Source organism: Marinobacter sediminum (assembly GCF_023657445.1).
Classification (GTDB): Bacteria; Pseudomonadota; Gammaproteobacteria; order Pseudomonadales; family Oleiphilaceae; genus Marinobacter; species Marinobacter sediminum_A.
In genome coordinates this window covers 3550794-3608464 of record NZ_JAGTWY010000001.1, presented here as the reverse complement: position 1 = coordinate 3608464, position 57671 = coordinate 3550794, and the positions used below count along the sequence as shown (strand labels likewise).

At 58.1% G+C, this 57671-nt stretch carries 49 protein-coding genes and 1 riboswitch (1 of these 50 only partly in view); of the genes, 23 read left to right on the top strand and 26 right to left on the bottom strand.

The window, feature by feature from the left end; translation table 11 throughout:
- Positions 1 to 10 precede the first annotated feature (10 nt).
- The 15 genes from KFJ24_RS16840 (at position 11) to KFJ24_RS16770 (ending at position 14233) form a co-directional block, all read left to right on the top strand.
- Positions 11 to 598: a TetR/AcrR family transcriptional regulator gene (locus KFJ24_RS16840; protein ID WP_250832286.1), complete on the top strand. Its 588-nt coding sequence runs from the start codon at positions 11 to 13 to the stop codon at positions 596 to 598.
- A gap of 68 nt (positions 599 to 666) precedes the next feature.
- Positions 667 to 1794 carry an alkene reductase gene (locus KFJ24_RS16835; RefSeq protein ID WP_250832285.1) on the top strand — a complete coding sequence of 376 codons (1128 nt, stop codon included), beginning with the start codon at positions 667 to 669 and terminating at the stop codon, positions 1792 to 1794.
- 169 nt (positions 1795 to 1963) lie between these two features.
- Entirely contained in the window at positions 1964 to 3289 is a 1326-nt protein-coding gene (locus tag KFJ24_RS16830) for a DASH family cryptochrome (RefSeq protein WP_250832284.1), read from the top strand.
- The gene (locus tag KFJ24_RS16825) at positions 3286 to 3786 is read left to right on the top strand and encodes a DUF6231 family protein (RefSeq protein WP_250832283.1); all 501 of its coding nucleotides are present in this window, start codon (positions 3286 to 3288) and stop codon (positions 3784 to 3786) included. The genes KFJ24_RS16830 and KFJ24_RS16825 overlap by 4 nt, the downstream gene beginning before the upstream one ends.
- Positions 3777 to 5435: a phytoene desaturase family protein gene (locus tag KFJ24_RS16820; protein WP_250832282.1), complete on the top strand. Its 1659-nt coding sequence runs from the start codon at positions 3777 to 3779 to the stop codon at positions 5433 to 5435. The genes KFJ24_RS16825 and KFJ24_RS16820 overlap by 10 nt, the downstream gene beginning before the upstream one ends.
- Before the next feature lie 2 nt (positions 5436 to 5437).
- Positions 5438 to 6031, top strand: coding sequence for a tRNA-uridine aminocarboxypropyltransferase (locus KFJ24_RS16815; RefSeq protein WP_250832281.1), 594 nt, complete (start codon positions 5438 to 5440; stop codon positions 6029 to 6031).
- Between the two features lie 72 nt (positions 6032 to 6103).
- On the top strand, positions 6104 to 6361 hold the full coding sequence (locus KFJ24_RS16810; protein ID WP_284709203.1) for a TIGR03643 family protein: 258 nt from the start codon (positions 6104 to 6106) through the stop codon (positions 6359 to 6361).
- A gap of 80 nt (positions 6362 to 6441) precedes the next feature.
- Complete coding sequence (locus KFJ24_RS16805) at positions 6442 to 6861, top strand: YkvA family protein (RefSeq protein WP_250832280.1); 420 nt, start codon at positions 6442 to 6444, stop codon at positions 6859 to 6861.
- 67 nt (positions 6862 to 6928) lie between these two features.
- Positions 6929 to 7705 (top strand): MotA/TolQ/ExbB proton channel family protein, encoded by a 777-nt coding sequence (locus tag KFJ24_RS16800; protein ID WP_250832279.1) that lies wholly within the window; start codon positions 6929 to 6931, stop codon positions 7703 to 7705.
- Positions 7706 to 7708: 3 nt separating this feature from the next.
- Positions 7709 to 8626, top strand: coding sequence for a flagellar motor protein MotB (locus KFJ24_RS16795; protein ID WP_250832278.1), 918 nt, complete (start codon positions 7709 to 7711; stop codon positions 8624 to 8626).
- A gap of 227 nt (positions 8627 to 8853) precedes the next feature.
- A complete protein-coding gene (locus KFJ24_RS16790) occupies positions 8854 to 10062 on the top strand; it encodes an ammonium transporter (protein ID WP_250832277.1) in 1209 nt (402 codons plus the stop codon).
- 202 nt (positions 10063 to 10264) lie between these two features.
- Complete coding sequence (locus KFJ24_RS16785; protein WP_250832276.1) at positions 10265 to 11698, top strand: circularly permuted type 2 ATP-grasp protein; 1434 nt, start codon at positions 10265 to 10267, stop codon at positions 11696 to 11698.
- A complete protein-coding gene (locus KFJ24_RS16780) occupies positions 11692 to 12630 on the top strand; it encodes an alpha-E domain-containing protein (RefSeq protein WP_250832275.1) in 939 nt (312 codons plus the stop codon). Before KFJ24_RS16785 ends, KFJ24_RS16780 begins: the two co-directional genes overlap by 7 nt.
- Positions 12627 to 13412, top strand: a complete 786-nt coding sequence (locus KFJ24_RS16775; protein ID WP_250832274.1) for a transglutaminase family protein — start codon at positions 12627 to 12629, stop codon at positions 13410 to 13412. The genes KFJ24_RS16780 and KFJ24_RS16775 overlap by 4 nt, the downstream gene beginning before the upstream one ends.
- 95 nt (positions 13413 to 13507) lie before the next feature.
- A complete protein-coding gene (locus KFJ24_RS16770) occupies positions 13508 to 14233 on the top strand; it encodes a proteasome-type protease (protein WP_250832273.1) in 726 nt (241 codons plus the stop codon).
- A gap of 6 nt (positions 14234 to 14239) precedes the next feature.
- Here KFJ24_RS16770 and KFJ24_RS16765 read toward each other — a convergent pair whose 3' ends face one another.
- Genes KFJ24_RS16765 through KFJ24_RS16745 form a run of 5 tightly spaced genes read right to left on the bottom strand, consistent with a single transcriptional unit; the run spans position 14240 to position 22712 of the window.
- Positions 14240 to 15322: a lipocalin-like domain-containing protein gene (locus tag KFJ24_RS16765; RefSeq protein WP_250832272.1), complete on the bottom strand. Its 1083-nt coding sequence runs from the start codon at positions 15320 to 15322 to the stop codon at positions 14240 to 14242.
- Entirely contained in the window at positions 15319 to 17604 is a 2286-nt protein-coding gene (locus tag KFJ24_RS16760; RefSeq protein ID WP_250832271.1) for an FtsX-like permease family protein, read from the bottom strand. The genes KFJ24_RS16765 and KFJ24_RS16760 overlap by 4 nt, the downstream gene beginning before the upstream one ends.
- A gap of 7 nt (positions 17605 to 17611) precedes the next feature.
- Positions 17612 to 18295, bottom strand: coding sequence for an ABC transporter ATP-binding protein (locus KFJ24_RS16755; protein ID WP_250832270.1), 684 nt, complete (start codon positions 18293 to 18295; stop codon positions 17612 to 17614).
- A gap of 14 nt (positions 18296 to 18309) precedes the next feature.
- Positions 18310 to 21474 carry an efflux RND transporter permease subunit gene (locus KFJ24_RS16750; RefSeq protein WP_250832269.1) on the bottom strand — a complete coding sequence of 1055 codons (3165 nt, stop codon included), beginning with the start codon at positions 21472 to 21474 and terminating at the stop codon, positions 18310 to 18312.
- Complete coding sequence (locus KFJ24_RS16745) at positions 21471 to 22712, bottom strand: efflux RND transporter periplasmic adaptor subunit (protein WP_250832268.1); 1242 nt, start codon at positions 22710 to 22712, stop codon at positions 21471 to 21473. Before KFJ24_RS16745 ends, KFJ24_RS16750 begins: the two co-directional genes overlap by 4 nt.
- Positions 22713 to 22867: 155 nt before the next feature.
- Between KFJ24_RS16745 and KFJ24_RS16740 the strand changes: the two genes are divergently transcribed.
- Positions 22868 to 23317 carry a potassium channel family protein gene (locus KFJ24_RS16740; protein ID WP_250832267.1) on the top strand — a complete coding sequence of 150 codons (450 nt, stop codon included), beginning with the start codon at positions 22868 to 22870 and terminating at the stop codon, positions 23315 to 23317.
- Between the two features lie 57 nt (positions 23318 to 23374).
- Here KFJ24_RS16740 and KFJ24_RS16735 read toward each other — a convergent pair whose 3' ends face one another.
- The 8 genes from KFJ24_RS16735 to KFJ24_RS16700 all read right to left on the bottom strand — a co-directional run bounded on the left by KFJ24_RS16735 (position 23375) and on the right by KFJ24_RS16700 (position 34766).
- Positions 23375 to 26602 (bottom strand): efflux RND transporter permease subunit, encoded by a 3228-nt coding sequence (locus KFJ24_RS16735; RefSeq protein ID WP_250832266.1) that lies wholly within the window; start codon positions 26600 to 26602, stop codon positions 23375 to 23377.
- Positions 26599 to 27684, bottom strand: a complete 1086-nt coding sequence (locus tag KFJ24_RS16730; protein WP_250832265.1) for an efflux RND transporter periplasmic adaptor subunit — start codon at positions 27682 to 27684, stop codon at positions 26599 to 26601. The genes KFJ24_RS16735 and KFJ24_RS16730 overlap by 4 nt, the downstream gene beginning before the upstream one ends.
- A gap of 50 nt (positions 27685 to 27734) precedes the next feature.
- Positions 27735 to 28646 (bottom strand): carbamate kinase, encoded by a 912-nt coding sequence (arcC, locus tag KFJ24_RS16725; RefSeq protein ID WP_250832264.1) that lies wholly within the window; start codon positions 28644 to 28646, stop codon positions 27735 to 27737.
- Position 28647: 1 nt separating this feature from the next.
- Positions 28648 to 29649, bottom strand: a complete 1002-nt coding sequence (gene argF / locus KFJ24_RS16720; protein WP_250832263.1) for an ornithine carbamoyltransferase — start codon at positions 29647 to 29649, stop codon at positions 28648 to 28650.
- Positions 29650 to 29667: 18 nt separating this feature from the next.
- Positions 29668 to 30897, bottom strand: a complete 1230-nt coding sequence (locus KFJ24_RS16715; RefSeq protein WP_250832262.1) for an arginine deiminase — start codon at positions 30895 to 30897, stop codon at positions 29668 to 29670.
- Positions 30898 to 30921: 24 nt separating this feature from the next.
- Positions 30922 to 32370 carry a YfcC family protein gene (locus KFJ24_RS16710; RefSeq protein ID WP_250832261.1) on the bottom strand — a complete coding sequence of 483 codons (1449 nt, stop codon included), beginning with the start codon at positions 32368 to 32370 and terminating at the stop codon, positions 30922 to 30924.
- 252 nt (positions 32371 to 32622) lie between these two features.
- On the bottom strand, positions 32623 to 34629 hold the full coding sequence (locus KFJ24_RS16705) for a TonB-dependent receptor domain-containing protein (protein WP_250832260.1): 2007 nt from the start codon (positions 34627 to 34629) through the stop codon (positions 32623 to 32625).
- Positions 34629 to 34766: a hypothetical protein gene (locus tag KFJ24_RS16700; RefSeq protein ID WP_250832259.1), complete on the bottom strand. Its 138-nt coding sequence runs from the start codon at positions 34764 to 34766 to the stop codon at positions 34629 to 34631. Before KFJ24_RS16700 ends, KFJ24_RS16705 begins: the two co-directional genes overlap by 1 nt.
- Here KFJ24_RS16700 and KFJ24_RS16695 point away from each other — a divergent pair.
- From KFJ24_RS16695 to KFJ24_RS16685, 3 genes are all read left to right on the top strand, one after another.
- Positions 34765 to 36012, top strand: coding sequence for a sensor histidine kinase (locus KFJ24_RS16695; protein WP_250832257.1), 1248 nt, complete (start codon positions 34765 to 34767; stop codon positions 36010 to 36012). The two genes, KFJ24_RS16700 and KFJ24_RS16695, sit on opposite strands and share 2 nt — an antisense overlap.
- Before the next feature lie 2 nt (positions 36013 to 36014).
- A complete protein-coding gene (locus KFJ24_RS16690) occupies positions 36015 to 36545 on the top strand; it encodes a response regulator transcription factor (protein WP_250832256.1) in 531 nt (176 codons plus the stop codon).
- 261 nt (positions 36546 to 36806) lie between these two features.
- Positions 36807 to 38936 (top strand): putative bifunctional diguanylate cyclase/phosphodiesterase, encoded by a 2130-nt coding sequence (locus KFJ24_RS16685; RefSeq protein ID WP_250832254.1) that lies wholly within the window; start codon positions 36807 to 36809, stop codon positions 38934 to 38936.
- A 16-nt stretch (positions 38937 to 38952) separates the two neighbouring features.
- Here the strand turns inward: KFJ24_RS16685 and KFJ24_RS16680 are convergent, their stop codons facing one another.
- The 7 genes from KFJ24_RS16680 to KFJ24_RS16650 all read right to left on the bottom strand — a co-directional run bounded on the left by KFJ24_RS16680 (position 38953) and on the right by KFJ24_RS16650 (position 46823).
- Complete coding sequence (locus KFJ24_RS16680; RefSeq protein WP_250832252.1) at positions 38953 to 39612, bottom strand: energy-coupling factor ABC transporter permease; 660 nt, start codon at positions 39610 to 39612, stop codon at positions 38953 to 38955.
- A gap of 82 nt (positions 39613 to 39694) precedes the next feature.
- On the bottom strand, positions 39695 to 41428 hold the full coding sequence (locus KFJ24_RS16675) for a SulP family inorganic anion transporter (RefSeq protein ID WP_250832249.1): 1734 nt from the start codon (positions 41426 to 41428) through the stop codon (positions 39695 to 39697).
- 7 nt (positions 41429 to 41435) lie between these two features.
- Positions 41436 to 42302 (bottom strand): MBL fold metallo-hydrolase, encoded by an 867-nt coding sequence (locus KFJ24_RS16670; RefSeq protein ID WP_250832248.1) that lies wholly within the window; start codon positions 42300 to 42302, stop codon positions 41436 to 41438.
- Positions 42303 to 42571: 269 nt separating this feature from the next.
- Positions 42572 to 43192 (bottom strand): hypothetical protein, encoded by a 621-nt coding sequence (locus KFJ24_RS16665; RefSeq protein ID WP_250832246.1) that lies wholly within the window; start codon positions 43190 to 43192, stop codon positions 42572 to 42574.
- Complete coding sequence (locus KFJ24_RS16660; RefSeq protein ID WP_250832244.1) at positions 43189 to 43971, bottom strand: SDR family oxidoreductase; 783 nt, start codon at positions 43969 to 43971, stop codon at positions 43189 to 43191. Before KFJ24_RS16660 ends, KFJ24_RS16665 begins: the two co-directional genes overlap by 4 nt.
- Entirely contained in the window at positions 43958 to 46129 is a 2172-nt protein-coding gene (locus KFJ24_RS16655) for an AMP-binding protein (RefSeq protein WP_250832243.1), read from the bottom strand. Before KFJ24_RS16655 ends, KFJ24_RS16660 begins: the two co-directional genes overlap by 14 nt.
- A complete protein-coding gene (locus KFJ24_RS16650) occupies positions 46113 to 46823 on the bottom strand; it encodes a thermostable hemolysin (RefSeq protein WP_250832241.1) in 711 nt (236 codons plus the stop codon). The genes KFJ24_RS16655 and KFJ24_RS16650 overlap by 17 nt, the downstream gene beginning before the upstream one ends.
- Positions 46824 to 46985: 162 nt before the next feature.
- Here KFJ24_RS16650 and KFJ24_RS16645 point away from each other — a divergent pair, with 162 nt between their 5' ends.
- Together KFJ24_RS16645 and KFJ24_RS16640 are read left to right on the top strand one after the other, a co-directional pair.
- On the top strand, positions 46986 to 47669 hold the full coding sequence (locus KFJ24_RS16645; RefSeq protein ID WP_250832239.1) for a response regulator transcription factor: 684 nt from the start codon (positions 46986 to 46988) through the stop codon (positions 47667 to 47669).
- Entirely contained in the window at positions 47666 to 49081 is a 1416-nt protein-coding gene (locus tag KFJ24_RS16640) for an ATP-binding protein (protein ID WP_250832237.1), read from the top strand. The genes KFJ24_RS16645 and KFJ24_RS16640 overlap by 4 nt, the downstream gene beginning before the upstream one ends.
- Before the next feature lie 51 nt (positions 49082 to 49132).
- Here KFJ24_RS16640 and KFJ24_RS16635 read toward each other — a convergent pair whose 3' ends face one another.
- The 6 genes from KFJ24_RS16635 to KFJ24_RS16610 form a co-directional block, all read right to left on the bottom strand.
- Positions 49133 to 49651 (bottom strand): YSC84-related protein, encoded by a 519-nt coding sequence (locus tag KFJ24_RS16635; RefSeq protein WP_250832687.1) that lies wholly within the window; start codon positions 49649 to 49651, stop codon positions 49133 to 49135.
- A gap of 276 nt (positions 49652 to 49927) precedes the next feature.
- Positions 49928 to 50596, bottom strand: a complete 669-nt coding sequence (locus KFJ24_RS16630) for a DNA-3-methyladenine glycosylase I (RefSeq protein WP_250832234.1) — start codon at positions 50594 to 50596, stop codon at positions 49928 to 49930.
- Between the two features lie 36 nt (positions 50597 to 50632).
- Positions 50633 to 51400, bottom strand: a complete 768-nt coding sequence (locus tag KFJ24_RS16625) for an ABC transporter ATP-binding protein (protein ID WP_250832232.1) — start codon at positions 51398 to 51400, stop codon at positions 50633 to 50635.
- Entirely contained in the window at positions 51400 to 52359 is a 960-nt protein-coding gene (locus KFJ24_RS16620) for a FecCD family ABC transporter permease (RefSeq protein ID WP_350455594.1), read from the bottom strand. The genes KFJ24_RS16625 and KFJ24_RS16620 overlap by 1 nt, the downstream gene beginning before the upstream one ends.
- 1 nt (position 52360) lies before the next feature.
- Positions 52361 to 53251 carry a cobalamin-binding protein gene (locus tag KFJ24_RS16615; RefSeq protein WP_250832230.1) on the bottom strand — a complete coding sequence of 297 codons (891 nt, stop codon included), beginning with the start codon at positions 53249 to 53251 and terminating at the stop codon, positions 52361 to 52363.
- Between the two features lie 30 nt (positions 53252 to 53281).
- Positions 53282 to 55123 carry a TonB-dependent receptor plug domain-containing protein gene (locus tag KFJ24_RS16610; protein ID WP_250832229.1) on the bottom strand — a complete coding sequence of 614 codons (1842 nt, stop codon included), beginning with the start codon at positions 55121 to 55123 and terminating at the stop codon, positions 53282 to 53284.
- 135 nt (positions 55124 to 55258) lie between these two features.
- A riboswitch (cobalamin riboswitch) is annotated at positions 55259 to 55481 on the bottom strand.
- A gap of 123 nt (positions 55482 to 55604) precedes the next feature.
- Between KFJ24_RS16610 and KFJ24_RS16605 the strand changes: the two genes are divergently transcribed.
- Positions 55605 to 57482 (top strand): DUF294 nucleotidyltransferase-like domain-containing protein, encoded by a 1878-nt coding sequence (locus KFJ24_RS16605; protein WP_250832228.1) that lies wholly within the window; start codon positions 55605 to 55607, stop codon positions 57480 to 57482.
- A protein-coding gene (locus tag KFJ24_RS16600) for a 3'-5' exonuclease (RefSeq protein WP_250832227.1) crosses the window boundary here: on the top strand, positions 57472 to 57671 show its 5' portion. Its footprint extends 526 nt past the window's final position; the window shows 200 of its 726 coding nt (coding positions 1–200); the start codon lies at positions 57472 to 57474; the stop codon falls past the right edge of the window. The genes KFJ24_RS16605 and KFJ24_RS16600 overlap by 11 nt, the downstream gene beginning before the upstream one ends.

Sequence of the window (57671 nt, the reverse complement as noted above, 5' to 3'; positions counted from 1 at the left end):
TCTGGCAACCATGACGACGAACGACACGCGTAACCACATCATTCAGACAGGCGCTGACCTCATCGGCCATAAGGGCTTTGGTGCAACCGGCATCAATGGAATCCTGACCGCAGCTGGTGTGCCCAAGGGGTCGTTCTATCATTACTTTAGCAGCAAGAATGATTTCGGCCTCGCCGTCATCGACACGTTTGCCGAAGAGTATGATGCGAAACTTGACGGGATTCTCAATGACCGCAGCCGTGCCTGTGCCGACCGTCTCCGCGCTTACTTCGATACCGGCCTTGAAACCATGACCACGTGCGACTACACCCGCGGATGCCTGATTGGTAACCTCGGCCAGGAGTTGGCGGGTCAAAATGAGATGTTCCGCACCCGACTCGACAAGGTTTTTTCCGGCTGGGAAAAACGCTTCGAGCGCTGTATTGTCGAAGCCCAGGCAGACGGTGAAATCAAGGCTGATATTGATGCTTCGGATGCGGCCAGCTTTCTGTTGTCCGGCTGGGAGGGCGCGATCCTCAGGTCCAAGGTACTGAAATCCACCGAACCCATGGACCGGTTCGTACGCGTGTTTTTCAAACAGTGCCTTAACATCAACTAGATTTTTTTCGCCATCCGGCTAGTAGACTGGTCTAATTACAAACAGTTAATCCGAAAGGAGCAAGCTCCATGAGCAACCAACAGCAGAACGACCCACTGTTTCAACCATACTCGATGGGCGACCTTATCCTGCCCAACCGGGTACTGATGTCTCCCCTGACCCGAGCGCGCTCAAGCCAGCCCGGGGATATCCCGAACGACATGAATGCGTACTACTATCAGCAACGGGCCAGTGCGGGCCTGATTTTCAGTGAGGCAACTCAGGTCTCGCCTCAGGGCAAGGGCTATGCTTTCACACCGGGCATCCACTCCCGGGAACAGATTGAAGGCTGGAAAAAGGTCACCGGCGCGGTACACATGGCCGGCGGCCGTATCCACATGCAGCTATGGCACGTAGGCCGTATTTCCCATCCCGAACTGCAGCCAAACGGCAGCCAGCCTGTCGCACCCTCGGCCATCAAGCCGGAAGGTGCCAAGACTTTTATCAGTGCCGACTCCGGGATGATAGATGTCCCGGAGCCCCGGGCACTCGAAACCGAGGAAATGGCCGGTATCGTCGAGCAGTATCGCCAGGGGGCACTGAACGCCAGGGAAGCCGGGTTTGACGGCGTTGAAGTTCACGCCGCCAATGGCTACCTGCTGGACCAGTTCCTCAAGAGCGGCAGCAACCACCGCACCGATGAGTACGGCGGTTCTTTGGAAAACCGTCTACGCCTGCCTCTGATGGTGATTCAGGCCGTCATTGATGTGTGGGGCAAAGACAAGGTGGGCGTACGGATTGGCCCAACTGGCAGCTTCAACGCCATGTACGACGAAAACCCGATTGAAACCTTTGGCACCTTCGCAAGACACCTGAACGATCTGGGAATTGCCTATCTGGAAGTGGTTGAAGATTCATTCCAGGGCAATCATGCCAATGGTCGGCCGGAAGAAATCATTGATGCCATCCGTAACGTTTACAAAGGCACTTACATTGCCAACGGTGCCTACACCGCCGAGGAGGCTCGCGAGCGTATCAGCAAAAACCGCTGCGACCTGGTGACCTTCGGTCGTCCGTTTATCGCCAACCCGGATCTGCCGGAACGATTCCGCCAGAATGCGCCTCTGAACAAATGGGATGACAGCACCTTCTACGGTGGCGATGAACAGGGGTATACCGACTATCCGACACTGAAAGAACTCGAAGCCAGCGTCTGATACGGAACTTCCGGTTCCAGGAATTTGGCCGCCTCAGAACCTGAGGCCGTTCCGCCACCCGAAGTATCGGGCTTTCCCGGCCCGATACTTCCTTTTCTGCCGCAACAATCTTTTGGAAAGCCAAGCACGTACACTTCAGCATTCGTTGACTGAAAAGGAACGCATCGACTTGCGCACCCTCTACTGGTTTACCCGCGATCTTCGACTACACGATAACGCGGCCCTGCTTGCCGCCTCGAAATCCGACATGCTGCTGTGCGTGTATGTGGTGGATACGCGCTGGTTCCAGTCCGGCCCGCTGCAAAGTAAAGCCATGGGCGATCATCGCTGGCGTTTTCTCTGGCAGAGTCTGATGGCACTGGAGCGCAGCCTGAGGCCGCTGGGGCAAAGGCTTCATATCGCCTATGGCGAACCGGAAAGGGTGATTCCAGAGTTGGTGCATTCCCACCGAATCGAACGGGTGATCCGATCGCGGCAACCAGGCACCACGGAAGCACGTCAGTGGCAGGCGATCAAGGACGGGGTGCCGGGCACCCTGTTCCAGCAGTTCGAAACTCTCAGTATGTTCACCGAGGGTTCCCTGCCAATGGATTTGCAGGACCTGCCGGATACCTTTTCCCAGTTCCGCAAACAGGTGGAAAAAACCGGCGAGCGCTGTTCCGAGCGATTACGCATACGCACTCTGACAGCCTTGCCGCCACCACCGGGTTTTCCGGAAGACAACCGGGGTGACTGCCCGGCCATTGCCGAACCCCTGCATCCCCTTCTGTTTACAGGGGGCGAAGAGGCGGGACAGCAACAGCTTCGGGAATTTCTGTTCGTCAGACACGCCATCGACAATTACAAGGAAACCCGCAACGCGCTCGACACCTGGGACGCTTCCTCCAGGTTCTCACCATGGCTGGCAAACGGCTCGCTGTCGGTTCGGGAGGTGGCGGAAACCATCGCAGAATACGAACACAGCGAAACCAAAAACGACTCCACTTACTGGCTATGGTTCGAACTGCTCTGGCGGGAATACTTTTACTGGTACGCCCTTAAACACGGCGCCGACCTTTTCCGCCGCGACGGTGTACAGCGAAAGCGTCGCCCTGTCACTTTTTACGGGCACCGGTTCAAGGCCTGGTGCCATGGCAATACCGAGTATCCGCTGGTTAATGCTGCGATGAATCAGCTTCGTGAAACCGGCTACATGAGCAACAGGGCCCGCCAGCTCGCCGCCAGCATTTTTGTAAACGAGCTGGAACTGGACTGGCGATACGGTGCAGCATGGTTTGAAGAGCAACTGATCGACTATGATGTAGCTAGCAACTACGGCAACTGGCAATACCTGGCTGGCGTAGGTGCTGATCCCCGCGGGTTGAGACAGTTCAATCTGGAGAAGCAGGCCAAACAGTACGACCCTCTCGGCACCTTCGTGGACCGCTGGGGAGGCCACGCCGACCAGCCAGTGGGATTACACACAGTGGACGCAGCGGACTGGCCTATTTCATGACAGCATCCAGAGAAGACACCGGCACACCGAGAGAAACCCTCGCGCGCATCATCGACACCACACAGCCTGAAACGTTGCTGTGCTGTGGCTCGGTAGCGGGAGAGGTCGCTGAGCTATGGCAGCGACACCAGGAGACTTCACGCGTCAGGACACTCGATACCTCCGACCCCAATGCCACGTTAAACCTGGACACCGTGCATGACCTGGCTCTGATTTCCGACACTCTGGAACACCTGCCCCATGATGAAGGCGCATTATTGCTCGGGCAATTGCGCAATTACGGCACGCATCAGATTGCCGTTCTGGTTGGTGAGGCCCCGGATTGGGCCTTTACCGATTTCATCGGTCTGGGTTTCCGGCGCCACGCAGAACTTGAAAGTGGTAACGGTGCACTTACGCTCTACACCTACAATCTGGATACTTACAACCATAAACGGGCCTGGAACAACCCTGACAACTGGGCCAATCCTGAAATGTGGGGTAAAGCATGGTGGTAGACAGCGGATCGAAAGAGAAGCCTAGAAACAAGTTAAAGCCGAGCACCATTCGCATCGGCACCCGTTACCGGGCAAACCGGCTCAAGGGGCCTTATGATGCCATCGTGATCGGATCCGGTATTGGTGGGCTGACAACAGCCGCCTGTCTCGCCAAAGCCGGCAAGAAGGTACTCGTGCTGGAACAGCATTACACCGCCGGCGGCTATACCCACAGTTACGCCCGCAACGGCTATGAGTGGGACGTGGGCGTGCATTACATCGGTGATATGGGTTCATCCCGTACCCTCGGCCGTCGGCTGTTTGATTACATCACCGACGGCAAACTGAAATGGGCACCCATGGATGAGAACTACGACCGTTTTTTCCTGGGTGACAAGGTGGTTAACCTTCGCGCCGGCAAGGAAGGTTTAAAGCACTCATTACTGAGCGCTTTCCCCGATGAACAGGACGCCATCGACCGCTATGTGAAGCTGCTTGGGAAAGTAGCCGATGGCATGCAATGGTACACACTGTCGAAACTCACCCCTGGAATCCTCAGCCCCGTGGTGCACAAAGGGCTGGATGTTGCCCTGCCAGACTGCTTCAACAAGACCACCTGGGAGGTCCTCAGGGAGCTGACAGACAACGAGGAGCTCATTGGCGCTATCGCCGGCCAATGGGGCGATTGCGGGGTCACCCCGAAACAGTCCAGCTTTATGGTTCATGCACTGATCGCCAAGCATTACCTTTACGGCGGCTTTTACCCGGTGGGCGGTGCATCCGAGATTGCCAAAAACATCATCCCGGTGATTCAGGAACCTGGCGGTGACGTTTATACCTATGCCGATGTCACTGATATCCTGATCGAGAAAGGCAAGGCCTCCGGCGTTCGCATGGCCGATGGCGAAGAAATCCGCGCGCCGATGGTTATCAGCAATGCCGGGATCATCAATACCTTTGAAAAGCTGCTGCCGGAGGATACTGCGGCAAAGGCCGGTTACCCGGGCAAGCGCGAGCACATAACACCGTCCATGCCACACATCGGGCTCTATATCGGTCTTAAAGGCACCCCGGAACAGCTTGGTCTTCCCCGCACCAACTTCTGGATCTACCCCAGCGCTGACCACGACGGCAATGTCCAACGGTTCCTGAAGGATCCCGAACACAGCCAATTCCCGGTCGTCTATATCTCGTTCCCGGCCGCCAAGGACCCGGATTACCAGAACCGATGGCCGGGTACCTCAACCATCGAGATCGTCGCCCCCACCACCTGGGAGATGTTCGAGCCCTGGGAAAACACCACCTGGGGCAAACGTGGTGAAGACTATGACGCGATGAAGGAGCGCATTACCCATCAGATTCTTGAGGTAATGTACGAAAAGCTGCCCCAATTGCGCGGCAAGGTCGACTATGTAGAAACTTCCACTCCGCTTTCCACGGCCTGGTTCTGTCGGTATGGACGGGGTGAGCTCTACGGGCTCGATCATACCCCGGAACGTTTCGAGCAGGACTGGCTGAAACCGAAAACCGACATTCCCGGACTCTTTCTGACCGGGCAGGACGTTCTGACCTGTGGTGTGGTGGGCGCGATGATCGGGGGCCTGGTGGCAACCCTGGCCATACGGGGCTGGCGCGGCGCAGGGCTGGCCAAGCGTATTTTTGTCGGATAGCCATGCCACGACCCTGCTGCGAACATTGCGGCCTGCACCCGAATATCTGTGTATGCGGATACTGCGGCGCCGTGCAAAACAGGACATCACTGACGGTACTGCAGCATCCATCCGAGGTTGGGCGAAGCAAGGGAACGCTTCGGATTCTGCAACAGTGCCTGGGTAACCTCCGTGTTTTCGTTGGTGAAACGCCGGAGGATTTCCGCCAGTCCGGTTTCACCGGCGAGCTTTGCCCGGACACCACCGCTGTTCTGTTTCCGGGCCCCGACAGTCAACCGGTCGAAGCGACAGACCTGAGCCAGATTAATCACTGGATTGTTCTGGACGGAACCTGGCGAAAGGCCGCGAAACTTCTACACCTCAATCCCACGATTGGCGAATTGCCGCGATTCCACTTCGCCTGCCCTCCGGCCTCCCGATACATCATTCGCAAGGCCCCGGGTGAGCACCACCTTTCAACGGCAGAAGCAGTCCACTATCTCCTGAAAAACCAGGAGCCCGGTCTTGATGCCATGCCAATACAGACAGCCATGACGGCACTGATCGAGAAACAACTGTCACAGATTCCCCGGGCACTGAGAGATCGGTACCAGTAACATCACGGATCATGAGACGAAGCCGGCGGACTGACGTATTGCTTTGGTGTTACTGAAACCGGGAGCAGTCCGATGTCATTTGAAGATCAACAGGCTGATCTTTCCAGGCTTATTGAAATGGCCTGGGAAGACAGGACCCCTTTCGAGGCCATCGAAACCCTGTATGGCTTGAAAGAGCAGGAAGTCATTCGCCTGATGCGCCGGGAGCTGAAGCCGTCGAGCTTCAGGTTATGGCGGAAACGGGTCACAGGAAGGAAGACAAAACACCGTATGCTGAGACCCGCCGGTGTCGAGCGAGGGTATTGCCCAACCCAATACAAGCCCCGTTAACGGTGCAACGGTTGGCAATACCAACTGGCTTGAGCGATCATACAGGCTCACATTCCCATCAGCGTAAAGGACGACATTTCATGGCACTGTTCAGCCAGAAAAATGCCGAAGATCAACTGAAGTCTGAGGCGGATAACGTCCATAGCGCAGACCTTGAAAAACTGCTGGACCGGCAGCGAGCCATTGAAGACAAAGTGAAAAATAGTGGCAAGCTCAAGCGCTTTAGTGCAGACATCCACTTGATGTTCTCAATGATTCGGGACTACTGGTATGGCAACTATCGCAGCGTGCCCTGGAAAACCATCGCCGCCGTCGCCGGTGCCCTGCTATACGTTCTGAATCCTCTCGACGTCATTCCCGATATCATTCTGGGCTTCGGCTTTCTGGACGATGCCGGGGTTGTCGCTTTCTGCCTGAAAATGGTTGAGTCGGACCTGCATCGTTATGCTGCATGGAAAGAACAAGAGGAAGATCACAGACCATCGACCCAATCCAATTGATTGAATACTGAACTACCGGTAGTCTCACTTTTCGACCATCAAACAAGCATCTGCCTCCGGAGCAAACGTGGATTTCGCTACCCTGATCGGCCTCGTAGGGGCCATCGTACTGATCGCTTCAGCGGTAATCCTCGGCGTGTCGCCGGATGTGTTCGTCAATGGTCCGTCACTTCTGATTGTCATCGGGGGCAGCGCACTGGTGGTGCTGGCCAAGTTCAGTTTTGCCCAGTTTTTCGGTGCCTTTGGTGCGGCCATCCGCGCCTTCAAGTTCAAACTTCCCGAAACCCGTGCCGCCATTGAGGAACTGGTAGAAGTTGCCCAGATTGCCCGTAAGGAGGGCCCCCTGGGTCTCGAAGGCAGGGAGGTTGGCTCACCCTTTCTCAGTCAGGGCGTACAGATGCTGGTAGATGGTCAGAATGGCGAAACCATCAAACAGCTACTCAGCAAGGAACGGTTGATGACGCTGGAACACAACCGCTCGGGCGCCAAGGTGTTTACTGCGCTGGCCGATGTCGCCCCGGCCATGGGCATGATCGGTACACTGATCGGCCTGGTCCAGATGCTATCCAACATGGAAGATCCAAAATCCATTGGGCCCGCCATGGCCGTTGCCCTGCTGACAACACTTTACGGCGCCATGCTGGCCACTATGGTCGCCTCGCCGATCGCGGACAAACTGTCACTTCGGATGACCGAAGAGGCCCGTATGCAGTCGCTCTACACTGATGCGCTGGTGGCAATTCAGGAAGGTACCAACCCCAGAGTCATCGAACAGCTTCTCTCCAGCTATCTGCATCCGAAAGAACGGAACAAGGCAGGAGAACCAGAAGCTGCGGGCGGATAGCCGATGGACGAATTGCCCGAAGAGGAAAAGCCGGGGATCCCCGCCTGGGTCGTGACATTCGCCGACTTGATGTCATTGCTGATGTGCTTTTTTGTTCTCCTGCTGTCGTTCTCGGAGATCGATGCCCAGAAGTTCAAGCAGATTGCGGGCGAGCTCTCCAAGGCGTTTGGTGTTCAGCGCGAAGTGCCGGCGCTGGAAATTCCCGAAGGCACGAGCCCCGTTTTCGACAAGTTCTCACCGGCACCACCAGAGCCCACGGTGGTCAATGAGGTCAAGCAGATCACCACAGACCAGCAGCCGGAACTCCAGACGTTCAAAAGTCCAACCGAACGGGCGGTGGAATCGGCCAAGCAGGAAACCATGGATCAGAGCGCCGAAGAAATCATGGCGGTGCTGGACGACGCGATCCGTGATGGCAGGATCGCTGTGACCCAGGGCAAGCACCGTATCGTTATCCGCGTTGAAGAAAAGGGCTCTTTCCCGTCAGGGTCGGCGGAACTCACCTGGGAGTTCGAGGGACTCCTGCTGGAGATGGCCAGTGTCCTGGCCAACATTCCCGGTAAGCTGACGGTTGAGGGGCACACCGACGACGTTCCTATCCGCACCTCACGCTTTTACAGCAACTGGGATCTCTCTGCGGCACGTTCTGCCGCCGTAGCCAATGTGCTGCTGGCCACCGGAGATATCACTCCCACACGCCTGGCGGTCAAGGGTCTTGCCGATACGGAACCCAGGGTTGCCAACACATCCGCTGAAAACCGGGCAAAGAACCGCCGCGTGGAAATCATCGTTGACCTTTCCGGCCCCCTGCAGGAACAGGAAATTGAGCTGAAAGAACTCATTGAGTCGGAATCCCTGAATCAGGAAACAGTCATCGGAATCGAGTCCGATGATGCGCCGACCAGTAAGATTAACTGGTAATAGCCAATGCCCTCCCGAAGACCAATTCAGTGCACGCCGACGGAAAACGCACTTCTTCAGTGCGTAAACAAGGCAAACCTCCTCACTGCCAGGACCTGACATCCTGCCAACCCCCTACCCCCTAATGATTTGCATTATTTTGGAACATCTATTGCTTAAAGTGCACCCTACCAATGCACAGACAGCCCGGCAGAGGCTGATAAACACAACATCAGGAGAGATAACCCGTGGACATCACGAGTGCAGTACACACCCTGACCGAAAGCGCCAACACGCTGTTTATTCTTATCGGTGCCATCATGGTACTGGCCATGCACGCCGGCTTTGCCTTCCTGGAAGTGGGCACGGTCCGACACAAAAACCAGGTCAACGCCCTGGTTAAAATCATGACCGACTTCGGCGTATCCGCAGTGCTGTATTTCTTTGTCGGTTACTACGTCGCCTACGGCAGCCACTTCATGACCGGAGCCGCCGAACTGACGGCCGGCAATGGTTACGAGCTGGTTAAGTTCTTCTTCCTGATGACCTTTGCCGCCGCAATCCCGGCCATCGTCTCAGGCGGTGTTGCCGAACGTGCCAAGTTCTATCCCATGCTGATCGCTTCCGGCCTGATTGTCGCGCTGGTTTACCCGTTCTTCGAAGGGCTGATTTGGAACGGTAACTATGGCTTCCAGGGCTGGCTGGAGAACCAGTTTGGTGCAGCATTCCACGACTTCGCCGGCTCTGTTGTAGTGCACGCCGTGGGTGGCTGGGTCGCACTGGCAGCTATCCTGCTGCTCGGTGCCCGCAACGGCCGCTATCGCAATGGCCGCGTGGTGGCCTTTGCCCCGTCGAACATTCCTTTCCTGGCGCTCGGCGCCTGGATCCTGACCGTTGGCTGGTTTGGTTTTAACGTTATGTCTGCGCAAACCCTTGATGGCATCAGTGGCCTTGTGGCTGTGAACAGCCTGATGGCCATGGTTGGCGGTATTCTCGTGGCCATGGTGCTGGGCAAGAAAGATCCCGGCTTTATTCACAACGGACCGCTTGCCGGCCTGGTCGCTGTGTGCGCAGGCTCCGATCTTATGCACCCTGTTGGTGCGCTCATTACCGGAGCGGTAGCCGGCGCTATCTTTGTCTACCTCTTCGAATGGGCCCAGGACAAGATCGAACGTCTGGACGACGTTCTGGGTGTCTGGCCTCTGCACGGTGTTTGTGGTGTCTGGGGCGCGATTGCCTGCGGCATCTTTGGCCAGGAAGCCCTGGGCGGTCTCGGCGGTGTGAGCCTGATGTCACAGATCATCGGAGCCGTTGCAGGCGTGATCGTGGCCTTTGGCGGCGGCCTGGTGGTCTATGGGGCAATCAGTGCCATCTCCGGCCTGCGCCTGACCGAGGAAGAAGAGTTCAACGGTGCAGACGTCAGCGTCCACCGCATTGGCGCAACCGCGGTCGAATAAACATCTTTTTTTCCTGCTTTCACAGGCGGCCATCTGGCCGCCTGTTTTATTTTACCCGACCCTAATTGACAGATACCCGGCCGTCGCCTTTTCTTAAAGAACCCAATAATAGCGATCTGACACCGACTGGCCCGTCTTTTGCTGCCTGATACTTCCATAGGTGCCAAATCCACTGGCACGGTCAAGGGAGACGAGCAGAATCATGCTGATTCAGACACCAGGCGAAGGCCTGTATGACGAGTTGTTCGATCAGGACAACCGGGTACGCCCCCATTACAAGATGCTTGAGGAATGGTTGGTCAACGCGGATGAGGGCCTGATCGCTGAAAAACGCAGAGAAGCCGACGTTCTGTTCCAGCGATTGGGCATCACCTTCAACGTTTATGGTGAGGACCAGGGGGCAGACCGGCTCATCCCGTTCGACCTTATACCTCGGGTTATCTCCGCCAGCGACTGGCAGAAGCTTCAGGCCGGACTGCGCCAGAGGGTGCAGGCACTCAATCGTTTCCTGTTTGATATCTACCATGGTTTTGACATCGTCCGGGCCGGTGTCATCAGCGCCGAACAGGTCTTTGCCAATCCCCAGTATCAGCCCGGAATGCAGGACCTGAAACTGCCCCGCAACCTGTACTCCCATATTGCCGGTATCGACCTGATCCGCCATAACGACGGTGATTTCTATGTACTGGAGGACAACCTCCGCTGTCCCAGCGGTGTCTCCTACATGCTGGAAAACCGACGAATGATGATGCGGTTGTTTCCGGAGCTGTTTGCCCACGCCCCGGTGGCGCCCATTGACCATTACCCTAACCTGCTTGGCGAAACCCTGCGGGCCGCCTCGCTCAAGCCGGACCCCACGGTAGTGGTGCTGACCCCCGGTCGTTTCAACAGTGCCTATTTCGAGCATGCGTTCCTGGCGCGGCAAATGGGCGTGGAACTGGTGGAAGGTGCCGATCTGTTCGTGCACCAGAACAAGGTCTTCATGAAAACCACGGTGGGTCCGCAGCAAGTGGACGTAATCTACCGCCGTATTGACGATGATTTCCTCGACCCTCTCGCGGGCAACCCAGACTCCATGCTTGGTGTCCCCGGACTCTATGCCGCCTATCGTACCGGCAATGTCGTGCTGACCAACGCCATGGGCACCGGGGTCGCAGATGACAAGTCTATCTACCCTTATGTTCCGGACATGATCCGGTTTTATCTGGATGAGGAACCCATCCTGAAAAATGTCCCCACCTGGCAATGCCGCAAAGAGAAAGACCTGAAGTACGTGCTGGATCACCTTTCTGAGCTTGTGGTCAAGGAAGCCCAGGGCGCCGGCGGTTATGGCATGCTGATCGGGCCCAAGGCCAGCAAGAAAGAACTTTCCACCTTCCGCAGCCTGCTCAAAGCCCGACCGCAGGATTACATTGCCCAACCCACTCTCAGCCTGTCCACCTGCCCGACCTTTGTGGATGAGGGCATTGCACCCCGACACCTGGACCTTCGCCCGTTTGTGCTTTCCGGGAAAAAGATCCAGATGGTGCCGGGCGGCCTGACCCGCGTGGCTCTCAAGAAAGGCTCCCTGGTGGTGAATTCGTCCCAGGGTGGCGGCACCAAAGACACCTGGGTAATGGAGGATGACTTATGCTGAGCCGCGCTGCCTCCAGCCTGTTCTGGATGGCCCGTTATCTGGAGCGGGCAGAAAGCCAGGCAAGACTGCTTGATGTCAGTCTGACCATGGCCCTGATTGATGTACCGGAAGACCGGGTCGAACAGTTATCGGTCCCATTGCTGGTCTCCGGAACCCGGGAGATCTTCTTTGAATACCACGAGGAAATCACACCCCAAAACCTGATTGACTTCCTGTTACTCGATGACCGCCATCCGGCCAGTGTGTACAACATCATTCAGAATGCCAGAGACAATGCCCTGCATGTCCGCGGCAACCTGTCGGCCGATGTCTGGGAGAGCATCAACCAGGCATGGCTGGAACTCAAGGAGCTTCAAAAGAAAGGGGTAACAGAATCCAATGCCAGTAGCGTTTTTGACTGGGTTCGGGAGCGCTCTCACATGTTCCGGGGTGCAGCTTACGGCACGCTGCTGCGAAACGATGCTTTCCACTTCCTGCGTCTCGGCACTTTTATCGAACGGGCGGACACGACGGCACGGGTGCTCGACATCCGTCATGTTATGGCCGTGAGAGCCATGGAAGAGCACGCCACACAGTCGTTCTTCGAGTGGACAGCCGTTCTGCATTCCCTGGCGGCCTTCGAGGCCTATCAGAACACCTATGGTCACAACCTGGAGCCCATGAATGTTGCCGAACTGCTGATCCTTGAAGCGGATGTGCCCCGCTCTCTGCATGGCTGTCTGAAAGAAATTGCCAGCCTGCTTGAGCAGATTGAGAGTGGTAACGCGAAGCGCTCCCGCCGCCTGGCTTCCAGCTTGTATGCCAACATTCATTACGGCGACCGCGATTACATAGCAGAGCGCGGACTGAACGAGTATCTGGTCGACTTTCTGGATCGCATTCAGGGTATTGCCGGGCAAATCCAGAAAGACTATATGGGGTGGAAGCAATGAGACTCAACATTCATCATCAGACACGGTATACCTACGAAACCCCGGTTCAGAACAGCATTCAGTACATCCGGCTGACGCCGCGGAACACGCCCCAGCAGCGTATTCATGACTGGAAGCTAAGCACGCCGGGCGAAACCAGCCAGATGATGGACGGTTTCGGCAACCCGGTGACCGTGATGACACTCGATAACGCTGTCCCGGAAATTGTTTTGACGGCGGAAGGCGTGGTGGACCTGACCGGTAAACCGCTGACCCGTGACGACTCACCCTTCCCGCCCCAGGTGTTTCTGCGGCACACGCCGCTGACCGAGACGGACAAAGCCCTCAAGAAGTTCGCCAGTCAGTACTCGTGCAACAAGCGAAGCCTGGTGCGCCTGATGAAGCACCTTCGTGAGCACATTGCCTTTATGCCGGGTGCCACCACAGTCACCAATACCGCCAGCGAAGCCTTCAAACTCGGCGCCGGAGTATGCCAGGACCACACCCATATTTTCATTGCCTGCTGCCGCCACATTGGCGTGCCGGCCCGCTATGTCAGCGGCTATATTCATTCCACCAGCGATGACCATGTCGCCACTCACGCCTGGGCCGAAGCCTGGATAGGCAGCAACTGGCACACATTTGATGTGGTCAACACCCTGAATGTGGCAGAGAGCCATATAAAGCTGGCCGTAGGCCTGGATTACCGGGATGCGGCACCCGTCCGGGGCGTGCGCAGCGGTGGCGGCATGGAGCATATGGAAACTCGGGCGTGGGTAACGGAGGCCACGGGCACTCAGTAACAAAAATCATGGAAATGCGTCAATAAACCCTCACACCCGACCGGGAGTTATGATTAGACTACGCTCGTTTTCAAAAGCCTTATCAGGAGGGCTTCATGACTTATTGCGTAGCGATGCGACTTGCCGACGGGCTGGTGTTCGCATCGGATTCCCGGACTAACGCCGGTTTTGACCAGATTTCCACATTTCGGAAAATGCATGTCTTCGAGCAGCCCGGAGAGCGTGAACTGGTGCTGTTATCTGCAGGCAATCTGGCCACCAGCCAGAGCATCATCAGTCTGCTTGAGCGACGGGCAGGCACCGATATCGCTAATCTTTTGAATACGACGTCCATGTTCGAAACCGCAGAAATCGTTGGCCAGACGATGCGAGAGGTCATTAAACGGGACAATCCGGATGGCAAGCTCAACAAGGTCGATTTCAGTTGCTCCATGATTCTCGGAGGTCAGATCAAGGGCGAGGAACACCGCCTGTTCAACATCTACCCGGAAGGTAACTTCATCGAAGCAACAGAAGAAACGCCGTATTTCCAAATCGGCGAGTCGAAATACGGCAAGCCGATTATCGACCGCATAGTGAACTACCGGACACCCCTGGAACGGGCTTACCAGTGTGCGCTGATTTCCTTCGACTCTACGATGAAAAGCAATCTGTCCGTCGGCATGCCTCTGGACGTGGCGATCTATCGGAAGGATGGCCTCAAGCCCTGCTTTACCGATCGTGTGGAAGAGCACTGCGACTATTTCCACACACTGAGACAACAATGGCACCAGGGTATCCAGGAGCTGTTTACCGGTCTCCAGCCGCCGGGGCTGGGTTGAAACAGCCTAGTCGTCATCGTAGCCGGTCAGCTCCATATAGCCCTCTCCTGAATGACTGCCTGAAACGCTGACCGGGCTTTCCCAATAAGCATACAACCCGCTATTCCGGTAGTTGCCTGCGGGCGCCGCCACGTTGATATCAACCTGATAGTCCGGTAACTGAAGCCGCCAACCCGTTGGTGTCTTGCCGCTAAATGCCAGGGGCGTCAGCGTCAAGTCACTGGCATTCAGCATTTTTGGGGGGCCGCTTGCGGGAATCCAGGTTCCCGATTGAAAGACATCGCCTTTATTCCGCAACTGGAACGCCATAAGCTTGTCGCCGGAATCCAGGTGCAGTGCAAACCAGTCCCAGCCCTGCTGGCCAGCTTTAAGAAACTGGCTACTCCATTCCCGGTCAAACCAGCCCCGGCCCTTCACCGCTACTGCCTCACCGCGCATGGTTACCGTTCCCTCAATGGCAATATCCACCAGGCTGAAATACATCGAGCCTTCACCACTGGCGGATTTGGCACTAAAACCGTGGTCACCATGGGCTACAGGGTCGCCATTGATATGCAGCAGCAGGTCATAAGACCAGTCGGACGATTCGACCCGCAGACGCCAGCTGCCGGCGTCCTGCTGCCGGAGCTGCCAGTTGTCCAGCCACACGTGCAACGGCTCCGCAACGGCGCCGGCATGACCAACATCGCCCCGGGCCAGTTTCTCGGCAAACCGGTGTTGGCCATCCAGACTGATAGCGGCATGGGCCATCCACGCGGCCTGAAGCGGCCACTGTGAAGGGAGAGGCGGAACCTCGCTCACCGCTCTGGGCTGAATCGCCTGCCGGAACTGTGTCCACTGTACTCCCAGAGGGCGGCCATCGGAGGTCTCAAGGTTGGCAGTCAGGTACCACCACTCGATCCGATGACGGGGATGGGGGCCAAGGTCCTCCGGGAGGTGCACTCGATCGCCCGGACCAGGCTGCAGAAAGGCTAGCTGTTGCCCGGTCTTTCCTGGACTGGCCAGACCGGCAAACCCGGCATCTTCCGACTCTCCGGAGCATCCGGCAACAACCACAAGAAACACCAGCAACAACCCCAGCGGTCTCATCGTTCACCTCCGGTCTGGCCACTGGCAGACGTTGGCATCGATGCAGGCCTTCGAAGCTGACGACGCATCAAGCCAGCAATACTCAGGCCGACTATCAGGCTGAGCATACCCAGTTCCAGCCAGAATTCAGGATACACGGCCATCGGCAGGGACCAGCCAAAGGCCAGCGGGTTGATGCGATGCACAAGAACCCATGTCAGCCAGACCCCCAGGGGTAACGCCAGCACGGCAATACCGACGGTCAAAGTAACAGACAGCCGCACCAGCTGACCCGCCAGCTCCCTTCGCCGCATCCCCCATACCGCCAACAGCTGGAAGTACCAGACCCGGGTCGAGAAGAACACCCAGCCCATGATAAGCAGTGCGATGGCCGCCAGGACCAACGTGACGAAGGTCATGGCCCGGGTCAGCAGGAAGGTCTGGTCAAACACCGCGTCAGCCAGTGCACGGACCCGCTGGTTGTCACGCACCGTTAGATGCTCCACGTTCCAGACCTGCTTAAGGCCCGCAGTGACTTCCGCCATGCTGGCCCTGCCCGGACTGATGGAAAAGCTTTCAAAGGATGGCACGAACGAATCCGGCAATTGCTCTGCGTTAAGCAACACTTCGCCCGCCGGACGACCGTAATCGGGATAGACGCCCAGAACCGGCAGAGACAGCGGCTCACCGGCGACAACCACCGACAGGGTGTCGCCAACGGCGAAGGCATGCCGGCGAGCCAGCTGTTCATTCACCATGAGCCCCTGCCCGGCTCTGAATTCTGGCCAGGCTTTTTCGGCAGCACTCTGCAGGGTCCACCGCCTGAGCATTGGGCTCACCGGCGCAACTGCAAACATATCCACTGTTTGTTCTGGCTCACCGGATTCAGCCACGAGGCGGGCCTCACCACGGACCACCCGATGCCACTGGCCAGTCTCCGAAAGTACCTGGCTGGCCTGAAGCCATTCGACAGCAGGCCGGTTGTCAGCACCAGCAGGCACTTCAATGAAATAGTCCGCCGCCAGACGCTGGGAGAGCCACTGATCAAAAGTTGCTTCAAAGACAGTCACCAGAGCCTGCACCGCCAGCACCATTGCCAGGGCGAACTGTAGTGCCACCAATGGCAACACAAGTCGGCGCGCGAGGACGCCAAGCTCCGAATAATGCCAGCGTTTCAGAGGTTCCTGCTGGCGCCCGGCCTGCCAGCGCGCCACACCGGCAATCGCTTTTGGTGCCAGGATACCGGCACCCGCAAAAACCAGCGCGACCGCGAGGAAGACAGTGGCCAGTGAGCTGGCAAGGAGCGCAAGAACCAGTCCAGCAACAAGAACCGCCAGTGCCAGCATACGAATCCGGCGGGGCGAAGGATGCAGCAGTGCCTGTCCCGGCAGCTTGAGAACATCGGCAAGACAGACCGAGACCACCACCGCCATCATCGTCAGAACCGGGATCAGCCAGGTTTCACCCTGCCCCGCATAGAGCGGGATATCAAAAAGGCCTTCCAGGGCCTGACCGAAGCCACCACCCACAGTCCCGGCCAGCAACCGGCCCAGCCAGACACCGGGCACGATACAGACGAGTGCAAGCAGGACAATTTCCAGCACCAGCATGCGGTTTAACATTGACCGCTGCACCCCAAACCGCTGGAGCAACACGAAGCTATCGCGCCGCTGGGCTATCCCCAGATGATAAACGCTGCGCAACAGCAGTGCGGTAATCAGCAAGACCAGAAATCCCAGGGCATCAAGATTGAGCAGGAAGCTATCGCCCAGTTCTCCGGTGTCCGGCCCCAGGGAGAATGCTGTTTCGCGATATCCGGGGGGAAATAAGGAAGGATCGGACCGGTCCGGTACCAGCAAGGACAGCTCGGAGCGGACACCATCGGCGGAACCGGCCATGGCTGCCGCCTCACTTATGTCCAGGAATGGTTTGCCATCCAGAGGCTGGTTCCAGCGCTCCACTCCATCACTGCCATCCTGGAAACAGGCTGCCGCCAGCGGGTCAATTCCGATCATGCGCCCCGCCGGCGCCGGTCGAACCACCTCAAGCCAGGGCATGACACAGGTTCCGGCCCGCCGAAGCGTGACAAAATCCTGCACGGTGACTTCTTGGCCGTCTGTACGCTCAACCTGCCTGCGTTCCTCAACGGCCCGCTCACTTTGACCGAGACTGGCCCTCGCCTGGTCGGTCAGGTGGCTGACTCCGGTCCACAGCATTGTCGCGACCACAATCATCACGGCAAGCGCCACCAGTTGCAGGGGATGACGGCGGTAATGACTGAACAGAGCGGGTAACAGGATCATGTTGGGCCTAAACCGAGACCCTGTGCGCAAGATCCAGCCGTTGGCCGCACCTTGCTGCCAGTTCGCCGTCGTGCGTCGCCAGAATCAGGGCGCAACCACTATCGGACTGAAGCCGGAATAATTCTTTGGCGACTTCATCAGCGGTCAGCCGGTCAAGACTGCCGGTGGGTTCATCGGCAAGGATCAGGGCGGGCTTCATGGCAAACACCATGGCCAGAGCGGCACGCTGGCGCTGCCCCCCGGAAACCTGGTCCGGGTACCGACCGGCAAGACTGCCGATGCCCAGACGGTCCAGCCAGCTGGTACAACCCGACTCGTCCTGCCCCGCCAGCTTTGCCCTCAGGCGGACGTTGTCCAGCAACGACATCGCGGGCATCAGGTTAGCTTCCTGGAATACAACGCCAATCTGTTGTCTGCGCAGATCGGACCAGCGCCGTTCCCGGGAACGGCCGTCCATCGCCTGACGGCTATCAAAGGTGTTGCCGAGAATCGAGATCATCCCGGCATCCGGTTGCTCCAGCCCACATAACAGATTCAGGAGCGTACTTTTCCCAGAGCCCGAGCGGCCCATCAGCGCCAGCGACTCGCCACGGGCCAGTGCCAGAGAGATATCCGATAACACCGGAATCTGCTCGGCACCACTGTAGAAGTTCTTGCTCAACCCGTGAACGCCTAATAGCGCGTCTTTCATGCCTTATCCCGTAATCATTCCTCAGCACCCAGAAGCGATGCGGTCTTGCCCTGGCGCCCGGCCCACCATTCCCGGAAATTTTCCAGCCACGACAACAACGCTGGAATCACCAGCAAAACGAGCAATGTCGACAACCCCAGACCGAATGCGATCGACGTCGCCATGGGAATCAGGAACTGGGCCTGTAACGAGGTCTCGAAGAGCAACGGCAACAGGCCACCAATGGTGGTCAGAGATGTCAGCAGAACCGCCCGGACCCGCTGCACCGCGGCTTCATTCAGCGCTTCGGTAATGCCGAGCCCCTTTCGCCGTTGCTGGTTATAGAATGCTACGAGGATGATCGCGTTATTGACCACAATCCCCGACAAACCGAACAGGCCAAACAGCGACAGAATGGTCAACTGAAGCCCCATCAACCAGTGCCCCAGCAGCGCCCCGACCAGAGCAAAAGGAATAATGGCCATGACAATCAAAGGCAGGCTCCAGGATGCGAACACCCAAGTCAGCACGACATACATAAGGCCAAGGCCGATCATCAGGCCGGTCTTCATGTCGTTCATGGTTTCCCGCTGGTCCGCGGCCCGGCCCTCAAAGCTGTAACGCACATTAAACCGGCTGGCGATGTCCGGCAGGGCTTCTGTTTGCAGGCTGGCCAGGATCTGATCGGTGGTGCTAACGCTGGTATTGAGCCCTGACGTCACTTCTACCGACAGTTTGCCATCGGCGTGGCGCAGGGCCTGGAACCCCTGCCGATGGTCAAGATTCATGACCTGGCTGAGCGGAACAAAGCGGCCATCCGGCACCCGTACAGTCATCTGGGACAGCGTGGACAGGCGCTCCCGTTGGGCCTGGGGCAACTGCACCCGCACCTCGACTTCATCCCGGCCATCCTGATAGATCTGGGCAATACGACCGTCAAAGGCCGCCCGCAACTGCCGCCCAAGGTCCGACGTGGTCAGGCCAAGCACCTCACCAGAAGCGCTGACCTGATAGATCAGCTGCTCCCGGCCCCAGGGCATATCGTCTGCCACATCCAGCACCCCGGGCAACGTCGCCAGTGCCTGGGTAAGCTCATCAGCGGCGCGCTTGAGATTTTCGGCATCATCGCCGGTCAGTCGCACATTGACATCACGTCCCGGCGGGCCGGACTGCCGTTCGGAGATGCTCAGGTTATCCAGCCCGGCCGGCAGCGTGAGCCGGTCGCGCCATTCGCTGATAAATTCAGGATTACGCACGGACCGCCGATCGGACGGAACAAGCTCAATCATCATCGAACCCATCTCGTCACCGGAGCGGGAGCTACCCCCTGCACCCAGTGTTGCGCCCCGGGTGGTCACCGCATGCAGGATCAGGTCGCCTCCAAGCGCAGCTTCCGTGTCGTTGAGGGTTCGCTGCATTTCCCCCAGAAAGCCGTTGACCGTGCGCCGATCGGTTCCTGCCACAAAGCTCGCATTGGCATAGAATACGGAGGGTTCCGGCGTCGGGAAAAAGTTGAAACCAAGGCGGCCTCCGGCCAGCAGCCCCACAGCCAGCAACGCAAGGGCAACCGCAGCGGCCACGGTGACTCCCCGATGATTGAGGCTAAGCATTGAAAAGCGGCGGAACGAGCCTTCCCTAAAGCGGTCAAAACGCTGCTCAAAGCCCTTGCGCAAACGCCCGACCGGGTTTTGTTTTTTCGCCGGCACGTCCGGATTGTTCTGTTTTTTACCGCGAGGCACAAAGGCATGGCGCAGATGGGCGGGCAGCACAATAAAACACTCCAGCAGTGACGCCACCAGCACGCAGATCATCACTGTGGGAATGTCACCCAGAATATTCCCGATGATGCCACCAACCACCAGCAGTGGCATGAACGCGGCAACCGTGGTCAGCGAAGAGGCCAGAACAGGCCATACCATGCGTTTGGCCGCACCCTCCGAGGCGTATATGGATTCCTCACCCAGCCGGGCGTGGGCGTCGGCATCCTCACCCACCACAATAGCGTCGTCGACGATCACCCCCAGAGCCATGATCAGCGCAAACAGGGAAATCATGTTGATGGAGCCACCGATACCCCACAGCACCGCCATGGACGCCAGGAAGGCCGTGGGGATGCCGATAGCCACCCACAAAGCAACACGTCCGGGCAGGAACAGGTATAGCAGGCAAACCACCAGCACCAGACCTCCCAGGCCGTTGGTCACCAGTAGCGAAATACGATCATTCAGCAGCTGCCAGGTTTCATCGTACACCTCCAGCTGCATTGAGGGTGGCAGGGTTGGGCGGGTATCCGCGAGCCAGGACGACAGGACTTCTGCCGCAGCCAGAGAGTTACCGTTTTCCGCTCGCTGTAACTGCAGCTCTACCGCCGGTAAACCATCCCGGGTCAGGGTAACCTGACTCTCACGGGCCTCCTGTCGAATGATGGCTATATCGCCCAGCCGCAGCTGGACCCGGTTACCACTGAGCACCGGAATGTTTTCAAAGGCCTGGGGACTCCGGCGCTGTTCCACAGCCCGCAGTTCCCGGGTCGCGTCCTGCTGGGCCATCATCCCTGCCGGCAGATCCCGGGAGATGGAAGCAACCCGGTCAGCAATCTGCTCCAGCGACAAGCCGAGGGTTTCCAGGCGCTCCACTGGTACATCAATACTGACCTGCTGCTCCGGCAAACCACGGATGGACACCCGGTCGATGCCCCGCTCAAGCAGCTCGTCCTCGAAGCGGTAGGCCAGTTCCCTGAGTTCGCTGCGATCCACAGCTCCGAACACCAGCAATCTGGCGACCGGTTCATAGCGTTCCACGCGGGTAACCTGGGGCTCTTCGGCGTCTCCAGGAAGATTGGTGAACTCGTCCACCTGTTGCCGGACATCATCCAGTGCCTGAATCGGATTGGTGCCCTCCTGAAACTCCAGAGTGATGGACGAAATACCCTGGGCTGAGGTGGAGGTCATTTTCTTGAGGCCATCGACACTGCGCAGCCGTTGCTCAAGAGGATCGGTAACACCCTGCTCAACATCCTCGGCCGACGCTCCGCTCCAAACCACCCGGACGCTCACTATGTCGAGGGCAAACGTAGGGAAAAACTGGATGTTCATCCGGGTCAGTGCCAGTGCTCCGCCAAGCAGCATAACCAGCATCACCAGGTTGGCCGCGACCCGGTGATGGACAAAGAAACCAATGACGCCTTTTCTGCGTCTCATTGGCTCGCCTCCCCGGCGTCAGCCGCGAGTTCCACTTTCAGGCCAGTCATGGCGTTTGGCAGGTGCGTGGTGATCAGCCGGGTTCCAGGCTGAAGTGCCTCACCCGCGACCACCAGCTGACGTTCGCCGTTGGCTGCCCTGGCCTCGCCGATGCGTTCAACCGTCACCCGCTCCATCCGGTTATCGTTGTCCATCAGGTAAACGGCGTTAGCACCATACAGGGCACTGAAAGGAATAGCGACCGTCTGCGACCGTTCGGGACGCTCAAGACTCACTGGCAGCAGGCCGCCCGGTCGCAAACCGGCCGGCTCTCCATCAAGCGTCAGGATTGCTTCCGTGCCGGCCGGATCCGAGATGCCGGCAAAACGGGACAGCTCAAACCGGTGCTGACGGTTTTCGCTGAAGGCGTAAAGGCGTTCGCCCCGATCCAGAGCAGCCACCAACTCTGCTCTGAACAGATCCGGCACCCGGGCCCTGAGCTCAAGGCCCTTCTCGGGGTATAGGGAAAGCAGGGGCTCATTGCGGGACACCTGATCGCCCGGGGCTACCTGAACGCCGGTTACCACGCCGTCAAAAGGTGCGATTACGCGGGCCCGTTCCGCGTCCCTTTTTGTCGTTTCCAGGCTGGCCTCAGCCTGGGCCAGTCGCGCCTCCAGGCTTTGCAACCGCGACGGATGTTCATCAATGGCGCGCTGACGGATACTGACCGTGAGTTCTGACCGTGCCAAGGCATCGGTAGCAGATTCCAGATCTTCCCGGGACGCCAGATTGCGCTTTACCAGGGACTCGGTGCGTTCCAACTGACGGCGGGCATTGTTCCGGATTGACTGTTCTGTTTTCAGCGCCGCCAGATCGTTGCGATGGCGTACCTGTTCAGACCGGAGCTGTGCCTGCAGGTCCGCGACCTGGGCTTCAGCCTGCGCCACTACCGGTGTGATGTCCGCATCGTCCAGCGCCACCAGCAACTCGCCCGCCTGCACCCGCTCCCCCTCCGAGACCGGGCGGGCCCCAATACGACCGGCCAGTGTCGCCGTGACATTGACCTGTTCCGGAGCCATCACCTCGCCATACAGAGGCAACACCGGTGTGTGGTTGTCAGGTTCGATGGTCTGCACTTCAACGCGCCAGCGGCGTTCCGTGGCACTGACTTCCGCCGGTTCGGGCCGGGTCATTTTCAGAGCCAGGAAGCCGAGAATACCAAGTGCAAGAATAATCAGGGGAAAGAGTCGTTTGGACATTACTTCATGGCCAGCTAAGGTAAATGGAACCCAACAGGTTAACGGAACAAAACTACTATACAATCAAGGTGCAATTTCGGATTCGAAACCGCACCCGGTGCGTCAATTTCACGCAGGCTTTCGAGCCAGGTCAGTTTTATCGGAGTAAAGCACACTTGTCTGTTGAAGAGCATGTCGGTCTGCTCAATGCGGTGATTCTTAATTTGCTGATTGTGGCGGTGGTGGTACTGATCCATCATGAAGTTCTGCTTCGCCTCAGCACCGCCACCGCCAAAATGCGCCAGAGTCACCGCTTCCGCCTGATCCTGGCCGTGTTCGGCGTGCTCCTGGCTCACACAGCCCAGGTCTGGATCTTCGCCTGCGCCTACTACTTCATGCACCATGGTGACGGCTGGGGGGCGCTGGCCGGCAACTTCAACGGCAGTCTTCTGGACTGCGTCTATTTTTCATTCAGCACCTTTACCACCCTGGGTTACGGCGACATTGAAGCTTTCGGAAACCTCCGCTTCCTGACCGGTATCGAGGGCCTCACGGGGCTTGTACTGATTACCTGGAGCGCGTCCTTCCTGTTTGTGGAAATGCAGCGTTACTGGCCAACCCGGTAATAAACTCTAGTCAAAAATCAGCCCTGGCGCTCAGCAGCGCAACCTGATAAGCCGGGCTCAGATCCACCGACATCGAGCCAGGGTGTAGTAAAGCAGCGGTACAACCAGAATCGTCAGCAGTGTGGACATGGCAAGCCCGAAGATCAGGGAAATAGCCAGGCCATTGAAGATGGGGTCGTTCAGAATGAAGTAAGCACCCACCATCGCCGAAATCGCCGTCAGGGCAATCGGCTTGATTCGCACCGCCCCGGCGAGCACGACCGCCTCATCCAGCTCAACGCCCTCATCCAGCAATTGCCGGATAAACACCACCAGCAGGATTGAGTTACGTACGATAATCCCGGCCAGGGCAATCATGCCGATCATGCTCGTTGCGGTAAATTCCCGACCAAGCAGGGCGTGGCCGGGCATGATACCAATCAGCGTCAGCGGAATCGGCGCCATGATCACCAGTGGCAAAATGTACGAGCGGAACTGGGCCACCAACAGCACGAAAATCATGAAGATTCCGACACTGTAAGCCGCCCCCATATCCCGGAAGGTCTCATAGGTAATCTTCCATTCCCCGTCCCATTTCAGGGTTCCTTGCTCCGGCAACTCCGGGTGGCTGATAAAGAACTGCTCCGGGCCGCCCTCCTGTTGCTCCAGGTTATCCACCATCCGGAACATGCCGTACAGGGGGGAATCGATGGCGCCGGCCATATCCGCCGTTACGTAGGTCACCGGCAGCAGATCCTTGTGATAGATTGCCCCCATCCAGTCGGCCTCTCGCACATCGGCAATGCTGGCCAGGGGAACCAGGTTGCCACTGCGGCTGCGTACCTGGACAGACATCAGCACCGATGGCTGTGCTTTATCGCCTTCATCCAGAATGACCCGGATCGGCACCGGATACTTGGCATGCTCATCATGCAGAAAACTGACGCTGCTGCCTCCCAGCGCCGTTTGCAGTGCACCCACGACCTGCCTCTGGGAGACGCCCATGCGGGCCGCCCGGGCACGATCCACCACAACTTCCCATTGCCGTGTCGGCGCCTCCAGCGTGGTGTCAATATCCACCAACCCTTCCACCTCAGCCATGCCCCTGGCAACACTGCGGGCCATGCCGGAACGACGCTCTTCATCCGCGGCGTAGATCTCCGCGACCACCGGCGACAACACCGGAGGCCCGGGTGGCACTTCGACAATTTTCACCTCAGCATCGTAGCGATCCCCGATTGCGGTTAGCGGCTCCCTCAGCGACTGGGCAATGGTGTGGGACTGCCGGGTCCGGGTCTCTTCGCCGGAGAGGTTGATCTGGATATCACCGTGGTAGGGCGCGCCGCGCAGATAGTACTGCCGTACCAGGCCATTAAAATTGATCGGTGACGCGGTGCCGGCATAGGTCTGCCAACTGGTCACCTCATTTACGGTCTCCAGATACTGCCCCATCTCCATCAGCACCCGCTGGGTCTGTTCCATCGGTGTCCGCTCTGGCATATCAACCACCACCTGCAATTCCGACTTGTTGTCGAAGGGCAGCATCTTGAGAATCACCGCCAGGAACACGGGCAATGAAGCGGCCGCGACGGCCAGGCCGACGACGCCGAGACCGAGGAAACGACGGCGCCAGGGGTGTTCACCCAGGAATGGCGTGAGTAATGTCCGGAAGATCTTCAGGGAAAGCCGGCTGACCCCATCGGCGGAACTGGAGGCCTCTTCTGCTTCTGCCGCGGCCTCTCCCTTCTTGTGTTTCAGCAACCGGAACGCCAGCCAGGGTGCCACGACAAAGGCAACAACCTGGGACAAGACCATCCCCGCCGACGCATTGATGGGAATAGGACTCATGTAAGGCCCCATCAGACCACTGACAAACGCCATGGGAATCAGCGCAGCCATGATGGTGAGGCTCGCCATGATGGTAGGCGTGCCCACTTCGTCCACAGCTACCGGAATAATTTCCTTCACCGCACGCCGGGAATTCTGGATACGACGATTGATGTTCTCGGTAATGACAATGCCGTCATCCACCAGGATACCGATGGAGAAGATCAGCGCGAACAACGATACCCGGTTCAGAGTGAAGCCCCAGGCCCAGGAAAAAACCAGTGTCAGCAAAAGGGTAATCAGCACGGCAACGCCAACGATCAGGGCCTGTCGCCAGCCCATGGCTGCCAGTACCAGGAGCACCACACACAGGGTCGCCGATACCAGGTCACTGATCAGCTTCTGCGCCTTGCGTGACGCGGTATCGCCGTAATCACGAGTGACCAGAATCTCAACACCCATGGGCAGGGCCCGGTTTCGCAGTTTCGCCAGGCGTTGCTGAATCGCAGTGGTAATATCGACGGCATTCTCACCGGGCTTCTTGGCGATGGCGAGGGTGACCGCCGGGTAGACATCTCCCGGACCGGCACTATCCGCAGAGAAAGCCGGGCCGAAACCGGTCATAACGCTCTGGTCCGCGACGGTTCCGCCGCGGCTGACCTCAGCCACGTCCTCCAGATGGACAGCCGCACCATTGTGCATGCCCACAACCAGACGACGGACGTCCTCCACCGTTTCCAGAAGTGTCCCGGCCTGAACCGGAATGGACAGGTTGTCCCGGGTCACCCGGGATTCCTGGGTACTGGCGTTGGCCGCCTGCAGGGCGTTGCCCAGGTCGTTGATGGTGAGGTTGAAGCCCGACAGCAGGGCAGGATCAAGGTGTATATCCACCCGGTCAGGAATGCCGCCAACCGTATAAACATCACGGGTGCCCGGAACCCGCTTCAGAGCCACCTCCAGCATGTGCGAGAGGCGGGTAAGCTCCTCTCCGGTATGGCCGCTGGATGGGTCAAACAGGGTCAGGGTCATAACCGGCACATCATCAATACCCTTGGGCTTGATGACCGGTTGCGTAGCGCCCAGTTGCGGCGGTAACCAGTCCTGATTGGAGTAAACCTGATTGTAAAGCCTTACCAGGGCCTCCTGCCGCGGCACACCAACCTCGAACTGGACGGTGATTACCGCCTGCCCCTGGCGGGAAACGGAATAGACATGCTCCACGCCTTTGATCTCGCTCATTACCTGCTCCGCAGGCGTGGCAATCACACTCTCCACTTCCCGTGTGCTGGCGCCGGGGAACGCCACCATGATATCCGCCATGGTGACATCAATCTGGGGCTCTTCCTCTTTCGGCGTGATGATAACAACGAGCACACCCAGAAGAATCGAAAGCACGGCCAAAAGCGGTGTCAGACGGTTATCCTGGAAAACGCGGGCGATGGCGCCTGACGGGCCGACCCGAGGCAGTTCGTGACTCACTCGGAATCCCCTCTGTCAGAACCAGCGGGGCCTGAAAGGTTGAGGCGTTCACTGCCAATCAGCGACGCGGGGTCTACAACCACCGGCTCCCCTTCACTCAGGCCGGCAAGAATTTCGATCCGGCCATCGTCGCGAACCCCGGTACGCACCTGACGTAACCGGGGCCGGTCCTGATCATCCAGTACAAATACTGCCCGCAATTCACTCCGGTGAATCAGGCTGCTGAAGGGCACCCAAAGGGTTTGCCGGCTGGCGACAGGAACCCCCACCTTGACCAGCATGCCTGGAAACAATGAACCGTTGGGTTCATTGAGCCGCATACGCAGGCGGAAGGTGTGGGTCTCAGGGTCGGCGTAGGGGTAGAAGGTCATCGAGCCGGTTTCCAGCACCCGGCCATCGGCCAGGGTGACCCCGGCCTGGCGTTCGGTGCGGGCCAGATCTGCGTATTTCTGGGGTAAATCCACCACTACCCGCAGCTGCTCCAGGGACAAGCCGCTAAGCAAAGGCTGACCCGGATTAACCGCCTCACCCAACTCCACATGACGTTCGGTCAGTATGCCCCCGTAGGGAGCGATAATCCGGGTGTATCCCAGTTGTTCCTGTGCTTCGGCAAGGGATGCGCCTGCTCTCTCCACCCGCGCTTTCGCCCCGGCCAGATTATTTCGCGCCTGATCAAACTCCTGCCGCGACACCAGGCCTCGCTCGTGAACCGCCTCAATTCGGGCATATCGCTGTTGCGCATCAGTCAGTGCGGCCTGCGCTTCTTCCAGCCCGGCTTGCGCCTGATTAACCCGCGCCCGCTGTTCGCTGTCTTCAAGTTGCACAATCAGATCGCCGGCGACCACAGAGTCGTCCACGTCAAACGGGAGTTTCTGAACCGTCCCGCTGGTCTGAGCGGATACCGTGCTCTGCTGAACCGCTTCAATGACACCGTCAAGCTGCACAGTTTCCGAGAGCGCAGCCCGTTGCACGGGCACGGAAGCTGGCACTTCCCGTGACGGAGACTGGGCCAGGGAAATCGACGATATAAAACAGAGCACAACCGGGAGAACCGATCGCAAACGAAGAATAGTTGCCATCATTGAGCCATCTGGTTATTTGCTAATAATCAAAGGTTATCAGGAATTCCGCGTCAGGAGCCAGACAACACTCGCGTGCCTGCGTTTCCTTCAAGAATGGCAAGCGCGTCGGACAGCCGTCCAATACCGCCGACGCCTCCTTTTTCGGCAAAATCACAGGCAGCCGCCAGCTTCGGCCCCATCGAACCCGCTGGCATGTCCAGCCGACGACCCTCGGACACCGTGAGGGTACTCAGAGGCTTCGCGTTGGCCGTGCCGAAGTCCTGATAGATGGACTCGACATCCGTGAGCAGCAGCAATGCATCGGCCCCCAGCTGGCCGGCCAGTAGCGCACTGGCAGCATCCTTGTCGATCACGGCCTCAACACCAATCATGCTGCCATCTTCACGACGCAACACGGGAATCCCGCCGCCACCGGTGCAGACGACGATCACACCCTGTGCCAGGAGCAACTGAATAACTCGCAAGTCCGGGATTTCCAGCGGTTTTGGTGACGGGACCACACGTCGCCACTTTTCGCCGTCCTGGGCAATGCGCCAGCCGGCTGCAGCCGCCCGGGATTCAGCTTCGGCCTGGTCATAGACCGGGCCGACAAATTTGGTGGGGTGGGAAAACGCCGGGTCCGCCGCATCAACCACGATCTGGGTCAGCAGGGTGGCAACCGGGCGGTCATGCCCGAGCGCATTCTCCAGTTCCTGCTCGATCATATAGCCGATCATGCCTTCCGTTTCAGCGCCCAGAACATCCAGCGGGTAGGCCTCGTCAGGCTTATAGGCAGCCCCCTGCAGCGCCAGCAGCCCCACCTGGGGACCGTTGCCATGGGTGATGACCAGATCATGTCCAGCGCGCACAATCTCGGCCAGCGACTTTGCGGCAACTTTTACATTGCTGCGCTGCGCGCCGGCCGTCAGTGGTTCACCGCGTTTCAACAAGGCATTCCCGCCCAATGCAGCCACTACCAGCATCTCAGCCTCCCAGCGTCGCTACGAGTACGGCCTTGATGGTATGCATGCGATTCTCCGCCTGGTCGAAAACAATGGACACATCGCTCTCAAACACCTCGTCGGTCACCTCCATGGCATCGATACCAAAGTCAGCCTGCATGTCCTTACCTACCGTCGTTTCCGTGTTATGGAATGCAGGCAGGCAGTGCATGAAGCGAGCCCTTGGGTTTCCGGTCTTTTCCATAAGTGCCGAATTTACCTGATAGGGCATGAGCAATTTGATGCGCTCGGCCCACTTTTCCTTTGGCTCGCCCATGGAGACCCAGACATCGGTGTAGACGAAATCGACACCCTGAACCGCTGCACTGACGTCCTCGGTAATAGTGATCCGGGCACCGGTTTCAGCCGCGATTGCCTTCGCTTCCTCCTGAACAGCCGTCCGCGGCCAACAGGCCTTGGGGGCACACAAGCGAACATCCATACCCATTTTGACGCCACCGATCAGCAGGCTGTCTCCCATGTTGTTGGCGGCATCACCAATGAACACAAACGCCACGTCACGCAGTGGTTTTTCAACGTGTTCCTGCATGGTCAGAAAGTCGGCCAGAATCTGGGTTGGATGAAATTCATCCGTTAGACCGTTGTAAACAGGTACGCCAGCATACTGGGCCAACTGTTCAACAATCGCCTGCCCGAAGCCCCGGTATTCAATGGCATCATAGACCCGGCCCAGCACACGTGCGGTATCCTTAACGGATTCCTTATGCCCGATGTGAGTACCCGAGGGCCCCAGATAGGTGACCCGGGCACCCTGATCGTAGGCTGCGACTTCAAAGCCCACGCGGGTCCGGGTGGAGTTCTTCTCGAAAATCAGGGCAATGTCCTTGCCCTGAAGTTGCGGCACCTCGGTGCCGGCATACTTTGCGGTTTTCAGGTCCGCCGCCAGCTTGAGCAAAAAGCTGATCTCACGGGTCGAGTAATCACGCAGCGTCAGGAAATGACGGTTCTTCAGGTTAAAAGCCATAACGGTTGTCCTTGCCGGTTAAACAGAGTCGCGCATCGTGGGACAGCTCATGCATCGACCACCACCGCGACCACGCCCGAGTTCCGCTCCCGGTATTGCCAACACCTCAATGCCTGCCGCCTCCAAAGCGGCGTTGGTATCGTCATTACGGTCGTAGCCAATAACGACCCCGGGGCTCAGCGCCAGCACGTTGTTGCCGTCGTTCCATTGCTCGCGCTCACGCTCGGCGGGGTTATCACCGCCCGTGGGGATAACCTCCAGTTTCTGATAGCCCAGCACATCCGCCACCACCTCAAACAGCGGCCGGGGATCCTGACGGAAGGCGAGGTGTTTCTTGCCTTCCCCCGGGCGCAGGTCATAGCAGACCATTTCGTCCGCCACTTCCTTGAAGGTGGTGACCACATTGCCGCCACAGAAGGTGAACACCGTATCCAGGTGCATTGCCGATCGGGATTTGGGAATCTGGCACGCCACCACCCGCTCGGCCGTGCCGCTATCAAACAACGATTTCGCCAGCTGACCGATGGCCTGGGGAGAGGAACGCTCGCCCATACCCACCAGTACCGCTCCATTGCCCACTGGCATAACATCGCCCCCCTCAAGGGAGGCCAGTCCATGATCCTGCAGCGGGTCCCCCCAGTGCACGTTGACCTTGCCCGAGAATTTGGGGTGGAACTTGTAGATGCCGGCCATCAAAAGGGTTTCAGGCTTCCGCGCCGGCCAGTACATGGGGTTCAGGGTGACGCCACCATAGATCCAGGCGCTGTTATCACGGGTAAACAGGAAGTTTGGCAGCGGCGGCAACACGAAGCCGTAATGACCGAGATGGTTGCCAAACAGGCCCACCGGATCAAACGGCAGATCCGCCACTTCAAGGCCGCCGATAAGAAACTCTGCCAGCTTGGTCCCCGGCAGTTCGTCCATCCATGCACGCAGATCCGAAACCATCCCGACACCGATTTCGTTCCAGGTAATGCGATGATCCAGTATCCATTTGCGCGCCTTCGCAATATCCAGCGTCTCCGCCAGCAATTCGTTGACGTCCAGCACTTCAACGCCCCTGGCGCGCATGAGGCCGGAAAACACGTCGTGGTCTTTCTGGGCCTGCTTGACCCAGAACACGTCGTCAAACAGCAAGGCATCGCAATTGGATGGCGTCAGGCGCCGGTGGGCCAGGCCAGGTCGGCAGACAATAACCTGACGCAGGGTTCCGGTTTCAGAGTGCACTCCAAGACTTTGTTCAGACATGGCTAAGTTCCTTTTATCCAGGATTCACAGCATGGTGCCGGCGCTGATTACGACGCTGATAAACACCGTCAGAATGAGCAGCAAAGGCCAGATAAACGCGATCCACCGATCGTAGGACACCCGCCCGATGGCGAGCCCACCAACCACAACCGCAAAGGTGGGATTGATCAGGTTTACCAGACCATTGGCAGACTGGTAGGCGGTAACCACCAGATCACGGCCAACGTTGGCAAAATCGCCCAGTGGCGCAAGGATCGGCATCGACAACACCGCCAGGCCGGAAGACGATGGCACGAAGAAGCTCATGCCGACTTCAATCCAGAACATCAGATTGATGAACGCAAGCTCGGGCAGTCCGCCCAGCGACGTCTCCGCGCTGTGAAGAATCGTGTCGGCGATCATGCCCTGGTCCATGATGACAACGATGCCACGGGCCAGTCCCACCACCAGGGCAACGCCCAACAGATCCCGGGCACCATCAACAAAACTGCCCGTGAGCTTTTTCTCGCCCAGACGGGCAACCAGGCCGATAACAATGGCGGAACCAAAGAACAGCGACCCCATGCGCGCCATCCACCAGCCCTGGGAGGAGACGCCCCAGATCATGATGCCGAAGGTCGCAGCGAAGATGACCAGCGCAATGATCTGGGTGGTATTGAGGGTCGCATCCTCGAATCCTTCCTCATGCCCTTTGAGGAACAACTTGCGATGCGCATCCCACTGTTTGGCGACAACCGACCGCGACGGATCCTGCTTGACCCTGTGGGCGTAACGCATCACATAAGCCGCACAGATAATCAGTCCTCCGACCAGAAGCACGAACCGGAGCACGATGCCGTCGGTAAATGGAATGTTCGCAGCGTTGGCAGCGATGACTGTGGCAAACGGGTTTATGGTCGAGCCCAGAACACCAATACCGGCGCCAACCAGGATAATGGCCACACCCGTCACGGCGTCGTAGCCGGCAGCCATCATCACCGGGATGAGAATGGCGTAGAAAGCCAGGGTCTCCTCGGCCATGCCATAGGTTGTACCACCAATGGCGAACAGGGTCATCAGTATGGGTATCATCCAGATTTCATGCCCCTCAAGATGTCGCATGGCACTGCGAATCCCCGTATCAATGGCACCGGTGGCATTCATGACACCCAGAAACCCCCCCAGAAACAGCACAAACAGGGCCACATCGATGGCATTGGCAACATAGCTGTCGGGATCATAGAAACCCGCCGTCGGTGCCAGCATCACGTCAACAAACCCCTGCGGGTTCGGGTCCACGGTTTGGTAGGTCCCCGGAACGGCAACTTCACGCCCGACATCTTCGTTCATGGCCCGGTCATACTGTCCTGCAGGAATAATCCAGGTCAGAGCAGCAACTAAAATAATCAGGATAAACAGGATGGTATAGGCGGTTGGAAATCGCGAAGCGAGATCCTTTTCCGGGGCTTCAGGGGGGATTTGGTCGTCGGTCACAGCAGAGCTCCTATCCTTGGCATCAGGGGTCGGTCCGGACCCGAGGCCCAGACCGTATCAACGAACATCAGGCACATGGATTGCGACTGACTGGATTCAGCATAGAGCCTGTTGCAGGCGCCAAGGTTGACCAAGGACAAATTTTGTACAGATGACAACGGGCTCTATAAAAAAGCCCCGGGAGGAGTTGGCTCAACCCGGGGCAAGAGTTACCCGCCGGCTATGAGAAGCGGGCAACCGCCAATGTAAGTCTCACCATCTGGCCGTCAGCGCTGCACGCAGGGTACGGCCGGGCTCATTTACCCGCACAGCTTCGGGATTGAACGGATCGGTATTGGCACGACTGACATGAGGCGCCCAGGTTTTATCGAACAGGTTATCCACCGCCCAGGAAAGCGTCAGGTAGTCCAGCAACGGATGACTACCCGATAGATTCAGCACGCCATAACCGGGAGAGGTGTCGGCATCAAGGCCGGAGGCCAGATCCACACGGTCCTGCCGCCGGGCGACCTGCCACGCCATCTCGACCTGGTGCCCCATGTGCTGCCAGCCCAGGGTCTGGATGAACTGAACCGGGGGAATCTGCGGCAGCGCTTTATCATCGTCGCGATTCTCGCCCCGCACCGCAGACAGCTTGCTGGTCGAGCTCCAGGTTCCGTCACTCCAGCCCAACGCCCCTTCCACGCCGAGCAGGCGGGCATCAATATTGCGGTAGACACTGACCTGATCCGCATTGCGGGTCCGCAGTACGAAATCGTCTACCTGATCAATCCAGACTGCCGGGCGCCAGTGCCAACCCTCACTCTGGCCCGGCAGGGCAACTTCCAGTTTGTTGTGCTTTTCGGTCTCAAGAGCCGGATTGCCGGCCCAGCGCATGGCCGGCATCATGCTCCAGCTGGCAATGTAACGTTCGGTCACACCCGGACTGCGAACGCTTCGGCTTGCGGTCACTTCCAGGGCTTGGCGCGACGAGAAGCGCCACTCACCCGTGACAAACCCGCTGAAGTTGTCATCGGTAGCTTCGGTATTAGTCGTGCCATAAAGAGATTGGTAGATGTCTGCCGCCGACATGGCCATCATCCCGCTACCGAAGGTCTTGTCGGCCGAGCCTGCGTCCATCTCCACACGGTCATAGCGGACACCGCCACCCAGCTGCAGCTCCGGCGTCAGCCGATAGAAGCGTTCGGCGAAGACGCCAAACCGGTCCCGGTCCACATCCGGCCACAGTACCGAGGTAAGCGTATCCAGCGTGGCGCCACCAAAGCGTTCGGCCTCCCAGTTATTGGTCTCGAAATCTGTACCAATGGCCCAGTTAGTCCGTGAGTCCGGGCTCTGGTCCAGAGTCAGGCGGATGCCCCGGGTCCGGGTTTCAGAGGCCGTCAACATTTTCATGGTCGCCGGGCGCAGGCTGAAATTATCCATGATGTGATCCACGTCCGCCTGCCAGGTCAGAAGGCTCCAGTCACCATTGGCAACAGGCGCGCCCAGTTCCAGCCTCGCGATATCCGTATCGGTTTTTGGTGCATCCATCCCCGAGCCGGGGTATTTCACATCGCGCTCTTCCTGGCGACTCACCAGTCCCTTGACGTAAAAACCATTGTCGGCCTTCCAGGCGGCATCCACACGACCTTCGGTGTTCTGGTAGGCGCTGCGCACCTTATTGCCATCGCCATCTTCGTAATCGTCGGCTTCGTCATAGCCCCCAGCCAGTCGGAACCAGCCACGGTCACTGCCGACCGCGACGCTGCCGTTGGCCAGTTTGCCGTTGCCATTATCCGAGCCACCAACCGTGAGGTGGCCGGTTGTCAAACCGTCCCGGAAATCCGGAGCTGCCGTAGTAGCAACGACCTGGCCACCGGAAATCGGTCCCCAGCGCAGGGTCTGGTTACTGGTGCGAACCTCCAGCACCGGGGCCAGAGCGGAACTGAGCCGGCTGGTGGGCGGGTCCATTCGGTTGGGGCAGGCGCCTTCAACCCGGATACCATCAAGCAGAACATCGACCCGCTCCTGGCCCTGACCACGTATAACCGGATCGAGACCACGGCCACCCATCCGCGAGAGTGCGACCGAGGGATTGGATGCAAGCCGTTCCACTGGTTCTGAGGCGAGGGTTTCAGAAGCTTCCGGTAGGGCCTGTCCCTCCGTTATCCGGATCAGGGGCACCGACTCGCTCGAATCCTGGGCCCACACGGACAAGGGCAGGGTCAGACTACCCGCCAACCACACCAAAGCTAGCCGACTTGCTACATTCACAACCATTACACAGCATCCTGACCAATCTGAATTTGCGCCATGATAATGCGCAGGCCGTGACCGCGCGTGAGACAGAATGCCGCATCCACTTTGAGGTACATGCGCAGGTACCACCAGTTAAAACCGGCTAGAATGCGCCTCATGGAATGGCTTACTCTCTCTCAAACCGGTTTTCAGCAGGCGGCCCGTTACCTTCTGGGTATGCGCCTGGCGATTGTTGCCATTCAACTGGTGGCTCTGGCCATTGCCGAAACCGTCGTCACCCTCGCCTACCGGGTAGAAGCCCTGCTGCTTTGTCTGCTTTACGGTGTGCTGGCAACGCTGGGATGGCTATGGTTCACCCGCCGCCCCCCGAAGGCTGCCATGACTGTGAGCGCCGGTCTCGCCCTTGACCTGCTGCTCACTGGCGCCTGGCTATTCATGACCGGTGGTTACACCAACCCGCTCACCTCATTACTGCTGCTGCCCATCGCCATTGCCATTGTTCTGGTGCCTCTTGAACAGAGTATTGTTCTCACTGTTATCGGCATTGCCGTCTATACCGCACTGGTGCTCTGGCCTACTCCGGTTACCGAAGGCCACCACAGTGCCAATCTGGCCCAACTGCACCTGGTCGGAATGTGGGTCACCTTCGCCCTCACCTCTGGCATCCTCCTGCTGGTCGTGGGAGCCCTGGCCAGACGCCTGCGCCGGCAGCAGTCACAATTGTCGCAAGTCCGCGAAACCCGGCTTCGCGACGAACAGATTATTGCCCTGGGCCTTTCATCGGCGGCTGTCGCTCATCGACTGGGCACCCCGCTCAACACCATGACGCTGTTGGTCGAGGAGATGCGCTCAGGCCTGAATGACGAGGCCCTTAACGAAGATCTGGACATGATGGAGCAGCAACTGAGGCTCTGCAGCGGTCATTTACAGCAGCTTTCCACGGCCGCCGTGCAGGCCAAAACGGCGCAACTTGAAACCATCAGCGTCCAGGACTGGCTGTTACGCTTGAGAGAATCCGCAACCCTGCTCTGGCCCGCGGGTGCCATCGACTGGCAAACACCGTTTCCGGAATCCCGGATCTCGGTGGATGCCACCCTTGATCAGGCCGTACTGAACCTGTTGGCCAATGCACTGACTGCCAGCCCTGCGTGGGTAGGCGTGAGCTCCCGGAACACCGAGAGTGGGCACGTGGAAATAATTGTGGAAGATCAGGGCGATGGCCTGGAAACCAGCCTGGACAATACCCCCGGAGAAAATATTGTGAACTCTGAGAACGGTCTTGGCGTGGGCCTTTTTCTCTCCAATGCTACCATTCAGCGTCTGGGGGGCGCCCTTAAAGCCCGGGTCAAACCAACCGGCACCATAATGATCATCGATTTACCACAGAAAACACCCGGGGGGTGACAATGTCTGACAGTCTGCCATGGCTTCTGATCGACGACGATGCAGCCTTCCTGCAGGTACTCCAGCGCTCCCTTGCCCGGCACGGCATCGAAGCCACCGGTGCGACCTCCCACACAGAGGCACTGCAGGCTCTTGAAGGCCAACGGTTTGCACGATGCGTGCTGGACCTGAACCTTGCCGGTGAAAGTGGCCTGAAGCTGCTACCCGATTTGCTCGCCAAACAGGCTGATCTGGATGTCCTGGTGCTGACCGGTTACGGCAGCATTGCCACCGCCGTCGAGGCCATGCGTCGCGGTGCCGTCAACTACCTCTGCAAGCCCGTTACCGTGAACCAGCTCATCGCCGGCTTCGATTCACTGGAATTATCTCCGGATCTGCGATCCGAGCCACCCTCCGTGGAGGAGATGGAATGGGAGCATATCCAGCGCGTATTAAACGAACAGGCAGGCAATGTCTCAGCCACCGCCCGCGCCCTGAATATGCATCGTCGTACCCTGCAGAGAAAGCTCCAGAAACACTCACGTTGGCGGTAGTGACCAATCAACATCACCGCAATCAACCGAAAAATGATCCTCGTCAAGAATCTTGAACGAAATGGTCATGCCATTTTAACTGAGTTCCAGTAGCATCTGCGGTCTTTCGCTCAGCGGCACGCTCAGGTCGTGAGACTGACCACCTGCCTTACCTGTGCACAACTAGTGAAAAAAGCCCCGGACAGGATCGTCACCAACTCCGGCGAATTTTCAGCAAGGAGAGTCCAAACATTCACCAGAAGGAATACACGTTAGCCGCCTATGCCCATACCCCAGGATTCAACCTCAGCACCCTCTGACCAACTTAACGACCGGCTCGCCAGTGTTGCCTCCATTAGCCGGAACATGGTGATTCTGCTGGATGAGGCCGGGATTATTGAATGGGTGAATTCCAGTTTTGAGGAACACACGGGCTACCTGCTGCAGGACGTTATCGGGCAATCACCGCGGGACATTCTGTACGGACCCGAGACCGACCCCGAAACCATCAGACGGATCAGGCGCCAGCTGCATCTGGGCGAACCCTTCGAAGAAGATGTGCTTAATTACACACGTTCGGGTAAGCCCTTTTGGGTTCAGGCCTACTGCGCACCCATCCTGAGAGAGAGCGAGGCAGTAGAGGGCTTCGTTGTTATTCAGAACAACATCTCTGATCGCAAGCACAGTGAACGCAATCTGCGCATCGCCGCCAGCGTCTTTGATCGGAGCCATGAGGCAATCCTCATTAGTGACCGCAATAACCGAATCCTGGATACCAATCCCGCCTTCTCGAGGATTACCGGATACGATCGCGATGAAGTGCTCGGTTTGACGCCCGCCATCCTGAGTTCGGGACGCCATTCCGCTGAGTATTACCGGTCCATGTGGCATTCCATCGAAAACACCGGTCAGTGGCGAGGCGAAATCTGGAACCGGCGGAAAAATGGCGAGGAATATATTGAGCTGCTGTCCATCAGCCGGGTGCACCTGGAAGAACCCGGGCAGTACTATCATGTAGCTGCTTTCTCCGATATTACCGCCCTGAAAAATCATGCCAAAGAGCTGGACCGCGCCGCAAACTATGACGACCTCACCGGCCTGCCCAATCGTCAGCTATTTGAAGAGCGAATCATTGCCGCTCGCGCCCATGCCGACAGGCAACAGCGAGCCCTGTCGGTGTGCTACCTGGATCTCGACGGCTTCAAAAACCTTAATGATCGTTTGGGTCGCGCCACCGGAGACCAGGTGCTGCGGACACTCGCAGAACGATTGTCACGCTCGCTTCGTACCGGCGATACCCTGGCCCGGATCGGTGGTGACGAATTCGCACTCCTGCTCCAGAACAACAATAAGGAAGGGGTCTACCAGCGCATTCTCGCTACTATCAACGGCCCGATAACAGCTGGTGATGAAACACTCAGGCTGACCGCCAGCCTCGGTATCACCCAATACCCCAAAGACAACGGCGATGCAGAGGGCCTCATCCGACATGCCAATCAGGCGATGTACTCCGCCAAGGAAAAGGGACGCAACCAGTTTCATTTCTTCGATCCCTGCCTCGACAAAGGTCTCCGCGAACGTCGCGATCAGTTAGCGGAGATCAGCCGTGGCCTGCAAAATAATGAGTTTGAACTCTTCTTCCAGCCACAGGTTCAGATTTCCGACTGTAAACTGGTGGGCTTTGAGGCCCTGATTCGCTGGAATCATCCGGTCAGGGGCATTCTGGCGCCGGGACAGTTCCTCCCGGCTGTAGAAAACAGCCATCTTGAGATACCGCTGGGTCAGTGGGTGCTCAAGGAAGCGATTCATCAAATGAATACCTGGAAAGAGGCTGGAGAGGATCTGGCCGTCAGCATAAATGTCAGTGCCCAGCAACTCATGGATCGCAGTTTTTCAGACTATCTGGCGAGCTACCTTCGCAGTCATCCGGAGTTGGACCCGGCGCTCATCACGCTGGAGGTGCTGGAGTCCACGGCACTGGAGGATACCAAGCGAGCCAGCAATGTACTGGCCCGTTGCCGAGCACTTGGTTTACAAGTCGCGCTGGACGATTTCGGCACGGGGTTCTCGTCGCTGACCTACCTGCGCACCCTGCCGGTGGACACCATAAAGATTGATCAGAGCTTCGTACTGAACATGCTTGAAGACGTTAACGATCATGCCATTGTCGAGAGCGTCATCTTCCTCGCCCAGCGTTTCCAACGGCCCGCTCTCGCAGAGGGCGTGGAAACCATGGAACACGCCAGAGCCCTGAGGAACATGGGCTGCCATTTTGTCCAGGGCTATGGCATTGCCCGCCCAATGCCGGCAACAGAGGTTCTGGATTGGGCTACTGAGTGGCAAAGAAGACGATCGTCCGGCACGGGCGGCGACATGCTGGAGCCATTGATGGCAAGCGGCGAGGGCATCTGACCCCGGCAAGGCATCGTCAGCGATAGCGCCTCTGGTCCAGGGTGGTCAGCCGGTCTGGATGAAACACCATCAGGCCAGTCACAAATGTGCCATTCACAAAACCTTCCGGAATCATGAACAGGGGCAGGTAACGGAAGTACTCGTGGATCAGCTCCTGGAATTCGTAGACACCACTTGTCCACAGCATCAGGCACATGACAGTGCCGGCCACCGCCACCGAAATGCCTGCGCCAAAGAAGCCGCAGAAAAAGATATAGGCGAAGAAGTTCCGGAAGTTACGCCGCCGCTCCCAGACCATGATGCCGTGGCTGACCAGGGCCGGCACCATGACCGTGACCAGGCCGTTGGCAGCAAACATCAGCAAGGGTTCCCGGCCGGTAATCACTGTTATGACGAGGGCCAGCAAACCAGACAGGACCGCGAGTGCCCACCCCAGCATCAGGGTAATGACCGTGATGCCGAACACATGGATGGAAAGCCCTGGCGAAATGCCCGCCCGTAACTGCCAGAGAAAACCCAGCACCACCGCCGCGCCGAAAAACGCATGTTGTAGCGCGTTGTCCTTCCGGAAACCCTGCCAGTCGATTGAACGCACAGCCCGGACCAGAATCAGCGCAAACACCAGAAACGTTACGATCCACTGACTGGTCGATAGCAGGTTGTCGGTCATGCCCATGATAAATTCACCGCTGAATCAGGAACCGGGAATATCACTATGATACGAGCCAACCCCACCCATGGCGCAACCGCGTTATCGATCAGCCGGTTTCTTTCAGGGGCTCAGCTTTTCCAATCAACATTTGCCAGGCCTCAAAGGTGCTCAGGAAGACATCCCCGCTCAAATGGGCAAGCAACTCCGTTCCCTTGAGACGATCCATCACAGGCCCCTTCACTTCAGACAGGTGCAAGTTCACGCCGGCATCCCTGAGACGCTCGTTGATGGCCTCAAGGCTTTCCAGGGCCGAGGCATCGACCAGGTTCACCGCCGGGCACACCAGCACAAGGTCTTTCAATTCAGGTTCGCTGGTAACCAGATCCATCACGGTTTCTTCCAGAAACCGGGCATTCGCAAAATACAGACTTTCATCCACCCGCAGGAACGTCACCTTGGGGCACAATTCAACATCGTACCTGAGTACGTTACGAAAGTGCTCGGTGCCGGGCACCCGGCCGACCACCGCGCTATGAGGACGGCTGGTGCGATACAGAAACAGACCTATCGACAGTGCCACACCGGCGATGATGCCGGCCTCCACGCTATGGACCAGGGTCAGCAGGATGGTGGCCAACATGGCTCCAAAATCGGTACGCGAATACCGCCAGGTGCGTGCCAGTGCCGGAAGGTCGATCAGTGACGTAACCGCAACGATGATGGTGGCCGCCAGTGTGGCTTTTGGGAGGTAGGCAATCGCCGGAGTCAGAAACAGTGTCGCAAGTGCAATACCGATCGCAGTATAGGCTCCGGCCGCCGGTGTTTCCGCCCCGGCATCAAAGTTGACGACAGACCGGGAAAAACCGCCGGTGACCGGCATACCACCGGAGAGACCGGCGCCAAGGTTGGCAGTGCCCAGGCCAATCAGCTCCTGATCCGGGTCTATTCGTTGGCGCCGCTTCGCCGCAAGCGTCTGCCCGACCGATACCGATTCAACGAAACCAACCACGCTGATAAGCAGAGCACTCACCGCCAGCTGCTGCCATAGCTGCCAATCTCTGCTCGGCAGGGTCAGCTCGGGCAAACCCGAGGGCACGCTGCCAACCAGCTTCACACCACTTTCCCCCAGCTGCAGCTGCCATGCCACCAGGGTAGTTACCAACACAGCCAGAATCGGGGCCGTTTTGGCCAGGATGTCTGCAATGCGAGCGGGCACCCCCATCCCGGACAGGATCGGTTTCAGACGTTTGCGGGCAAACATGAGAAACAGCAGGGCACCGATGCCGATTGCCAGAGTCGCCAGATTACTGTCACCAATGGACAAGGCCAGGGATTTGCCGATTTCCAGCAGGTTATGACCCGAAGCATCGACACCAAATATGTGCTTGAACTGACTGGCAGCGATGACAATACCCGAGGCGGTAATGAAGCCCGAGATCACCGGGTGGCTGAGAAAATTCGCGAGGAAGCCAAGCCGCAGCAACCCCATGACCGTGAGCATCAGGCCCGACATGACCGCAAGCAGGATGGCACCGGCGACATACTCCGGTGTCCCGGCAGCCGCAAGCGGTGCGAGCGCCGCCGCCGTCATCAATGATGCAACGGCAACCGGACCAACAGAGAGCGTACGACTGGTGCCGAAGATGGCATAGACCACCAGCGGCAGGATACTGGCATAGAGTCCTACCTGGGCCGGCAGTCCGGCAAGCAGGGCATAGGCCAGTGACTGGGGGATCAGCATCACCGTCACAATGATTGCCGCCACCATGTCGCTGGTAGCCTGGCTTCGGCCATACGTTGGCAGCCAGTTCAGGATTGGCAGATAGCGCTGAAGGCTCATCGGCGGCTCAAAACAGGTTGACCGGAACTTTCAGGTATACCTGCCCGTTGTCATCCGCCGGCGGCATATGCCCGGCCCGCATATTGACCTGAACCGAGGGCAGAATCAGCCGGGGCATGTCGAGAGTAGCGTCGCGCTCGGTGCGCATTTTTACGAAGTCGTCTTCAGAAACACCATCGTGAACGTGAATGTTCGCCTCCCGCTGTGCCGCGACTGTCGTCATGTGAACGTATTCGTCGCGACCCGGTGCCATATAGTCATGACACAGAAATATCCGGGTCTCCGGCGGCAATGCCAGAACCTTCTGAATGGACTTGTAGAGGATACGGGCGTCGCCCCCGGGGAAATCACAGCGTGCGGTGCCGAAATCCGGCATGAACAGGGTATCGCCAACGAAGGCAGCATCGCCGATCACGTAGGTCAGGCACGCTGGCGTATGTCCCGGAGTGTGCATAACCCGCCCTTCAAGGCCACCAATCGGGAAGGTATCGCCTTCCTTGAAAAGCCGGTCAAACTGACTGCCATCACGGGCAAACTCGGTGCCCGCGTTAAAGGCTTTGCCAAAGATGTCCTGAACGTCCCGGATGTGTGCACCGATGCCGGTCTTGCCACCCAGCCTTTCATGCAAATACGGCGCTGCCGACAGATGATCGGCATGCACATGAGTTTCCAGAATCCATTCAACCTTCAGGTCGTGACTACGGACATACTCAATGATTTCATCTGCAGAGCGCACATCGGTGCGCCCTGAGGCATAGTCGAAATCCAGCACCGAGTCGAGAATGGCACAGGCCTGACTCTCCGGATCCCGAACCACATAACTGAAGGTATTCGTGGGTTCGTCGAAGAAATGCTGAACGATCGGCTTGCTCATGGCTTTCACCTCTATCGGGCCATATCTATAAATTTAATTCTAAGGATATACTAAAATAGAATATGAGGTGAAATGTTCTTTTCTTATATGCGCAGTATTCCTGATGCTCTAACCACGCAGTCACGACCGGCTTGCATGGCAAGGTAAAGACGATTATCCGCCCAACCAATCAAGGTATCCAGCGACACAGTGCTCTGACCATTTCCCTGCGGGTCCGCCTCGCCAGCACACCAATACCGGGCGCGACTGGGCGCGCCCTCGGCCGGAAATCAGAGCTTGTCGAGCAAATGTTTCGCCTGCTCACGACGGCCAGTATCCGCCAGTTCCCTTCCCGGACGCGACGGGGCAATCAGGACTTTCTCAAGGTAAACACGGGCTCGCTCCGACTCATCCTGTTCACGCAGGAAATCTCCGAAGAAATAGTTCGGGTCCATACCATCAGGGTTAAGCTCCAGCGCCTTTTGCAGAAACTTCTGAGCCTTGTCGTCGTCACCAAAGCCTAACGGCCAGCCCGGCACCTGATAATAGAGGCTTCCCAGAGACGTATAGGCAGAGCCTTGCAGGGCCGCCGGATCAATCGCCATCGCAGCTTCAAGAGACTTGCGGGCATCCTTAACCAGCCCTAGGGCTCCAAGCCCACCTTTCGCCCCTGCGTAGGTGCTAAGCACAATCCCATGCCAGATCAGCGGTTCGGCGCGGCCCGGGTAACTGGCAGCAAACCCCTCAGCGTCCCTGGCCAGGGCTTCAAAGGCCTTTTCCTTCTGATCGTCAGGAACCTGATACTGGATTTCGGCCCAGCGCTGCTGAATGCTGGCCAACTGCTGATCGAGATCCCCCGCCCACAGAGGCATGGCGATGAGGCCCGCAAAGATCAGTGCTATCCATTTCATGACGATACTCCCGAGTTCAGAAAACGCCGTATAACCGGCAGTTGCTTCAACATGGCCTTGTCCACAATCCGTGGCAGGATGCCGTTGATAATCACAAACAGTTTTTCCGGCCATCCCAGGAAGCGACGACGATCATCATTCTCCATGGATTTCAGGATCTCGCCTGCCACCATTTCCGGGGAATCCATGGTATTACCCAGTGCGTGATTGAGTTCACTGACCGCTTCCGGATTCATCGCCGTTGCCGTCGCCCGTGGCGCGACATAAATCACCTGAACCGGGGTATCTGCCAGCTCCCGACGCAGCGCCTCGGAAAAGCCCCTCAAACCAAACTTGGTGGCGCAGTACGCGGTGTAACCGGGAAAGCCAATGCTGCCAAAGGTTGATCCGACAAAGACCAGAGCGCCATAACCGGCTTTCTCGAAGCGCGGGGCAAAATGGCGCCCCACCAGCATGGCGCTGCGCAGGTTTACCGATATCTGGGCATCAATGGCCGACACCGGTAACTTATCGAGGCTGGCAAACTGGTTTTGGCCGGCGCAATGAATGACGCCGTCAATCTCCGGATAGGCCTCGGTCAGCCGCACCAGTTGGCCCTCAAGATCCGGTCCAGCGAGATCCAGGTGAACCGTAGATGCTCCGCTCACATGGGGCAGCGTCTCGGGGTGGCGTGAGGCGACAATGACCCTGGCACCGGCCCGGATCAGTGGCTCCACCAATGCCTTGCCGATACCGCCAGTCCCACCCAGAAGGAGAAATACGCGGTTATGCAGCTTCATGTTGCTGTTCCTCACGACCAGTTCGAAGAGGAATACTGTGGAGCATGTCTCCATAGAGGCGATAGACCACGCGGGCTGAATCAATAATGGCCTGCTGATCTTTCGGATCGGTGATGTCATCCATCAGCTTGCGGAAAAACTCGAAGTGCTCCTGGTCCAGGGCACCGTGGGAATACAAATAGCTGAACGCTTTGTCAGGCAACTCAAGCTGTTTCTGAATCTCCTCACCAAGCGGAGTTGCCAGCTCGATCGAGGTCCCCTCAAGCACTTGTACCATGCCGAAAAAGGCCGCCGGATTGCAGCGATTAATCTGGTCGTAGAGATAAGACACCATCAGCTCAATGGCGATGTCTGGTTTGCCATTACGGATGGATTCCTTGTCGGAGCCACACGCTTCAAGGTCATTGAGAATCCACTCGTGGTGGCCGTACTCTTCCTCGATGTATTCCACCAGCGCTTCGCGGACAAACTCCATCCGCTCCGGCAACCGGCTGCCACAAGCCATCATCAGCGGCACGGTATGTTTGACGTGGTGATAGGCCTGAGTAAGGAACCAGGTGTAACCCGCCAGATCAAAGCGACCTTCCTGAATCGCGCGGATCACCGGTGCACCTGTCACGTGCGCGCGGGCTTCCGCGGTTTCCTGCTGCAATCTGTCAAAAAATGCCATGTGAGATTCTCCTGGCTCGTTGATAAACGATAAAGTGGTAAAAATGGGAAAGGCTTTTGCCAGCAATGCTGGCAAGTCCGATTGAATGCGTGATCGAACCGGCCGGCCATTGGCGGTCAGATAACCTTCTGCCTGGTTCAGCAACTGTCGACGGATGTACACGGCATCCAGCTGTGCATAATCTGGTAAGCGCTCATTCAGCCGCTTCAGGTCGAGAGCGAGCTCGTCCGGAGATCGGCCATCCGTCACCGTGATCAGCGCAAGGGGATGGGGCTCACCGTCACCAAACACGACGGCCTGATGCGCGCCCACCGCCTGAATCAGTTCACTTTCCAGCCATTCCGGATTGATATTGCGACCGAAACTGGTAATCAGCAGATTCTTGGAACGGCCGTTAACAGACAGAAAACCATCGGCATCCAGATAGCCCAGATCGCCAGTTTCAAAGGTTTCCTCACTCTGCGGTGCGTCTCCCAGGTAACCAAGGTGGGTGTTGCCCCCGACGCGGACCTGCCGGTCACCGCCAACCTCCACCTGAACGTGGCCCAGAGGCCGGCCAACGGTTCCCGGGCAATCATCACCCGGGACATTAAGTGCGACCACAGAACCACACTCAGATAACCCATACCCCTCGAACAATGGCAGGCCGGCGGCGCGGCCGCGGGCCAGCAAATCCGGGGAAACCTTGCCGCCTCCGACCGCAAGAAAACGGAACGTCGCCGGATCGAGGGCTCTGTTCTCGGCAGACGCCACCAGCAGGGCGGCCAGCTCCGGCACCAGAATGACCGAGTCCGGCCCTGTCCGGTTCAGACTGTCAACAAGCCTGGGCGCGTCCAGTCCGCTGCTGCCAGTCATTCCAAGGCTTTTAAGAGGCGCCAGCTCGACAACTGCACCCATGAGCAGAGGCAGGTATACGCCAGCTATGTTTTCCAGCAGGGTGGCGAGCGGCAGAATGCAGAGGTGGTGTCGAAGCTCGACACCCTCAAGGCGTTGCTTCAGGGCGAGAGTGGTTGCTGCCATCTGTGAGTCAGACAGGCAAACGCCTTTGGGCGTGCCGGTGCTGCCAGAGGTGAAGGTGATCTTGGCTGTGCCTTCCGGAATCCTCGCCGATTCCGCGGTAACAGGCAGTGTCGCTAACCAGACACCGTGACCGAGGCCCTCCCGGTTCGTTCCCGGTTCCGCCCAAAGCAGGCCATCAAGGCCGGCACGGGCAATGAGGTGTTCTGTCTGGCTCCTGGAGAAAAAAACCGGGACCGGAACACAGACCACACCGGCGATCAGACAGGCAAGATCGGCGATGACCCAGGCCACGGTGTTATCACCGCACAACCCCACACGAGCGACGCCATGCCGTTTCAGGGCAGCAGCAACTGTGGTGGCAGCGTCGTGCAGTTCCCTGCGACTCACGAATCCATCCGGCCCCTTCAGCGCCGGGGCATCCGGCTGGCATGCTATCCGGGCAGCCAACAATTCAGGCAGTGTGGCCATAACGACCTCCCATTGCTGACCTGTTCTCACCGACAACACCAGTGACCGGATGAGTCACTTTCAAAAGCCCGATCGCCCGAAGGGCAACAAGACTCTCAGCCACATTCAGTGCCATCACAGCCGGGTGATGATCGTAATAGTGTCCCCAGCCAGCACCACCGTCAGCCAGGCGCGACGGGTCCGCTGCTGACAGGATATGGGTGGCAATACCAAGGCGGCTGAAGCTGTTCCGCAACTGATCGGTACCGGTACAGACCACCCATTGATAACCGGAACTGTTCAGCCAGACGGCAAGACTGGCAAACAGATAGCGACTGACCCCGGCTTCCACGCCGGCCAGATGGGCAATTTCGGCAATGTGCTGACGCCGGGTTCCCGAAACCGGCATGCGGTTTTCAACGGGCTCTTCCAGATAGTCCTCCAGGAACAATGGCGCCCGGGAGGCATTGCGAACGCCAACCGCAGCCAGCAATGAACCCTGTGCCGTGGTCAGCGCCAGCAGATCCGGAATTCTCAGGACCGGCTCCGCGCCATAGGCCATCTGAAAACGGCGACGAATAAAATCCCCCACGCGCCCAGCCACTTCGGTGTCCGGCGCCACCTCACACAACCAGCGGCCGGCACAGCGAATGGCGGGTACCACCTCCTCTGAATCCAGGGGACAACAGGCGGACATCATCAGCGGGTCTGACATAGGCACTCTCCAGGGGGCCGGCGAACAGGTCGGGCCCTATCAATGTGAATGTCAGAATAGGTCTACAGTCTTAAATCAGGCTTAAAACGAGTGGACAGTTTTCTTAAGCTGCCCTTAAGGTTGTTGTGCCAAACTCAGGCCGTTTTCATGCAGGGATATCATATGCGCATTCTTCTGGTTGAAGATGATCACCTTCTGGCTCATACGATGTTGGATATGCTCCGGGAGGACCAGAACACAGTCGACTGGCTCGATGATGGACAGCAGGCATTAAACGCACTGGGCGACGAACACTTCGACCTGGTCATACTTGACCTGACGCTGCCACGGGTCGATGGCCTCGATATCGTCAGACGAGTACGACAGCAAGGCGTGCAAACGCCGATTATTATTCTGACTGCCCGCACTGAACTCGACGAAAAACTTCAGGGCCTGGATTCCGGCGCCGATGACTATCTCACCAAGCCATTTGCCATGGCCGAATTAAAAGCACGTATCCGGGCAATCACCCGCCGGGGTGCCAGTGCCAATGTCAGCGGGCTCAGCGTCGGTCGCCTGACACTCAGCCCGGACTCCGGGCATTTATCAATTGATAATGAAACTCTGACTCTGCCCAGAAGCGAATTCCAGATTCTGCACTACCTGATGCGACATCCGGATCAGGTAGCGACTCGCCGTCGCCTTGAAGAACAGCTGTATGGCTGGGAACACGGAGCAGAAAGTAATGCTCTCGAAGTGCATGTGCATCATTTGCGGCGCAGGATCGGAAAATCCACCATTCGTACCGTGAGAGGGGTTGGCTATCTGCTGGACAGCCAGGCTGCCGCAGCGGGAGACGATGCATGAGTCTTACCCGAACGCTCACGCTCATGGTGGTTACCACCGTTCTGCTGATCACTCTGATTACCGCAAGCTGGGGTTTTTACGTCAGCAACCACCAACTGGAAGAGCTGTTTGACGCCGAACTGGCCCAGAGCACACGTATCGTTCAGGGGCTGGTTCAGCATCTGTCGGATACCCAGTCACAGGATCAACTAGCCACCATTCTCGCGAAGACCCTCCAGCTTCCAGAAAGTGCCCTGTACGAAACCGAAGACGACGAAATCCTGCCCAGAGGCGCCGGTCACAAATATGAGAAAAAAATCGCCTTTGAAGTCTGGTCGCCAGACCGGGAGCCATTGCTGGACACCCTTCGGGCCGATGACGCACTGGGCCTTTATCCGGGTTTCTCGTGGGCGGAGGTAACCGGATTTCGCTGGCGCACGTTCACCATGAAAGACCCGACGACGGGATTCTGGATTCGTACCGCACAGCGGGAAGATGTCCGTGACGAGCTGAGTGAGGAACTTGCCCTCGGAAACATCCTGCCAATTTTCCTGGCTCTGCCACTGCTGGTCATTGCAGTGATCATCGCCGTACAGGTGGGTTTTCGACCACTTCGACGGCTCGAAAGGCCGGTACGATACATGGCCCCCGAACGCATCCATCCACTGGATGAGCGGCAGGCTCCGAAAGAAGTGGCCGGGCTGGTAAACGCTGTCAACGGCCTGCTCCGACGACTGAACCAGGCCCTGGAACGGGAACGCCGGTTTTCGGCGGATGCTGCCCATGAACTTCGCACGCCCCTGACAGCCTTGCGACTAAATCTCGAGAAATTGAGTGACAAACACCCGGATGATTTCAGAGGACTGACCGCGTCGGTCGACCGGATGGTGCATCTGGTCGAACAGATGCTGCTGCTTAGCCGCGTGGATTCCGGCACAGACTTCAAACCAGAGCCGCAAAATCTCTCGGCGCTGGTGGAACAGAGCATCGCTGATGTCGCACCGCTGGCGCTCCGGAAGGGGATTGACCCTGTGCTTGAGGACACGGCACGCAATGCAGTGGTGAACTGTCACAGCGCACTGATCGCCACACTGATGCGTTCGCTGCTCGCCAATGCTATCCAGTACAGTCCCGCAGGCACCCAGATCAACACCAGAATCAGGAACACCGACAATGGCTTCAGCATCCGGATTTGCGACCAGGGCCCTGGCATTCCAACTGATGCCCGTGAGCGGGCTCTAAGCCGGTTTACCCGCCTGGATCAGCGGCAGGGTGCCGGTGCCGGACTGGGGCTGGCGATTGCGCGCAGGATCGCAGAACTGCACAAGGGCAGCCTGACATTATCGGATCGTGATGACGGCCAGACCGGCCTGTGTGTGGAGATCTGGTTGCCAACTTCCAATGCCAGCCCTGAGCTCCCCGGTATTTCCTGAATACCGGGCGTTAATTTTTAAGATAAGCACCCCGCCTCAATCCGGAAGAGTTCAGCGATTGATGCGGGAAATTTTTGTACCCTCAATGCTTATCCCTGCCATCAAACCCTGTTGGCTGAAGATAAAGGCATAGGCATCATCCTTGAGCGAAGATGTCGACAGGTTTTTCGCAACACCTTCGTCCACCAGAACAACGGTTGGACCCACACCAATCTCCCAGCCTTTCGACTTCTCCAGGTAGTCAACTGCTTCATCTGTCATGAGAAATACGGCATAGGAGTATGACTGCGCACCTATCTGCAGCCCCCAGGACCCGGCAACGGAGTTGTAATAATCAACAACCTCGGAGCCCTTCATCAACACCCCCTCACCATAACTGCCGCCAAATACCAGGCCAGCTTTCACAATATTGGGGAAAACAAGCACTGCCTTGGCCCCATCCGACAGCGTTTTGGCAACGGCATTGGTTCCATAAAGCGTCTCCAATGCCTGCCGGGCATCTCTGTGCAGGTCCTCAGCGGTTGCAGCCACTGCGTGGGGTGCACTGGCCAACAGGGCGATGACTGTCATCGCGAGTATGACTCCGGGAACGTTGCTTCGTTTACTATTCATGGCGTACCCCCCTATTCAGTGCCTGGTATCAGTCACTGATGCGTAGATTAGATTGCCGGGGGTCAAGACGAGACAGGCGCAAATGCCTGGCCCCTCGATAATGCACTGCTTGAATGGTAACTAAGGTTCAGAAGTGACTGCCGAAAGCCGCTGCATCCCTACCATGCGCCTATCGTTGAAACTATAGACCACACGGACAGAAACACAACGGGGCGCGGCGTCTGATGAACGGCTTCAGCTTTCAATCGTAAAAGACAAAATGCGCGAAAGATGGCTGTACGGCATACCGGTCTCCTGATGCCAGCTGTTAAATGCCTCCTGCGCCTGAACCAGTGCTTTTTTACTGCCCGGCGATGCATCAAGCAGCTCTTCCCGGCGCAGGGCGGTGATCACATCCTGGGACAGGATAAAACCGTCCCAGCCCACCCGGCGCAGGAAATACTGGGCCGAAGCTCCCCCCAGTCGCACCCCATGACGCTTGAGCCACAGCAGCAGGCCCACTTCATCTTCCGACGGCCATTGGGCCAGGAAGGCACCAAAGCTGCCATGTTCCCGGGCAACATCCACGATCATGCGGGCGTTTTCGGGCACAGTACGGATTTTCTGCATGTTGCGCACGATGCGCTCGTCCCGGGCCAGGTCCTCAAGCACCTCCGGTGGCACTTGCTGCCAATACAGCGGGACAAAGCCTTCGAAAGCCGCCTCGAAACCCGGCCATTTGCGTTCGATGATGCGCCAGACAAAACCGGCCTTGAAGATACATCGGGTGATTTCCGAGAGGTAACGGTCATCACCCAGCGCTTCCAGGTCTCCGGCTTCGGCAACCCGGGGTAACAAAGCCTGCAGGGCCTTTTCCCCACCCTTACGGGCCAAAGCGCGCTCATAAATTGTGGTAAATGCCATAACCCCTCCCTGACTATTGAAACGGTGCGGCCCGAACTACCTCGCCGGCACAAAAACCGGCGCACCATCAGCCTCAACCGTCACAAGCTTCTGACCATATAGCTGTTCCAGTGCAGAAGGAACCAGCATGGTCTCTGCCTCACCCCAACATGCTTCGCCGCCCGGGTACATCAGCAGCAAATGGTCACACCAGCGGGCCGCCAGGTTGAGGTCATGCAGGCACATGAAGACGGCCCGACCCGCTTTCGCCTGACCGGTGAGCAGCTGCATCATCGCAACCTGATGGTGCAGATCGAGATGGTTGCTGGGTTCGTCCAGCAACCAGATATCCGGGGACTGGGTCATCAGGGTCGCAATTGCGACACGCTGGCGCTCGCCTCCGGACAGGGTGTTTACCAGCCGGTCACGCAGATGGATCACATCCAGAGCTTCCAGTGCCGCTTCGGCAATGACGAGATCTTCACTGCTTTCCATCTGCCATGACGATAACCACGGATGACGACCGATCAGGGCCGTTTCAAGCACCGTCGCAGGAAAACCATCCTGCCGGTCCTGGAATACCAGCCCCAGCCGTCGGGACACCACTTTGCGCCTCATCCCGGCCACCGGCTGACCATCCAGCAACAGTCTGCCACCGCGGGGCTCCCGGAGACCGGCCAGGGTATGGGCCAGGGTGGTTTTGCCAACACCGTTCGGTCCCAGGACCCCCCATATCTGGCCAGGCTGGACGTTCAGATTCAGTGGCACTCCGGATTCCCGGCCAGGAATATCGATAATGAGATTGTCCGTTGCCAGCACTGTCATCATCGGCTCCGGTACAACAGATAAAGAAATGTGGGTACGCCGATCAGGGCCGTTATGACACCGACCGGCAACTGTTCCGGCGCAATCACCACCCGCGCCAGGGCGTCCGCCAGCACCAGCAATGCGCCGCCGGCCAAGGCACAGGCCGGCAGGATCACGCGCTGATCGTTACCCAGCACCAGCCGCAGCATGTGGGGCACCACCAGCCCGACAAATCCGACACTTCCGGCCATGGTCACGGCCGTTGCTGTCAGCACACTGGCCAGCAGATAGATCAACCATTCCACTGGCCGCACAGATACCCCCAGCGCGGCCGCCTGCATGGGTCCACGAGCCAGCACATTCAGTGTCCGGCCCAAAGGAAAGACCAGGACACAGGACACAGCGAGTATCACCAGCGCCGGCCAGGGCGAACCGGCGTGAGACAGATCCCCCATCAGCCAGTACAGCATGCCGGGCAGGCGACTGGCCGGGGTCATGGCCAGAATAAGGGTGATCAGTGCACCCCAACCGGAAGCAACCACCACCCCCGTCAGTAACAGGCGGGACGGGGTCCAGCTGCCACTGCCATGGGCCAGGCCGAACACCAGCATGGTCGCCAGCATGGCACCGGCGAAGGCGGAACCCGACACCAGGAAACCCGCGACGCCTGCGAGCATGGCCAGCAAAGCCCCGACTGCTGCACCACCGGATAGCCCAAGGATGTATGGATCCGCCAGCGGATTTCTCAGAAGCACCTGCATCAGGGCACCGGCTACAGCCAGCAAGCCGCCCGTCGCGAAGGCACTGAGGGTCCGAGGCAATCGCAAGTCCAGAATCAGCGTCTGCTGCAACTCGCTGCCGCCACCCACCAGAACCGCCAGGGTTTCTCTCAGGGCAATGGGGCTGCTGCCGATACTCACGGAAACCACCATCGCCACCAGCCCTGCCAGGGCCAGCAGAAAAAGCGGACGGAGCATGTTAAAGACGGGCACGGGCCCGCTCCAGGGTGTGGCAGAGATGACGGGCGCCGTCCAGCATACGGAAGGTCGGTCGCTGCAACAGCGAAGGAGGCTCCAGGAACAGGTTATCCCGGGCGACAGCCGTCATCTCCGGAAACTGCTGCCAGTGCTCCAGCCATTGCGGGTCACTGTCGCCACGGCCAGCAGTGACAATCACGTCAGGGTTCGCGGCGACTACCGCCTCGGTGCTGATTCTCGGCACCAGCCGGGGCAGATCACCAAACACGTTGATACCACCACACAGTGCAATGGCCTTGCTGATCAGTTCCTCCCGGTTGACGGTCATCAACGGTTGACTCCATACCTGATAGAACACCTTTACCGGGCGGGCAGTGGCAAACCGTTTTTCCAGCGTCAACATGCCCTGCAGAAAGGCATCCGCACGCTCTGCGCCCAGGGCCGGCTGCCCCGTCAGTAAGCCAAGGCTTTCAACCGCGTGGGCAATATCCTCAAAACTCCGGGGAGCAAGCCAGAATACATTGATGCCAAGGGCGGATAACCTGTCGAGCTGAGACCGGGAATTGCCATCCACCCAGGCCACCACCAGATCCGGTGCCAATGCCACTATTGCTTCCAGATCCAGGCGATTGCTGTCACCCACCTCGGGCAGCTCCGCCGCTTCTTTCGGATAGTCACTCCAGGCACTGACGGCCAACAGCCTGTCCCCGGCACCGGCCGAGAACAACAGTTCAGTGGCTCCCGGGGAGAGCGAAATAATACGCCGTGCCGGTTCTGCCAGACAAACGTCGCGGGCCAACCCGTCCTCTGCACACTGCTGGCCCGCCAGAGCCAGGCCCGGCAGCATCAGGCAAAGAACAATCAGGTAGTTGGCTGGCCCGCACACATTCATAAGGTTATCGAACCTGTCCCCAAGGTGGCATTACTGGGCGAAATCATAGCGTACCGAGGCCATAAACGTGCGACCCGCAGCCAGATAGTCGAACGGCTCGAACGTAGTACTGTCATAACCGCGGCTGGTGGAATAGCGGCGATCCAGCACGTTATCCACTTTGAAGCCGGCAGACCATCCCGGGTAGAAACGCCACATCGCCCGTACATCCAGAGTGCCGTAACCCGCCAGCAGGCTGGTATTTTCGGCATCGTTGTAACGGTCGCTTTCAGCGATCAGGCTCGCGCCGACAGACCACTGGTCAAATAATCGATCGATATCCAGTCGAACATTCTTCTCCGCCCGGCGAGGCAGGCGCGCGCCGGTATCACGATTCTCGGTATCCGCGTAGGTCACGGCCGCGCTCACATTCCAGTTAACCGTCTCGAAACCGGAGGAAAGCTCGACACCGCGAATACGGGCCGTCTCCACATTCTCCATGGTGCCATTGAACGTTACCGGATCGGAGACGTAAGTAATCAGATCCTTGATGTCATTCTGGTAAATAGCGACGTCCCAGAACCAGGTGTCATACCGACCGGAAAAACCGGCTTCCACCATCTGACCCTCTTCCGGATCCAGGTCCGGATTACCCGAATAGAAAGGCACGGTCAGATACAGATCATTGAAGGTGGGTGCCCGGAAGGAGGTTGCATAACTCAGGCGCATACGGTGGGCACGATCAAACTGATGACCGACGGCAATGCCCCCGGTTTCTTCCTTGCCATAGGCCTCGTTGTCATCCAGGCGCAGGCTCAGCATCAGATCCGTGGCGTCAAGGTTGAAACGGGCCTGGCCAAAAACAGCACTGTTGGTTCGGCTATCCTCTGCAAACTGGTCACTGCCGTCAACCTCGTCCACCATCAGTTCCGAGCCAATCACAAACTCGTGAACACCCGCCGTCAGGGTATTCTCCCAGCGTGCAGACCGGGACAGCGTATCGTAGACACTCGGGTAGGAGCCAAACGTATCCTGTTCGTCCCGGGACTCGGAGAACTGGATGCGGGTGCGCCAGTAGTCGCTGGCTACGGCTTCCAGATGCAGCCCCGCAGCGCGGATCAGGAAATCGGTATCCCCACCCTCAAATTCGGTGTTGCCCTGGGACTGAAACACAGTCAGCCCGACACCGCCGCCCTGGTCAAAGCGATGATTGACCTTGGCGAGACCGCCCGCATTTCGGAATCCCTTATCTTCACCACCTTCACGGAGGCTGGTACCGTCGGAATCAGAATAGATACCGCCTGCCAACAGCGCGGTGCGACCCTCCCGTCCAGCAATACCTGCCGATGTCTTTGCCGTGCTGTGGGAACCACCGGACAACCCGGCCCACCCCTGGCGACCGGCTTCGGGGTCGAGTGTAAAGGCCTGAATAACGCCACCAACGGCATCGGCTCCATACAGGGAGCTTTTGGCACCTCGCACCAGCTCAACCTTACCCATCAATGCCGGCGGCAAGAATTGCCAGGGAGGGATGCCGGCAGTGGCCGAACGCAGGCGGATACCATCCAGCAACAGGACCGTGCCGGAACTGCCCGCACCCCGGAGGAAGACACTGGTGGTTTTGCCATAGCTGCCATCCGAGACAACATTGATGCCTGGCTGGGCCTGCAGGAGGTCCCGGAACTCAGCGGGTTGCTGGCGCTGTATGTCATCCCGGTCGATCACAGTCACCGAGGAAAGACTCTCGCCCACTGTTTCCGGGCCAAGCGTGGCGGTAACCACGATCGGATCAAGCCCATCGGTCCTGGCCAGAGATTGGGCCGCTACCGTCAAAGGCAGGGTTGCCATGGCCGCGCCAGCCAATACTGCAGGAAAAGGTAATCTGGATATCATGTTTTTTGCTCCGCACACCGCGCGCACCCGCACGGGTATTATGGTTTTGGCTGCGGAACAGAGAGGAAGGGCGGGCGATAAACTGGCATCGGCAAAGCGGACCGGAATGTCGCCCACCCAAGCAGCCCACCGCAACTCCGGGTATTTTTCCAGGCCGGTCTCCGGGCTTGCAGGCGGAACCTATGGTTCCCGGACAATCACCTTCCCATGCCATAAGCACAGTGGCGCACAGATTGTCGTTATCCTGCTTACCGTTGCGGGGGCAGCATCGGATTCGCTCTGGCTGACAGCCAGACTCACCGATTTCCCGTTTCACCCGTCGCGCTATACGACGGACACCTGGAAAAAGTGGGCCAAGGCTAGCAACAGGGCACAAAGTGGTCAATTAAATCTATCAAATCCACGACGTGGTACCTGCGAACCAGCACTGCTATATTCCCTCATCAACAATCACTTTCAGTCACGCCGAACAGGGAGTTTTATGCAGGCCGAGCTCATCGATATTCGCAACCATATGGCCCACTACCCGCCATTTGACGAGATGCCGGAGGACCTGCTCGACCAGGTGGTCGGTAACATTGAAGTGGAGTACTTCCGCGCGGGCAGTACGATCCTGGAGTTCGGCACTGCCAACCATTGGCTTTACTACATTCGTAGTGGCGCGGTGGAACTTTTCCGGCGCTCCGGCGAACTCTACAGCCGCATCAGCGAAGGTGAAATCTTTGGTCAGTTCGGCCTGCTAATGAAACAGAATGTCCGATTTCCGGCCACCGCTCTGGAAGACACGCTCGTCTATCGGATCCCGGAGGAAACTTTCCAGTACCTGTTCAAAAGCGATGACAGTTTCGCCGATTATGTCGAGGTCGAGGACAAATCACGTCTGCGCTCGGCACTCTCCCGTCGGGAAAAGTCCAACGAACTGATGACCTCCCGGGTTACCCGGCTGATTTCCCGGGAGCCGGTGTGTGCCCCGTGCACGGTTCGACTGCAGGAGGCAGCCCGAATCATGACCGACAACGGAGTGTCTGCCCTGCTGTTGATGGATAGCGACAGCGACCATCCTCGACTCAAGGGCATCATTACCGATCGCGATCTGCGTACCCGGGCGGTGACCGAAGCCCTGCCCTCGGAAACTCCCATCAGTGAGATCATGACCGAAGACCTGATCACGATCCGCACCAGTGCCTTCATTTTCGAGGCCATGTTGACGATGCTGCACAACAACGTGCACCACTTGCCGTTGATGGACAAAGACGAGGTCCGCGGAGTGATTGCGCTGGCGGACATCGTCAAGTACGAAAGCCAGAGCAGCCTGTACCTGGTCAGCAACATTCATCGTCAGAAGGACAGCTCCGGCCTGAAGAAAATCAGTCGGGATGTCCGTGACAGTTTCGTGCGCATGGTCAACGAGGATGCCAACTCACACATGATTGGCAGTGCCATGGCCGGCATCGGGCGCAGTTTTACCCAGCGCTTGCTGGAACTGGGCGAGGAAAAACTCGGGCCACCCCCCATCCCATACTGCTTCATGGCCCTGGGTTCCATGGCCCGGGACGAACAACTGGTCGTCACCGACCAGGACAACGCGATGATCCTGGACGACAGCTTTGTGCCGGAAGAGCACGATTCCTACTTTCTCGCTCTGGCCAAATTTGTCAGCGATGGCCTTGCAGAATGCGGCTACACCTACTGCACGGGCGAGATCATGGCCACCAACCAGAAGTGGCGACAGCCCCTGAAAGTCTGGAAAGACTATTTCACTGACTGGATTGAAAACCCCAAGGCCGAGGCCCTGCTGAACAGCAACATTTTCTTTGACCTTGACGGCATCCACGGCAAGACGGACTTTGCCGAGGATCTGAAATCCCTCGTGGCCGAAAAGGCCAGCAACAGTCAGCGCTTCCTGACCCTGCTGGCCCGCAACGCGCTGAACCGGACGCCGCCGATCGGTTTCTTCCGCAACTTTGTACTGGAAGAAGATGGCCAGCACCGCAAAAGCTTCAACCTGAAACGCCGGGGAACTGCGCCGCTGTCCGACCTCATTCGTGTTCATGCCCTGGCCTGTGGCTCCCGGGCCCAGAATTCCTTCGAACGCCTGAAGGTAATTGGCAAGACCAAGCTCATTCTGGATGACGATCTGGGCAACCTTCGCGATGCCCTGGAGTTCATTGCCATTGTCCGGATTCGTCACCAGGCCCTGGCCATTGAGAGTGGCCACGAGCCGGACAACAACGTGCACCCGGAGGACCTGTCACCATTTGAGCGCAGCCACCTGAAAGACGCCTTCCAGGTGGTGAGCAACGCCCAGAAGTTCCTGAGATTCCGCTACAACGCCGGGGTGGGTCGGAATGTCCAGTAATTCCGCCAACGATCCGACAACAGCTCCCAGCTGGCCAGAACGCTTCCAGATACTGGCACAGGAGGCCAGAAGCCCTCTGCTCAAAGACTTCTACGAGGCTGGCTGTGTTGCGCCGGACACACCGATATCCGAGGTTCCGATGGTCGCCCTGGACCTCGAAACCACGGGTCTGGATTCAAATCAGCATTC

Excerpts from the sequence above, each read along its gene's own strand:
- KFJ24_RS16685 (WP_250832254.1), top strand. The coding sequence starts at position 36,807 with ATGCCCATACCCCAGGATTCAACCTCAGCACCCTCTGACCAACTTAAC.
- KFJ24_RS16820 (WP_250832282.1), top strand. The coding sequence starts at position 3,777 with ATGGTGGTAGACAGCGGATCGAAAGAGAAGCCTAGAAACAAGTTAAAG.
- KFJ24_RS16655 (WP_250832243.1), bottom strand. The coding sequence starts at position 46,129 with ATGGCCACACTGCCTGAATTGTTGGCTGCCCGGATAGCATGCCAGCCG.
- KFJ24_RS16835 (WP_250832285.1), top strand. The coding sequence starts at position 667 with ATGAGCAACCAACAGCAGAACGACCCACTGTTTCAACCATACTCGATG.
- KFJ24_RS16695 (WP_250832257.1), top strand. The coding sequence starts at position 34,765 with ATGGAATGGCTTACTCTCTCTCAAACCGGTTTTCAGCAGGCGGCCCGT.
- KFJ24_RS16615 (WP_250832230.1), bottom strand. The coding sequence starts at position 53,251 with ATGAATGTGTGCGGGCCAGCCAACTACCTGATTGTTCTTTGCCTGATG.
- KFJ24_RS16840 (WP_250832286.1), top strand. The coding sequence starts at position 11 with ATGACGACGAACGACACGCGTAACCACATCATTCAGACAGGCGCTGAC.
- KFJ24_RS16755 (WP_250832270.1), bottom strand. The coding sequence starts at position 18,295 with ATGAAAGACGCGCTATTAGGCGTTCACGGGTTGAGCAAGAACTTCTAC.
- KFJ24_RS16815 (WP_250832281.1), top strand. The coding sequence starts at position 5,438 with ATGCCACGACCCTGCTGCGAACATTGCGGCCTGCACCCGAATATCTGT.
- KFJ24_RS16640 (WP_250832237.1), top strand. The coding sequence starts at position 47,666 with ATGAGTCTTACCCGAACGCTCACGCTCATGGTGGTTACCACCGTTCTG.
- KFJ24_RS16745 (WP_250832268.1), bottom strand. The coding sequence starts at position 22,712 with ATGTCCAAACGACTCTTTCCCCTGATTATTCTTGCACTTGGTATTCTC.
- KFJ24_RS16625 (WP_250832232.1), bottom strand. The coding sequence starts at position 51,400 with ATGACAGTGCTGGCAACGGACAATCTCATTATCGATATTCCTGGCCGG.
- KFJ24_RS16675 (WP_250832249.1), bottom strand. The coding sequence starts at position 41,428 with ATGAGCCTTCAGCGCTATCTGCCAATCCTGAACTGGCTGCCAACGTAT.
- KFJ24_RS16690 (WP_250832256.1), top strand. The coding sequence starts at position 36,015 with ATGTCTGACAGTCTGCCATGGCTTCTGATCGACGACGATGCAGCCTTC.
- KFJ24_RS16605 (WP_250832228.1), top strand. The coding sequence starts at position 55,605 with ATGCAGGCCGAGCTCATCGATATTCGCAACCATATGGCCCACTACCCG.
- KFJ24_RS16775 (WP_250832274.1), top strand. The coding sequence starts at position 12,627 with ATGAGACTCAACATTCATCATCAGACACGGTATACCTACGAAACCCCG.
- KFJ24_RS16810 (WP_284709203.1), top strand. The coding sequence starts at position 6,104 with ATGTCATTTGAAGATCAACAGGCTGATCTTTCCAGGCTTATTGAAATG.
- KFJ24_RS16715 (WP_250832262.1), bottom strand. The coding sequence starts at position 30,897 with ATGTCTGAACAAAGTCTTGGAGTGCACTCTGAAACCGGAACCCTGCGT.
- KFJ24_RS16765 (WP_250832272.1), bottom strand. The coding sequence starts at position 15,322 with ATGAGACCGCTGGGGTTGTTGCTGGTGTTTCTTGTGGTTGTTGCCGGA.
- KFJ24_RS16805 (WP_250832280.1), top strand. The coding sequence starts at position 6,442 with ATGGCACTGTTCAGCCAGAAAAATGCCGAAGATCAACTGAAGTCTGAG.
- KFJ24_RS16670 (WP_250832248.1), bottom strand. The coding sequence starts at position 42,302 with ATGAGCAAGCCGATCGTTCAGCATTTCTTCGACGAACCCACGAATACC.
- KFJ24_RS16650 (WP_250832241.1), bottom strand. The coding sequence starts at position 46,823 with ATGTCAGACCCGCTGATGATGTCCGCCTGTTGTCCCCTGGATTCAGAG.
- KFJ24_RS16680 (WP_250832252.1), bottom strand. The coding sequence starts at position 39,612 with ATGGGCATGACCGACAACCTGCTATCGACCAGTCAGTGGATCGTAACG.
- KFJ24_RS16645 (WP_250832239.1), top strand. The coding sequence starts at position 46,986 with ATGCGCATTCTTCTGGTTGAAGATGATCACCTTCTGGCTCATACGATG.
- KFJ24_RS16660 (WP_250832244.1), bottom strand. The coding sequence starts at position 43,971 with ATGAAGCTGCATAACCGCGTATTTCTCCTTCTGGGTGGGACTGGCGGT.
- arcC (WP_250832264.1), bottom strand. The coding sequence starts at position 28,646 with ATGCTGGTAGTGGCTGCATTGGGCGGGAATGCCTTGTTGAAACGCGGT.
- KFJ24_RS16770 (WP_250832273.1), top strand. The coding sequence starts at position 13,508 with ATGACTTATTGCGTAGCGATGCGACTTGCCGACGGGCTGGTGTTCGCA.
- KFJ24_RS16760 (WP_250832271.1), bottom strand. The coding sequence starts at position 17,604 with ATGATCCTGTTACCCGCTCTGTTCAGTCATTACCGCCGTCATCCCCTG.
- KFJ24_RS16635 (WP_250832687.1), bottom strand. The coding sequence starts at position 49,651 with ATGACAGTCATCGCCCTGTTGGCCAGTGCACCCCACGCAGTGGCTGCA.
- KFJ24_RS16750 (WP_250832269.1), bottom strand. The coding sequence starts at position 21,474 with ATGAGACGCAGAAAAGGCGTCATTGGTTTCTTTGTCCATCACCGGGTC.
- KFJ24_RS16700 (WP_250832259.1), bottom strand. The coding sequence starts at position 34,766 with ATGAGGCGCATTCTAGCCGGTTTTAACTGGTGGTACCTGCGCATGTAC.
- KFJ24_RS16620 (WP_350455594.1), bottom strand. The coding sequence starts at position 52,359 with ATGCTCCGTCCGCTTTTTCTGCTGGCCCTGGCAGGGCTGGTGGCGATG.
- KFJ24_RS16705 (WP_250832260.1), bottom strand. The coding sequence starts at position 34,629 with ATGGTTGTGAATGTAGCAAGTCGGCTAGCTTTGGTGTGGTTGGCGGGT.
- KFJ24_RS16665 (WP_250832246.1), bottom strand. The coding sequence starts at position 43,192 with ATGAAATGGATAGCACTGATCTTTGCGGGCCTCATCGCCATGCCTCTG.
- KFJ24_RS16780 (WP_250832275.1), top strand. The coding sequence starts at position 11,692 with ATGCTGAGCCGCGCTGCCTCCAGCCTGTTCTGGATGGCCCGTTATCTG.
- KFJ24_RS16630 (WP_250832234.1), bottom strand. The coding sequence starts at position 50,596 with ATGGCATTTACCACAATTTATGAGCGCGCTTTGGCCCGTAAGGGTGGG.
- KFJ24_RS16610 (WP_250832229.1), bottom strand. The coding sequence starts at position 55,123 with ATGATATCCAGATTACCTTTTCCTGCAGTATTGGCTGGCGCGGCCATG.
- KFJ24_RS16730 (WP_250832265.1), bottom strand. The coding sequence starts at position 27,684 with ATGATGGCAACTATTCTTCGTTTGCGATCGGTTCTCCCGGTTGTGCTC.
- argF (WP_250832263.1), bottom strand. The coding sequence starts at position 29,649 with ATGGCTTTTAACCTGAAGAACCGTCATTTCCTGACGCTGCGTGATTAC.
- KFJ24_RS16825 (WP_250832283.1), top strand. The coding sequence starts at position 3,286 with ATGACAGCATCCAGAGAAGACACCGGCACACCGAGAGAAACCCTCGCG.
- KFJ24_RS16795 (WP_250832278.1), top strand. The coding sequence starts at position 7,709 with ATGGACGAATTGCCCGAAGAGGAAAAGCCGGGGATCCCCGCCTGGGTC.
- KFJ24_RS16785 (WP_250832276.1), top strand. The coding sequence starts at position 10,265 with ATGCTGATTCAGACACCAGGCGAAGGCCTGTATGACGAGTTGTTCGAT.